This is a genomic window from Streptomyces sp. NPDC002104, from assembly GCF_053593795.1.
Genome location: NZ_JBSFDF010000048.1, coordinates 1 through 56,461 on the forward strand (window position 1 = coordinate 1; position 56,461 = coordinate 56,461).

Below are 56,461 nucleotides of genomic sequence, written 5' to 3' on the forward strand. Positions count from 1 at the left end.
AGCAGAGGTCGTAGGTGTGCCGGGCCCCCTCGGCCGGGTCGAAGCCGTTCCAGGTGAATTCCCAGAGCGCCGCCGGGACGGAGTTCGGGGCAGTGGTTTCGTACGTGGTGCTCCGGATCAGGCGGAGCGGCGGCGGCCCTGGCCGGCGCCACCCACGCGGCTGCGGGCCGAAGCGGCGGCCGCGCCACCGGCGGGGGCCCCGCCGGTCCGCCGGCCGCGCTCGCCGGAACCGCCCGTGGAGCCGCCCTGTCCGCCCTGGCCGCGGCGGGCCTGGCCGGAGCCGGAGGCCGGAGCCTGCCCGGCGGCGCCGCCACCGGTGCGACGGCCGCGGCCGCCCCCGACGGCCGGAGCCGCACCCGTGCCGGCGCCCGTACGCGGTCCGCCCGAGCGGCGGCGCGCGCCGGAGCCCGAGCCCCCGCCTGCCTGGCCGGTGGAACGCTGACGCGGCGGGGTGGCCTGCGGCACCTCCATGACGACCGGGATGCCCGAGGGCTCCTTGGCGCCGGTGATGCGGGCGAGCTCCTCGTCGGAGGACTTGATCTGCGCGGTGCGCGGGGAGATCCCGGCGTCCGACATCAGACGGGTCATGTCTCGCTTCTGGTCCGGCAGGACCAGGGTGACGACGCTGCCGGACTCGCCGGCGCGGGCGGTACGGCCGCCGCGGTGCAGGTAGTCCTTGTGGTCGGTCGGCGGGTCCACGTTGACGACGAGGTCGAGGTCGTCGATGTGGATGCCGCGGGCGGCCACGTTGGTGGCGACCAGCGCGGTGACCTCGCCGGTCTTGAACCAGTCGAGGGTCCGGTTGCGCTGCGGCTGCGAGCGGCCGCCGTGCAGACCGGAGGCGCGGACGCCGTCGGCGAGGAGCTTCTTGACCATGCGGTCGACTCCGCGCTTGGTGTCGACGAACATGATCACCCGGCCGTCGCGAGCGGCTATGCGCGTGGCCACGGCCTTCTTGTCGGTCTCGTCCATGACGTACAGGACGTGGTGCTCCATCGTGCTGACCGCACCGGCGGACGGGTCGACGGAGAAGGCGACCGGGTCGGTGAGGAACATCTTGACGAGTTTGTCGATGTTCTTGTCGAGGGTCGCCGAGAACAGCATGGTCTGGCCGTCGGGCTGGACCTGCTTGAGCAGGGCGGTGACCTGCGGCATGAAGCCCATGTCGGTCATCTGGTCGGCCTCGTCGAGGACGGTGATGGAGACCTGGGAGAGGTCGGCGTCACCGCGGTCGATGAGGTCCTTCAGGCGGCCGGGGGTGGCGACGAGCACCTCGGCGCCGCGGCGCAGGGCGCCGGACTGCCGGTTGATCGACATGCCGCCGACGACGGTGGTGATCCGCAGGTTGACGGCCGTGGCGTACGGGGCCATGGCGTCGGTGACCTGCTGCGCGAGCTCGCGGGTCGGTACGAGGACCAGCGCGAGCGGCTGCTTCGGCTGCGCGCGGCGGCCGGCGGTGCGGGCCAGCAGGGCCAGGCCGAAGGCCAGCGTCTTGCCGGAGCCGGTACGGCCGCGGCCGAGCAGGTCACGGCCGACCAGCGAGTTCGGGATGGTCGCGGCCTGGATCGGGAACGGCTGGGTGACGCCCTGGGCGGCGAGGGTCTTCAGCAGCGCCTCGGGCATGTCCATGTCCTCGAACGCGTCCACCGGCGGCAGGGCCGGGGTCAGCGGTTCGGGCATGGTGAATTCTTGGGGCCTGGCCACGGGGGCGGACTTCTGCCGTCCCGCGCCAGCCTTCGGACGTCCCTGGGCCGCACCTCGACCCCGGGTGGGGCGGCGGCTGGGTCGTGCGGAGCTGGAGCTGGTCATGCGAGAAAGCCCTCCTGAAACCGGCAGGTAAAACAATTGGTTCGAAACAGCAGACAAGCCGGGGCCCGCACCTACTCGGTGCGGACCCCGGCGTGCTGACTGCCTTAGGCGGGGAGGATGTTCTCCGCCTGGGGGCCCTTCTGGCCCTGGGTGACGTCGAAGGACACGCGCTGGCCCTCGTTGAGCTCACGGAAGCCCTGGGTGGCGATGTTCGAGTAGTGGGCGAAGACGTCCGGGCCGCCACCGTCCTGCTCGATGAAGCCGAAGCCCTTTTCCGAGTTGAACCACTTCACGGTGCCAAGTGCCATTTTTGAATCTCCTGAATAGGCGGCAAAGGGCCCCATCCGGAGATTCCGGCAAAACAATAAAAGCGCCTGTCGGAGCATTCCCGTCAGGCGCACATAAAGTTCATGGGTACCACAACTGCAACGAGCTCTAAGCTAGCACACGTCGGTCGGGGAGTGTCGCCGAGAGCATGTGACCTCCGTCCTGGGTGGATCCGGCGCGCAGCTTCCCGCCGACCTCCGTGAGGGCGCGCCGCAGCCCCGGAATGCCCATGCCGCCGGAGTCCAGGACGATCCGTTCCCCCTCCGGGGCGGTGTTGACCACGTCGAGGCGGACCTCCCCGTCCTCGGCGTACAGATTCATCCGGACGGCGGAGCCGGGGGCGTACTTCGCCGCGTTGGTGAGGCCCTCGCGGGCTATGCGCAGCAGCAGGCGCCCGTCGGCCGCCGGGAAGGGGCCCAGGCCGGGCTGGGTGTGGTGGGTGATCTCCATGCCGGTGGCGCGCATGTTCCGGGCCAGGGAGCCGAGGAAGCGGCCCACGTCCACGGGGGTGGTGTACGCGCGGCTGCCCGCGGGGTCGGTCAGCATGTCCAGCACCTCCCTGACCTCGGCCATCGCGGCGCGCGCCGACTCCTCCACGGCTCCAGCGGCCTCCCGGACCCGGGGGTCGGCCTCCGCGTCCAGGCGCAGGGCGGCGGCCTGCATCGTGAGGGCGGTGAGGCGGTGGCCGAGTCCGTCGTGGGTGCGCTGGGCCAAACGGGTGCGTTCCTGGACGACGGCCAGGTCGGCCGCCTGGTCCACGGCGGCGTGGGCCTGGCGGGCCCGCTCGCGCAGCGCGGCCATGACGTGCCGGTTGCGGCGCACGGTCTCCCCGTAGAGGGCGGGCACGAGGATGGAGCCGAGGACGAAGGAGGCGGGGTCGCGCCCCGCGTACCCGAGCGGCAGGATCACGTCGCGGGTGGCGGCGTAGACGACGGCCATCAGCAGGATCCCGCCCCAGCGGTGGGTGCGGCCGTACGCGGCCAGGGCGTAGCCGGCGAAGACGAGGGGGCCGCGGTCGTCGGAGACGAGGGTGGCCGCGGTGGCCGCGAGGGCCGGGATCCAGGGGTGGGAGCGGCGCCAGAGCAGGGAGAGCGCGGCGAGCCAGCCGACGGCCAGGCTCGTGGGGTAGTCGGTGACGAAGCCGAAGCGGTGGACGTCGTGGAGGTTGAGGGTGGTGAGCAGTCCGCAGACCAGGGCGAGCCAGATGTCGGTGCGGCGGGCGCGCACGGGGTCGGGTGCCCCGCCGCTCTCCCCCGTCAGGGTGCGCAGACCCCGTTCCAGCAGCTGTCCGGCGCGACCGGGCACGGCCTGCATGACTCCACTCCCCCCATCGGCGCACAGAAGTGCGCAGAACATGCCAAAACGTCCCCCCAGGTTGCCCTTCTTCCGCCGAAGGGGCATCCCGGGGGGACGTGTTCTGGGGGCACCGGGCGAACCGGCCCGTGGTGAACCGGCCCGTGACGGAACCGGCCCGCGGTGAGCCGGGTCGCTTACAGGGAGACGCCGTGGCCGTTCAGCCAGGTGACCGGGTTGACGTCGGCGCCGTAGCTGTTGCTGGAGCGGACCTCGAAGTGGAGGTGCGGGCCGGTGGAGTTGCCGGTGTTGCCGGAGCGGCCGATCCGCTCGCCGGCGGAGACGCGCTCGCCCGCGGAGGCGGTCGCCGAGGAGAGGTGGGCGGAGAGGGTGTAGCGGCCGTCGTCGTGCTTGATGACCACGGCGTTGCCGTACGCACCCTGCCAGCCGGAGGAGACGACGGTGCCGGCGGCGGCGGCCCGGACCGGGGTGCCGGTGGACACCGCGAAGTCGATGCCGGTGTGGTAGCCGGCGGCCCAGCCGCCCGCCTGGTGGTAGCGCGCGGAGACGCTGCCGCCGGAGACGGGCAGTACGCCCTCGGCGCCGCTGGAGCCGCTCCGGGAGGAGCCGGAGGACTCCGAGGAGCCCGACGGGCCGGAGGGCTTCGGCGCGGCCTGGGCGGCGCCGCCCGAGCTGGAGCCGTACGCGAGGCGCTGGCCCGGGAAGATCACGTCCGGGTCGGACCCGATCACCGAGCGGTTCGCGGAGTAGAGGCTCTGCCAGCTGACGCCCAGTTCGGAGCCGATGGTGCCGAGGGTGTCTCCGGCGGCGACGGTGTAGGTGTGCGCGCCCCGGCTCTTCGGGGCGGCCGGGGCCGCGTCGGCCTTCTGGTGCGCGGTCGGGGTGCCGGCGCCCCGGGCGGGGGCCTCGGGGGCCGGGCCGCCGCGCTGGAGGCCGGCGAGCTTGCCGCAGGAGGGCCAGGCGCCGGGGCCCTGGGTCGCCAGGACCTTCTCGGCGACGGCGATCTGCTGCGCCTTGGTGGCCTGGTTGGCCTGGGGGGCGTACTGCCGGCCGCCGAACTCCGCCCACGTGCCGGAGGAGAACTGCAGCCCGCCGTAGTAGCCGTTGCCGGTGTCGATGCTCCAGTCGTTGGTGGACTCGCACCGGGCGACCTTGTCCCACGTGCCGACCGACGCGGCGGACGCGGGCTGTGCCACGAGACCCACGGCGGCGGGTGCGGCGATACCGGCGACAACGAGACCGGCGAGGGTACGGGCAGACGGGAAAGACATGCGGAGTTCCTGACTTCGGGGACGTGTACGGAGGCCGGTGCGCCGGGTGAAGCGCCGGTGCGTTCGGCCTCGGTCACCACCGTCCGGGAGAACGGGGGGTCCCCGAAGTCGCCGAAAGAGGACAAGCAGGACACCAAAAGGGGACGGGGGAGGGAGGGTTGGCGGGCCTTAAGTCCCTCTATGCCGGTAATGTCCGCAATCACACGGGGATTCAGGGGAGGTGGGTCACATGACGATCCGCGTGATGGTGGTCGACGACCAGAGCCTCATACGGTCGGGCCTGGTGACCCTGCTCGCGAGCGCGCCCGGCATCGAGGTGGTCGCGGAGGCCGGCGACGGGGCCGAGGCCGTGCCGCTGGCCCGCACCTACCGGCCGGACGTGGTGCTGATGGACCTGGTCATGCCGAAGGTCGACGGCATGGAGGCCACCGTGCAGCTACTGCGGCTGCCGGACCCGCCGCGCGTGCTCGTCCTCACCGGCTACACGGCGGACGACCTGGTCCTGGACGCGCTGCGGGCCGGAGCGGCCGGGTTCCTGCTGAAGGACCTGCGCCCCGAGGAGCTCTTCGCGGCCGTCCGCACGGTCGCGGCGGGCGGCAGCGCCCTGGCGCCCGGGGTGATGCGGGTGCTGCTGGAACGGGCGGACACCCGTACCGGGGCGCCCGATCACACGGAGCAGCTCTCCACGCTGTCCCCCGGCGAGCGGGACGTCCTCGCGCTGGTCGGCGAGGGCCGGACGAACCTTCAGATAGCGCAGGCGCTGCACCTGTCCCCCGCGAGCGTGAAGACGTACGTCTCGCGGATCCTGACGCAGCTCGACCTCTCGAACCGGACCCAGGCCGCGATCCTCGCCCACGAGGCGGGGCTGGTCCGCGCCGCGTAGCCGCGTCTTCCCGGCGGGCGGCCACGGGGTCTGGCCCGGACGGGCGGCAGCGAAAAGAATGGACAGCATGACGACTACTCGGACGACTCGGACGTCTCGGACGTCTCCCCGCTCCCGGGCCCGGTCCTTCGACAGTGCCGCCGCCCTCTACGGGCGGCACCGGCCCGGCTATCCCGAGACCCTGTACGACGCGGTCGAGGAGCTGGCCGGGCGCCGCTTCGCCGGGGCCCGGGTCGCCGACGTGGGCGCGGGCACCGGGATCGGGACGGCGCCGATGCGCGCCCGGGGGGCCGAGGTGGTGGCGGTGGAGCCCGGGGACGGGATGGCGGCGGAGTTCCGGCGCACCCGGCCGGGGATCCAGGTCGTGCGCGGGGACGGGAACCGGCTTCCGCTGGCCGGGGCCGCCTTCGACTTCCTGACGTACGCCCAGGCCTGGCACTGGACGGATCCGGCGCACTCCGTGCCCGAGGCCCGCCGGGTGCTGAGGCCCGGCGGGGCGCTGGCGATCTGGTGGAACGACCTGGACGAGTCGGCCGGCTGGGTCGCGGCGCAGGGCGAGCGGATCCGCGCCTTCTTCGGGGCGGACGGCCCGGGCGGCGCGGTCGTGGGCGGGGCCGGCGCGGTCGGCGGGAGCGCCCAGGCCCTGGGTTACCGCACGCTCCCGCGCGGCCTGGACTCCGCTTTCACCACGCGGACCGTCCCGTGGTCCCGGCGGATCCCGCTGGAGGCGCACCTGGCGAACCTGGCCAGCCACTCGGCGTTCCTGCTGCTGGGCGAGGCGGGGACCCGGGAGTTCCTGGACGCCGAGCGGGAGCGGCTGAGCCCGCTCTTCCCGGAGGGAACGGTGGAGGAGCCCTACGTGGTGAGCGTCGGCGTGGCCGTCGTCTGAGACGGCCCGGTGCGCGGTGGCGGCCTCCTACCGCAGCCGTTCCCGGAGCACCGCCGCCCGGCACTGCGCGGGGCTTCCCCAGGCGTCGCGCAGCGGGCGGGCCTTGCGCAGCCACAGGGAGAGGTCGAGTTCCTCGGTGTAGCCGACGGCGCCGTGCAGCTGGAGCGCGGTCATGGCGGCCGCGTACGCCGCTTCGCCCGCGGTCAGCTTGGACGCCGCGACCTCCCCGGGGTTCAGGGAGAGCGCGGCCGCCCAGAGCAGGGGCCGGGCGAACTCCAGGCCGAGCAGGGTGTCGGCGAGGCGGTGCTTGACCGCCTGGAAGCCGCCGATCGGCACGGCGAACTGGGTGCGCTGCTTCGCGTACTCCACCGTGCGCGCGAGGAGGGCCTCGCCGGTGCCGAGGCACTGGGCGGCGGTGAGCAGCCGGGCCCAGTCGGCGGCGTCGCGGGCCGCCGCGGTGACGGCCGGGCCGGCGGCGAGGAGCTCGCCTCCGGCGTCGGGGAGGGCCAGGCGGCGGGCGGGGTCGGTGGAGGTGCGCAGCGGGCCGGCGCCCGTGGCCAGCCGGAGTTCCCCGGCCCCGGACACCGTGAAGAGGTGGGTGGCGGCGTCGGCGTCCAGGGCGTACGGGCCCCCGCCGGGCAGGGTGAGGGTGGCCGGGGTCTCCCCCGCCGCCAGAGCGGGGAGGAACCGCTTGCCCAGCGCTTCGTCGCCGAGGCGGGTCAGGAGGACGGCCGCGGCGGCCGTCTCCACCACCGGGCCGGGGACCCCGGCCCGGCCCAGCTCCACGAAACCGGCCGCCATCTCCAGCGGCATCAGGCCCATGCCCTCGTGGGCTTCGTCGGCCGCGAGGGCGAACAGTCCGGTGGCGGCGATCCGGGCCCACAGGGCCCGGCCCGGTGCGTGGTCGCCGGCGCCCCAGGCCCGTACCGCCGCGGGGACGTCCGAGGCGGCGAGCAGGCCGCGCAGGGTGCGGGCGAAGTCCGACTGTTCCTCGGTCGGCAGGAAGCGCATCAGCGGCGGCCCTTCGGGAGGCCGAGCAGCCGCTCGGCGATGATGTCGCGCTGGATCTCGTTGGTCCCCGCGTAGATGGGGCCGGCGAGGGAGAAGATCCACGGCTCGGCCCATTCCCCGTCGGCGAGTTCCGCGTCGGGGCCGAGCAGGTCGAGGGCGCTCTCGTGGAGGGCGATGTCGTACTGGGACCAGAACACCTTGTTCAGGCTGGACTCGGCGCCGATCGTCTCCCCGGCGGCGAACCGGGAGGCGTTGGCCCAGGTGAACAGCTGGTAGGCGCGGGCTCCGACGACCGCGTCGGCGACCCGGTCGCGCAGGGCGGTGTCGGCAGGGTCCCCGTGGCTGCGCCAGAGCTCGACGAGGCGGTCGGCGGCGGCGAGGAAGCGGCCGGGGGCGCGCAGGGTGAGTCCGCGTTCGTTGCCGGTGGTGGACATGGCGATCCGCCAGCCCTGTCCGGGCTCGCCGATGACGTCGGCGTCGGGGACGAAGACCTCGTCGAGGAAGAGCTCCGCGAAGGCGGGCTTTCCGTCGAGGCGGCCGATGGGCCGCACCGCGACCCCGGGGGCGTGCAGGTCGAACATCAGGTAGGTGAGTCCCTGGTGGGCTTTGGGGGCTTCGGGGTCGGTGCGGAAGATGCCGAAGGCGCGGTCGGCGAAGGCGGCCCGCGAGGACCAGGTCTTCTGTCCGGTCAGCAGCCAGCCGCCTTCGGTGCGCACGGCGCGGGACTTCAGGGAAGCGAGGTCGGAGCCGGATTCGGGCTCGGACCAGGCCTGGGCCCAGATCGTCTCCCCGCTCGCCATGGAGGGCAGGACGCGGGCGCGCTGTTCTTCGGTGGCGTGGTCGAAGAGGGTGGGGGCGAGCAGGTTGATGCCGTTCTGCGAGACCCGGCCGGGCGCGCCCGCGGCCCAGTACTCCTCCTCGAAGACCAGCCAGTGCTCGATGTCGACGCCGCGGCCTCCGTACTCCTCGGGCCAGGACACCACCGCCCAGCGGGCGGAGTGCAGGAGCGCCTCCCATTCCCGGTGGGCGGCGAAGCCCTCGCGGGTCTCCAGCGAGGGCAGGGGGGCGGCGGGCACGTGGGCGGCGAGCCAGTCGCGCGCCTCGGCCCGGAAGGCCTCCACGTCCGCCGCATGGTTCAGGTTCATCAGCTGTTCGCCTCCTTCAGGGCGGCTTCCTTCATCGCGGACAGGTTCATGCCGCCGAGCGAGTCCGCCGCGGTCTCGGCGTTGTGGGCGTGCGCGAGGTGGTGCAGGCCGAAGACGGAGTCCATGCCGGTGTGCAGGCCCTGGAGGTCTTCGGCCTGGTTGACGGCCCGCTTGGTGAGGGCGAGTCCGAAGGAGGGCATCTCGGCGATCCGCAGGGCGAGCCGGTCGGTGGCTTCGGCCAGTTCGGCGCGCTCGACGACCCGGTTGACCATGCCGATCTCGTACGCGCGGCGGGCGGGCATCCGGTCGCCGGTGTAGAGGAACTCCTTGGCGATGCGCGGGGGCATGGCCCACGGGTGGGCGAAGTACTCGACGCCGGGGATGCCCATGCGGACGACGGGGTCGGCGAAGAAGGCGTCCTCGCTGGCCACGATCAGGTCGCAGACCCAGGCGAGCATCAGTCCGCCGGCCACGCACGCGCCGTGGACGGAGGCGATGACGGGTTTGGGCAGTTCGCGCCAGCGCCGGCACATGCCGAGGTAGACCTCGGATTCGCGGGCGAAGCGGGATTCGGCGCCGGAGCGCTGGGAGTGGTCCCACCACAGGCCGGCCCGGCGTTCGAAGGGCAGGTGCGCGTCGCGTCCGGGGGTGCCGATGTCGTGGCCGGCGGAGAAGTGCTCGCCGGCCCCGGCCAGGACGAGGACCTTGACCGCGGGATCGTCGGCGGCCCGGTAGAAGGCGTCGTCGAGGGCGTAGGTCATCGCGCTGTTCTGGGCGTTGCGGTACCGGGGGCGGTTCATGGTCACGTACGCGACCGGGCCGCGGCGCTCGTAGAGCACGGGGGTGTCGTCGGGCGTCTCTTCGGGCATCCCTGAATCCTTCCCTAACAAGTGTTTGGTAGGTTAACGTACGGCCATGAGCAGCGTCGAGGAGTTCCGCACCGAGGTTCGGAGTTGGCTACGGACCCACCTCACCGGCGAGTTCGCCGCCCTCAAGGGCCGCGGCGGACCCGGCCGGGAGCACGAGGCCTTCGCCGAACGCCTCGCGTGGGAACGGCACATGGCGGCGCACGGCTGGACCTGCGTGGGCTGGCCCCCCGAGTACGGCGGCCGCGGCGCGAGCACCGCGCAGCAGATCGCCTTCCACGAGGAGTACGCGCTGGCCGACGCGCCCGCGCGCGTGAACCACATAGGGGAGCAGCTCCTCGGCCCCACCCTCATCGCCCACGGCACCGAGGAGCAGCGGCGGCGCTTCCTGCCGCCCATCCGGGCCGTGGAGGAGCTGTGGTGCCAGGGCTACAGCGAGCCCGACGCCGGCTCGGACCTGGCGAACATCCGCACCCGGGCCGCCCTGGCGGACGGCGCGTGGGTGGTGGACGGCCAGAAGATCTGGACCTCCCTGGCCCACGAGGCGCAGTGGTGCTTCGTCGTCGCCCGCACCGAGCCGGGCTCCCGCCGGCACGCCGGGCTCTCCTACCTCCTGGTCCCGATGGACCAGCCCGGGGTGGAGGTGCGGCCCATCGTGCAGCTCACCGGGACCTCCGAGTTCAACGAGGTCTTCTTCGACGGGGCCCGCGCCGACGCCGCCCACGTCGTCGGCGCGCCCGGCGAGGGCTGGGCCGTCGCCATGGCCACCCTCGGCTTCGAGCGCGGCGTCTCCACCCTGGGCCAGCAGGTCGGCTTCCGCCGCGAACTCGAAGACCTGGCCGCGCTGGCGAAGCGCAACGGCGCGATCGCCGATCCGCTGGTCCGCGACCGGCTCGTCCGGGCCTGGACCGGCCTGGAGACCATGCGCGCCTCCGCGCTGCGGCCCGGGGTCGCCCCGTCCACGGCCAAGCTGTACTGGGCCCGCTGGCACCGTGACCTCGGCGAACTCGCCATGGACGTCCGCGGAGCCGCCTCGCTCCTCGCGGCGGGGACGCACGGGGATCCGTACGACCTCGACGACTGGCAGCGGCTCTTCCTCTTCTCCCGCTCCGACACCATCTACGCGGGCTCCGACGAGATCCAGCGCACCATCGTCGCCGAGCGCATCCTCGGCCTTCCCAAGGAGGTACGGGCATGAACGCGCTCGGCAACGCACCCGAGTACGTGGCCGGACACGGACTGCTGACCGGCCGGACCGCCGTGATCACCGCGGCCGCCGGAGCCGGCATCGGCGGGGCCACCGCCCGCCGCTTCCTGGAGGAGGGCGCCCGCGTCCTCATCGGCGACGCGCACGCCCGGCGCCTCAAGGAGAGCGAGGAGGCACTGGCCGCGGAGTTCGGCGCGGACCGGGTCGCCTCCCTGCCCTGCGACGTCACCGACGAGGAGCAGGTGGCCGCCTTCTTCGCGCTCGCCGAACGGCTCCACGGCCGCCTCGACCTCGTCGTCAACAACGCCGGGCTCGGCGGCACCGCGAACCTCGTCGACATGACCGACGACCAGTGGTCCCGCGTCCTCGACGTCACCCTGAACGGCACCTTCCGCTGCACCCGCGCCGCGATGCGCTCCATGAAGGCCTCCGCGGCGGGCGGGGTGATCGTCAACAACGCCTCCGTCATCGGCTGGCGCGCCCAGACCGGACAGGCCCACTACGCCGCCGCCAAGGCCGGGGTGATGGCGCTGACCCGCTGCGCGGCGCTGGAGGCGGCGGAGTTCGGCGTACGGATCAACGCGGTCGCACCGAGCCTGGCCATGCACCCGCACCTGGTGAAGGTCACCAGCGAGGAGCTGCTCACCGAACTCACCGCCCGCGAGGCCTTCGGCCGCTACGCCGAACCCTGGGAGGTGGCCAACGTCATCGTGTTCCTGGCCAGCGGCTACTCGTCGTACATGACGGGCGAGACCGTGTCGGTCAGCAGTCAGCACGCGTAGGCCGGCGCATGGCCGGCGGGCGGGGGACCAGAATGGACGCGTGCCAACGAACAAGCCGATCGCACCGACGGCCAAGAAGAAGCCCCAGGTGACGGCGTCGCCCGAACGCCGCCGCGAACTCCTCGACACCGCCGCCGAGGTCTTCGCCGCGCAGGGCTACAACGCCACCACCGTCCGCAAGATCGCCGACGCCGCCGGCATGCTCGCCGGCAGCCTCTACTACCACTTCGATTCCAAGGAATCGATGCTCGACGAGATCCTCTCCGCCTTCCTGACCGAGCTGTGGGAGGGGTACGACACCGTCCTCGCCGCCGGTCTCGGACCCAGGGAGACCATCGAGGCCCTCGTCACCGAATCGTTCCGGGAGATCGACCGGCATCGCGCCGCGGTCGCCATCTACCAGAAGGAGTCCCGGACCCTGTCGGTCCAGCCCCGCTTCCACTACCTCTCCGACTCGCAGGTCAAGTTCGAGAAGGCGTGGCTGGGGACGCTGGAGCGCGGGGTCGCGGACGGGGTCTTCCGCACCGACCTGGACATCCGCCTCACCTACCGCTTCGTGCGCGACACGGTGTGGGTGGCGGCGTCCTGGTACCGGCCGGGCGGCCAGCACAGCCCCGAGGAGATCGCCCGCCAGTACCTGTCGATGGTCCTGGACGGCATCGCCACACGCACGTAACCCTGAGGAGTTCTGATGCCCGAGGCCTACATAGTCGAAGCGGTACGCACCCCCGTGGGGCGGCGCAAGGGGGGCCTGTCCGGGGTCCACCCGGCCGACCTGGGGGCGCACGTCCTCAAGGCCCTCGTCGAACGGTCCGGGATCGACCCGTCGGCCGTGGAGGACGTGGTCTTCGGCTGCCTCGACACGGTCGGACCGCAGGCCGGCGACATCGCCCGGACCGCCTGGCTGGCGGCGGGACTCCCCGAGGAGGTCCCCGGCGTCACCATCGACCGCCAGTGCGGATCCTCGCAGCAGGCCGTGCACTTCGCGGCGCAGGGCGTCATGTCCGGCACCCAGGACCTGGTGGTCGCGGGCGGCACCCAGAACATGTCGATGATCCCGATCGCCTTCGCCTCGCGGCAGGCCGCGGAGCCGCTCGGCTTCACCGAGGGCCCGTACCTGGGCTCCGAGGGGTGGCGGGCCCGGTACGGGGACTCCCCCGTCAACCAGTTCCACGGCGCCCAGCTGATCGCCGAGAAGTGGGGCATCTCCCGCCTCGACATGGAGGAGTTCGCCCTGCGCTCCCACCAGCGGGCGCTGCGCGCGATCGACGAGGGCCGCTTCGAGCGGGAGATCGTGCCGTACGGGCCGGTGTCGGTCGACGAGGGCCCGCGCCGCGACACGACGCTGGAGAAGATGGCGGGGCTGAAGCCCGTCCTGGAGGGCGGCACCATCACGGCGGCGGTCTCCTCCCAGGTCTCGGACGGCGCGGCGGCAATGCTGCTGGCCTCGGAGCGGGCGGTACGGGAACACGGGCTGCGCCCGCGGGCCCGCATCCACCACCTGTCGGTGCGCGGCGAGGACCCGATCCGCATGCTGTCGGCGCCGATCCCGGCGACGGCGTACGCCCTGAAGAAGACGGGCATGTCCCTGTCCGACATCGACCTGGTCGAGATCAACGAGGCCTTCGCCCCGGTGGCGCTGGCCTGGCTCAAGGAGACGGGCGCGGACCCGGCGCGGGTCAACGTCAACGGCGGCGCGATCGCCCTGGGACACCCCCTGGGCGCGACGGGCGTCAAGCTGATGACGACCCTGCTCCACGAACTGGAGCGCACGGGAGGCCGCTTCGGCCTCCAGACCATGTGCGAGGGCGGCGGCCAGGCCAACGTCACGATCATCGAGCGTCTCTGACCTCCGGCTGAGCGGGCTCCTGCCCCGGCACGGTGCCGGGGTGGGACTCCGCCGTCCAGGCCAGGAAGCGCGGGAGCCTGGCGAGCAGGATGTCGTCCATCACGTGGTCGAGCAGCTCGACGTGGGTGAGGCCGGAGAGCCCGGTCAGCGCCCCGACCGCCCCCGAGTCCGGGAACCGCAGCAGCGCCAGCGCGAGCCAGCCCGGTGGCACCGACTCGACCGGGTAGATCTGCGTCATGCGGTGCAGCACCCCGAGGCCGGCGGAGGTGGCCGGGGACATCGCGGCGCCTTCGGGCCAGGCCAGCCCGAAGGCCGCGGCGCGCGCCGCGGCCTCCTGCGGCGGGGCGCCGCCGCCGGTGTCCTGGGCGAATGCGAGCCGCGTGGCACGCGGGTCCCCGGTGTACAGCCACAGACGGTCCCAGTCGCCGAAGGCCGCGTCCTGCTCGGCGAGCAGCGCGAGGACGGCTCCGGTCTGCACGATCCCGCCACCGCGGGCCGCCGCTTCGAGCGTGCGGCGCACCGTATCGCCCAGGTGGACCGCGGCGGCCGGCCGGCCGTAGGGGGACGCGGGGTGTGTGGAGGGTGCGGCATTGCGCCAGGCGACGCCGCGTGCGTCGAGCTTCTTGCGCGCGTCCTCCCGGACCACCTGCCGGCGCAGACCCGGGCGGACGTCCTGCGCGCGGCTCAGCAGGAGGCGCAGCACCTCCTCCTCGGCGCCCGGGGTCCCGACTGCTTCCTGCGCCTCCCAGAACTCCACCTCCCGTACCGCCGCGGTCGCGGCTTTGAGCGGACCCAGCACCTTCCAGCCGAAGGTGTTGGAGGCTTCCCGGTGGTGGAGCCCGGCGAGTCCCCGCAGGGCCCCCTCGTCGCCCTCGGCGATCGCCGTGTACCACCATGCGGCGGCTCGTCTGTAGAGCTTCAGCCACCGGTGGTAGCGCAGGAACCGGCCACCGGCGACGCGTACGGACTGGCGCTCGGCGAGCAGGGCCAGCTCCCGGCGGGCATCCGGTTCGTACAGGGCCAGGGGCCGGAGCAAGGCCACGGCTTCGCGGTACGCCCCGGCCTCCTCGCGCTGCCGGGCCGATTCGATCAGTGCGGCCAGGGGCGGGGCCTTCCGGCCGGGGGCGGTCAGGTGCCGCTGCAGCAGACGGTGGCGGAAGGCGTAGGCGCTGCCGTTGCGCCGCAGGACCCCCCGGCGGTGAGCGTCCTCCAGGAAGCCCAGGGGATCGCGCGGCATCCGCCCGCGCAGGCTCAGCTCCAGCCCCGTGGCCCACAGGCGGGACCACGCGAAGGACCAGAACAGCAGCAGGAGCGCGGTGGCAGCGGCGATGGCGGCGGAGACGGCGATCCCCCACCAGGCGAGCCCCCCGGCCCGGGACCGGGCCTCGGCGAGCGTCAGCCCGTCCGCCTCCGGGAAGACGCCCATGGCATCGGTGTGCAGGTACACGACGAGAACAGCCGCCACGGCGGCGGCCGCGACGACCGGCGCCTGGATCAGGAAGGCGCGTTTGTCGAGGGCGAGTTCCTCCGCGGGGGACGCCGCGACCCTGACCTGTCCCGGGGCCTCGCGGGACGCGACCAGCCAGCTCAGCACCACTCCGGTCAGGCCGAAGGCGATCGCATACGTCAGGACCGGTGAGGAGGTGACGACGACGTACTGGTATCCGTTCATCCACCAGGAGGTCGTCTGCTGCGCGCCGCCCCCCTGCGCCTCGAACCTCATGAAGCCCATCGAATAGTTCCCGAGGGCGGGAGAGATCAGCAGGACCTGCGTCAGGACCGCCGCGGTGGTGGCCAGCAGGCCGAGGAGGAGGGGCCGGGTCCGCAGCCGGGGCGCGAGCCGGATCGGCCGGCCCGCCTCGACGAGCTTCGTCGTGGCCATGAGCTGCCACCAGAACAGCTGGGTCGCCTCCATCCGGTCCAGTTGGCGGGCCAGGAAGGTGAGCCAGCGCTGGGCATCGTCCGCCGGATAGGGCCTCAACCGCAGGGTCCGCGTCCGCTGCCCGAGGGGCTCGGGCCGCGTCTCGTAGACGGTGGGCAGGTAGCGTTCGAACAAGCGGTCCCGCACGTCCTGTTCCGTGGCCAGCGCCGACCGGTCGCACAGCTCGTCGGGTCGGGCGCGGCCCTCGGCGTACACGGTGCGGGCGAGGTCGATCATCAGCGGGGTGCCGAGCGCGGACGCGAGGGGTCCGCCGGGATCCGCGGCGATCTCCTGTTCGACGGCGTCCCAGCGGGCGCTGCCGCTGCCCGAGGCACTGCGGAGGAAGGCCATCGAGGAAGCCGGTGTCACCGGAGTCATCCGGACGGCCCGGACGTCCTGGCGGCCGGCGAACTCCCAGGGGATCAAGTCTTCGGCGGACTCGGTGGTGCAGACGAGGACGAAGGCCCGGTCGGCCGCCCCGAGCGTGCGGGCCAGTTCCCGGCGGGCGTCGGGCCACAGCGGCTGCGGGAGTTCGTCGAGTCCGTCCAGGAGCGGCAGGATCCGGCGCTGTTCGACCAGCTCGCGGACCAGGGACCCGCCCGGCAGGGGCCGCTGCCCGCGCAGGCGCCTCCCCCACCGGCCGTTCCGCAGCCCGCTTCCCGAGGCGTAGTTGAGTGCGAGCTGGCGGCCGATGAAGGTGTCCAGGTGGTCGTGCCGGGGGTTCCACGTGGACATGTTGACGAGGACGGGAACCGGTCCGTCGGTCCGGCGGACGTCGAGCAGGCGCAGTGCCAGTTCGCGCGCGGCCGTGCTCTTGCCGCTGCCGGACGCGCCGGTGAGGACCAGCCGGGGCAGCGGTGAGCGGATCACCTCGTCGAGGAGGACGGGCAACGGGCGCCCGGGCCCCTCGGTGGCACCCGGCGCCTGGTGCGGATCCGGCTCGTGGACCCGCATCACGAGCGGCTGGTGCAGGGACCGCTTCCCGGTGTCTTCGGCGAGGTCGGTCTTGATCAGGCCGATGAGGAGGGCCGTTTCGTGTTCGCGGCCGAAGCGGGCCCGGCGCACCGAGGTATAGGGCTCCTGCTGGTCCGTGGCGCTCCACAGGGCGTCCACGTCCACACCGAAGCCCCAGCGCATCCCGCCGTCGGCGAGGTGGCGCCGGCCCTGCTCGCAGGCCCGGTCGAAGGGCACGGCCAGTCCCGGTTCGGGGGACGAGGAGGACTGCGGGACGCTGACGCCGACCGGGTCCACCACGAGCAGGGGGTACGGCGAGCGGGAGTCCGTGCCGATCAGTCCGAGCAGCCCGGGCGGCGGCTCCGGCCACACCCCCTCGGCGGCGGAGCGGGGGTCGGCGGTGGCGTCGAACGGCCAGGGCTCGTCGGTGTCGACGTGGACGCAGAGCAGCGCATGGGACGCGGCGCCGGGCCCGGCCGCGTCCGCCACCACGATCATGGTCGTCAGGCCCGCGTGCCGGGCCGCGGCGGCCATCACCACGGCCAGGTCGATGCAGGTCCCCTTCTTCGGGGAGCTCAGGACCTCGTACGGTTCCGCGATCCGCTGGCGGCCCGAGCGGTCACTGGGCTCCGGCAGGGAGTACTTCACACCGACCCGGGCCATGGCCTCGTACACCGCGCGCAGCCGGTCGACGGGGCTGGCCTGCGAGGGTCCGGGCACCTGCAGGAGTGCGGCCACCTCGGTGGGCAGGACGTACTGGGCGAGGGTCGCGGGTGCGCTGCGCTGCCAGCGCGGCCACTGGTTCATTCGACCACGGCCAGGACGTCGTTGACGGACAGGTCCCCCGCGCCCGGCACGGCGCGGGCCCGGATGCGGACCCCGTAATAGTCCGGAGTGTCCGGCGTCCAGTCGTGGACGTACGCTCCGGCGCCGGGATCCCAGGTCAGGGGCACGGGCTCGGTGGGGGCCACCGGTTCGCCCGGTTCCGGTTCCGGCCCGATCCAGAGCCACGCGGCGGGCAGCAGGTCCGGCTCGTCAGCGACTCGCTCCCGGGCACGGTCGGGCAGGCGTACGGTCACGCGCAGGGTGGTGCCGACGGGGTGCGCGTCGGGCAGGTCCAGCCCGAGGGCGTCGGGGCGCTCGGTGCCGTGGACCGCCTCCGTGGACCCGTACCGTTCGTACGCCTCCACCAGGTCCGTGATGAACTGCGCCGCCCCCATGGGCCCGTGGCGCTGGGGCACGCGCAAACCCTCGGGGCTGTGGCCCGAGAGTTCCAGCGGCAGCGCGGAGACGGCGGGCACGGTCTGGTCCCCGCGGTCCTCCTCCCAGCCGGGGGCCGGCAGCCAGTAGGGGTGGACGTCGTCGACCTTGAGCTCGGAGCCGTCCCAGACGGCTCCGGAGGCGGTGGCGTGGCCGAACCCGATCCTGGCCACGACCTCGGGACGGGGGTTTTCGCCCTCGGCTCCGAGCTGGGCCCAGCCGGTCTCGATGTCCTGGTGCATGTCCCAGGCCGCCTTCGCCAGGCCGAGACCCGGTACGGGGGCCTGCGGCGGTCCCGGCGCGAGGGGGGCGAGGTTCGCCAGTTCGTACGGGTACAGGGGGCGGCCGGCGGTGGTGTCGAGGATCATCGGGTAGCGGGGCAGCAGGTCCGCCACGCCCTGCCAGCCGCGGAGCACCTCCGTGGTGGCGTCGAAGTCCAGGCGCTTGTACCGTGCGCCGTTCACCAGGACGTCCAGCGCCTTGGGCGCGCCGCGGTGCGGGGTGCCGAGCGTGATCAGGGCCCGGCAGTCGGGGGCTCCGCCGAGCGGGCCGAGCCAGTGGCGGGCCACCAGGCCGCCCATGGAGTGCCCGACCACGATGACCCGGCCGGCCCGCTCGGACGCGCTCAGCCCGTGGAGCCGGGCGTCGATCTCGTCGCGCAGGCGCAGGGCCGCGTGGGCGACGCCCCGGCGGAAGTCGTACGGGAACAGCAGCACGTTGGCGCCCGGTAACCGGGGCCGGTCCGGGCGGCAGACGTCCGGCACGGCGCCGGGCAGCGCCGCCAGCCTCGCGGCCACCTTCTCGTAGCCGGGCAGGATGGACAGCCCGGGCAGCAGCGTGGTGGAGCGGACCAGCCCGGTCGGGACGAGGTCGGGCGCCTCCTCGATGCTGAGCCGGTCCGGATTGTGGAGCGTGCTCAGGATGTTGGGGATCCGGGCCTTCCACACGGTTTCCGGGGGCCGCGCCCCGCGCGGGCGGGCCGCGAGCACGCTGCCGCCGATGCCCGGAAGGAACACGAGAAGGTGCCGACGTGCCACGGTGCCTCACAGAGTCGTTGGCGGGACGACTGCCGCTCTCGGACGGCGGACGGGCCGGACACGCGCGACACCATGGGCCGGTCGACTCCGGCCGGAATCACGGACATTGCCCCATCCCCCCAGGAAGAGCCGGTCGTACGGCCAACTGTAGGACGGCGCGCGGCCCGACGTCCCGGAATCCGCGGCGCCGGGCCTCAGGCGGACCGGCGCCGTGAGAGCCGGGTCAGGGAGACCGTCTGGGCCAGGGCCAGGGCTCCGGTCAGCACCTGCCACAGGAGCGGGTCGGGGGTGTCCAGGGCGCGGGCCGCGGACAGGGCGATCGCCACCGCGCCGAGTGCGAGCGCGGTCCGGTGGACGAAGCCGGCCTCGGTGCCGTGGGGCAGTCCCGACACGAGGGCGACCAGGCCGAGCAGGACCGGCAGCCAGTGCGGCTGGGCGCCGCGCAGCAGCAGGGCGGCGGCCAACTCCGCCGCCAGGGCGAGGGAGTTGCGCGTCAGCGCCCCGCGGACCGATATCGACATGCGCACATCATGCCGGGGATACTCGCGTGCGCGTCCGGCGGGACACCCCCTAGGATCCGGGGCAAGGGCTGGGTCGTAGCACAGAGGTAGTGCGCCTACACATCATGGAGGAGGACGCCGGTTCGAATCCGGCCGCCCAGCCCCCCTCACCTCCTACCGCGCGGCCGTCGCCGCCACCCACGCTCCCGCCGCCCCGATCGCCGCGGCCGCGGCGGGCAGGGGCAGGCCGAGGAAGCCGTGGAAGACCCCGGGGACCAGGTGGATCCCGCAGTCGACTCCCGCTCCGCCCAGCCGGCGCCCGTAGGCCAGGCCCTCGTCCCGCAGGACGTCGCAGTCGGCCAGCACCAGCAGCGTGCGCGGCAGTCCCGCGAGGTCGGGGGCCCGCAGCGGGGAGACGTGGGGGTGGTCCGGGTCGCCGCCGTACTGGTCCCAGTACCAGGCCATGTGCGCGGCCGTGTGGAAGTACCCCTCGGCGAACTCGGCCACGGAGGGATGGTCCATCGAGGCGTCCAGCGCCGGGTAGACCAGCAGTTGTCCGGCGACCAGTCCGGGGGCCCGCAGGGCCGTCACGGCCGCGAGGTTGCCCCCGCTGGAGTCCCCGGCGACGACCGTCCGCGCGGGGTCGCAGCCCAGTACGGCCGCCCGCGCCCGGGCCCACAGCAGCACCGTCAGCGCGTCGTCGGGCGCCGCCGGCCAGGGGTGTTCGGGCGCGAGCCGGTAGTCCGCGGAGACCACCACCGCGCCCGAGGCCACGGCCAGGGCCCGGCAGAGCGCGTCATGGGTGTCCAGGCCGCACATCACCCAGCCCCCGCCGTGGAAGAACACCAGCAGGGGGCGACCGGCGCCGCCCGGCGCCGGGTCGTAGATCCGCACCGGGACGCCGTCCGCGTCCGCGTCCCGTACGGAGGCCACCTCCGGGCCGCCGCCCGGGGAGCCGGAGGCCGCCGCCCGCAGGGCCGCCGGGTCCCCCGGCCCGGGGAAGGCGGCCGCCATCGCGTCGCAGAACCGGCGGGCCGTCGGGGACAGCCGGTCGGCGCCGCTCATCGGGCCGCTCATCGGGCCGTCATCCCGCCGTCGACGGTGAACTCCGCGCCCGTGATGTACGAGGACCCGTCCGAGCAGAGGAAGAGGACCAGCTCCGCGACCTCCTCGGGCTGCCCGATCCGCCCGAGCGGCAGGTGCGACCAGTCCCGTCCCGCGACGGCCCCGCTGACCATCGGGGTGTCGATGGCCCCAGGATGCACGGAGTTGATCCTGATCCGGTCCCCCGCCAGGTCCAGCGCGGCCGACTTGGTCAGCCCGCGCAGGGCGAACTTGCTGGAGCCGTACGCCGCGTGGCCCGGGATGCCAACCAGCCCGGCGGTGGAGGAGACGTTGACGATGGAGCCGCCGCCGGCGGCGCGCAGCACCGGGGCCACGGCCTGGATGCCGAGGAACGGGCCGAGGAGGTTGACCCGGAGCAGGGCCTCGAAGTCCTCCAGGCCCTGGCGCTCCACGTGGGCCGTGCGCCACAGCGCGGCGTTGTTGACCAGGGCGGAGACCGTGCCGAAGGCGCGTACGGCCTCGCGGACCACCTGCGCCCAGCTGTCGGCGTCGGCCACGTCGTGGCGTACGTAGAGCCCCTGGTCGCCGAGCGAGGCGGCGACCTCGCGGCCCTCCTCCTCGAGGATGTCGGTGACCACGACCCGCGCTCCGGCCCCGGCGCACAGGCGGGCCTCGGCCGCGCCCTGGCCGCGTCCGGCGCCGGTGATGACGACGACCTTGCCGTCGAGGGAGCGGGAGAGGGGGACGGTCACGGGTCAGCCCTCCAGGGCGCGGAAGTGCGGGATGACGACCTCGCCCCACTGGCGGATGGTCTCCATGCAGGCCTCCTGGGGGACGGTGCCCATCTGGATCAGGCACATGACCTCGTCGACGCCGATCTCGCGGAGCTGCTCGACGTAGGCGATGGCCGTCCGGGCGTCGCCGTAGGCATGCTCGGCGTTGTAGGTGCCGGTGTCTATGGGGCGGGCCGGGATGTTCGCCCCGTGGAGCTTGGCGACGAGCTCCTCACGGCCCTTCTCCAGCGCGGCCACGTGCTCCTCGGCGGTCTCGTCCTCGGAGTAGCCGGTCGGTTCGGGGGCGTTGCCGTACCAGTGCGCGATGGATTCGGCGAAGAAGCGCTGGCCGCGGGTGCCCAGGCGCAGGGCGCGTTCGGCGTCGTCGAGGACGATGGTGGGGCAGAGCGCCGAGAGGTGGTCGTTGACCTCGGTGGAGACGAAGCGGTCCCCGCTGCGGGTGGCGATGGCCTCGTCGTAGACCTTGCGCATCGTACGGACGTCGTCGGCGCCGGCGAAGCCCATGACGAGGGCTCCGATGCCCAGTTCGGCGGCGAGCTTGAGGGTGTCGTGCTTGGAGCAGGCCATGAAGAGCGGCGGGTGCGGGTCCTGGACCGGCCGGGGCAGGATCGCGCCGGGGCCGATGTCGATGGAGCCGTGCCACTCGAACTTCTCCTCGCGCCAGGCGGAGGAGAAGATCCGCAGCGCTTCCTCCATCTGCGGGTAGGTGTCCTCGGGGCGGACCCCGTACATGGACATCTCCTGGCGGGTGGCGCCGCGGCCCGCGCCGATGTCCACGCGGCCGCCGGAGAGCACGTCGAGCATGGCGGCGCGTTCGGCCACGCGCACGGGGTGCTGGTAGCCGAAGGGCATGGTGACCACGCCGTGGCCGATGCGGATCCTCTCGGTCCGGGCGGCGACCCAGGTCAGGAAGATCTCCGAGGCGCTCATGTGGGCGTACTGGGTGAGGGCGTGGTGCTCCACGGCCCAGATCCGGTCGAAGCCCATCTCCTCGGCGAACACGGCCTGTTCGACGCAGTCGTGGATGACCTGGCGCTCGCGTTCGGGCGTCGGGTCGACGAGCTGCGCCTCGAAGATCATCGAGAACTTCACGGGGAACCTCCCAGCCGCGCGCTGCGCACGGCACATCGGTGATGTATTTCGAATAGGAATACTTCTAGCAGTCATACGGAGCCGGGGGAAGAGCCGCCACGAAGACCGGCCGCGGACCGGTCGTAGACTGCGCTGCGTGACCAACGAGGCGGCAGAAGAGACGAACGGGCGCACGCTCCCCGCGACGAGCTGGGCGGTGCTCGGGCTGCTCTCCTTCGGGGAGGAGCTCTCCGGTTACGACCTGAAGAAGTGGTCGGACTGGTCGCTGCGCTTCTTCTACTGGAGCCCGTCCTTCAGCCAGATCTACAGCGAGCTCAAGCGGCTGGAGAAGGCCGGCTACGCGTCGTCGCGGATGGTCGCCCAGGAGACCGGCACCCGCGACAAGCGGGTGTACCGGATCACGGACGAGGGCATGACGGCCGTACGGCGCTGGGCGCGCGAGGCGCCCGTCGACCCGCCGGTGCTCAAGCACGGGCCGATGCTGCGACTGTGGCTCGGCCACCTGCTGGAGCCGGAGCAGATGCGCGAAGTCCTCGTACAGCACCAGGAGTTCGCGGAGAAGATGCGGCGGCGCGCGGTGGCCGACGCGGACGGGGCCCGGGAAGAGGCCTCGTGGGCGTACCCGACGCTCACCCTCAAGTGGGCGGAGCGGTACTACGCCTCCGAGCGGGACCTGGCGGCCGCCATGCTCGACGACATCGCGGCACTGGAGAGCGGGCGCGATGCGGTCCCGGCCCCGGCCCCGGCCCCGGCCCCGGGCGAGCCCGGCAAGCGCCCGTAGGTGCGCCGGAAGTAGAGCAGCGGCGCGCCCTCGCGGTGCGCCGTCAGGGCGGTGACGCGGCCCAGCGCAATGGCGTGGTCGCCGCCGTCCAGGACGGCCTCCAGATCGCATTCGACGGTGGCGAGGACCCCGTCCAGCAGGGGCGCCCCGTTGCCGCCGGCCCGCCAGGCGACGCCGGCGAACTTGTCGCCCCCGGTGACGGCGAACCGGCGGCACAGCTCCTGCTGGTCGGCAGCCAGGATGTTGACGGCGAAGGGCCCCGCCGCCTGGATCCGGGGCCAGGTGGAGGACGTGCGCGCCGGGCAGAAGCACACCAGCGGCGGGTCGAGGGACACGGACGAGAAGGACTGCACGGCCATCCCGGCGGGACGGCCGTCGGCTCCGCGTGCCGTGATGACGGCGACTCCGGTGCAGAAGCTGGACAGGACCGACTTCATGTCGGACATGGCTTCCTCCCTCATGAGAAACCTCCCTGATTATTTCTACTAGGTATATGCCTAACCGAAACACCTGTGATTGGATACCGCCCACGCTCGCTCGTCAAGTAGGGAGGGTCCGATGCCACCACCACCCCCGCCTCAGCAACAGCCGCAGCCGCAGGCGCAGCCGCCCGCCACGCTCGCCCGGCTCCCGGAGTACGCCGCCGCCGCGTACGGGGAGCGCGAGGCGCTGGCCGACGGAGAGGTCCGCTGGACCTTCACCCGCCTCGCCACCGAGATCTCCGCATCCGCCCGCGCCGCCATCGCGCACGGCATCCGCCCCGGCGACCGGGTCGCGATCTGGGCCCCCAACAGCCGCCACTGGATCACCGCCGCCCTGGGCGCGGTCGGCGCCGGAGCGGTCCTCGTCCCGGTCAACACCCGCTACAAGCCCGCCGAGGCCGCCGACATCATCCGGCGCAGCGGGGCCCGCGTCCTGCTCACCGAGCGCGGGTTCCTCGGTACCGACTACGTCCGTGACCTGCACGCCTCCGGCGAGGACCTCGGGGCGCTCGCCTCGACGGTGGTCCTGCGCGACGGGAGCGGAGTCCGCGGCGGCGGCGAACCCCGGGACGGGAGCGATCCCCGGGACGACAGCGGCCCCCGGGACGGGAGCGGCCCCGGGGACGGCAGCGGCCCCGGCGGCCCGCCCCCGGTCGTCTCCTGGGAGGCGTACCTGCGCGCCGGCGAGGCCGTCCCCGAGGCCGAACGGGCCGCGCGCGCCGCCGCCGTACGCCCCGGGGACCTCAGCGACATCCTCTACACCTCCGGCACCACCGGCCGTTCCAAGGGGGTCACGACCACCCACGGCCAGACCCTGCGGCTCTACGCCTCCTGGTCCGGCCTCGTCACCCTGCGCCCCGGCGACCGCTACCTGCTGGTCAACCCCTTCTTCCACACCTTCGGCTACAAGGCCGGGGTGCTCGCCTGCCTGCTGCGCGGGGTCACCATGCTCCCCGAGGCGGTCTACGACACCGACCGCATCCTGCACCGCATGGCCGCCGAGCGCGTCACCTGCCTGATGGGCCCGCCGACCGTCTTCCACGGCCTGATCCGCCACCCGGAGCGGGCCGCGCACGATCTGTCCGCGCTGCGCCTGGCCGGCACCGGAGCCGCCTCGGTGCCCACCTCCCTCGTCGAGGAGATCCGCGGCGAACTGGGGGCGCCCGACGTGTTCACCGCGTACGGGCTCACCGAGTCCGGCGGGGTCGTGTCCGTCTGCCCCACCGACGCCGACGCCTGGACCCTCGCCCACACCGTCGGCCTGCCGCTGCCCGGCACCGAGGTACGGATCACCGACCCGCTCGGCGCGGTGCTGCCCGCCGGGGAGCCGGGCGAGGTGCAGGTCCGCGGCTACCACGTCACCCCCGGCTACCTCGACGACCCCGCGAGCACCGCCGAAGCCGTCCTGCCCGGCGGCTGGCTGCGCACCGGGGACATCGGCGTCCTCGACGCACGCGGCTACCTCGCCATCACCGACCGGCTGAAGGACATGTACGTGGTCGGCGGCTTCAACGCCTACCCGGCGGAGGTGGAGAACGTACTGCTGACCCACCCCGCCATCACCGACGCGGCGGTCGTCGGAGCCCCCGACGAACGGCTCGGCGAGGTCGGGGTGGCCTACGTGGTCACCACCGGGCCGGTCACCTCCGAGGAGCTGACCGCCTGGACCCGGGAACGGCTGGCCAACTTCAAGGTGCCGCGGCGGTTCACCCGGCTGGAGGAGCTCCCGCGCAACGCGGGCGGCAAGCTGCTGAAGACGGAGCTGCGCCGCACGGCGCGAGGGGAGTCGGCATGAGGACGCTGGAGCCGACCGCGGAGCAGGAGGAACTCCGGGACGCGGTACGGGCCGTCCTGGCGCGCCATCCCGGACACACGGCCTGGGCTCCGCTGACGGCGCAGATCGGCGCGGCCGCGCTGGCGGTCCCCGAGGAGTACGGCGGGCTCGGCTGCGGCCCGGCCGAAGTCGGGGTGGTCATGGAGGAACTGGGGCGTGCGCTGAGCCCCGTACCGTACCTGGGTTCGGCGGTGCTGACCGTGGCGGCCCTGCTCGCGTCCGGCGACCGCCAGGCCTGCGCGAAGCACCTGCCGGGGTTGGCGGAGGGGACGGCCGTGGGGGCCCTGGCCTGGGCGGAGACCCCGCCGGGGCGACCGGGCGGCGGCTGGGAGGCGCGGGACCTGTCGGCCCGGGCCGAGCCCGCCGGGGCGGACTGGCTGCTCACGGGCACCAAGCAGTACGTCCTGGCGGGCCCCGCGGAACCGTCCCTGCTGCTGGCCTTCGCCCGCAGGGACGGCGCCCCCGGTACGGAACCGGACGGCGGGCTCGGGCGGGGGCCCGGGCGGGGGCTCGGGCGCGGGCTCGGGCTCGGGCTCTTCGAGCTGCTCGCCGCCCCGGCGGACTTCACCGTACGGTCCACGATGGACCGCACCCGGCCCCTCGCGGAGCTCACCCTGGACCGGACCCCGGCCCGGCTGCTCTCGGCCGACGGCGCCGGGATCCTCTCCCGAGTCCGGGACCTGGGCTGCACGGCGCTCGCCGCCGAGCAGGCCGGGGCGGCCGCACGGGCGCTGGAGGTGACGGTGCGGTACGCGAAGGAGCGGGTGCAGTTCGGGCGGCCCATCGGCTCCTTCCAGGCGGTCAAGCACCGGCTGGCCGACCTGCACACCGCGGTGGAGGGCGCCCGCTCCCTCGCCCTCGCGGCGGCCGCCGCGGACGCGGCCCCGGATCTGGCGGCCGCGGCCAAGTCCGCCTGCTCGGAGGCGTACGCGTACGTGGCGGGCGAGATGATCCAGCTGCACGGCGGCATCGGCATCACCTGGGAGCACGAGGCGCACGAGTACTTCAAGCGCGCCCACGGCTCGGCCCTGCTCCTCGGCTCCCCCGCCGCGCACCGTGAACGGCTGGCGGCCCGGCTGGGATTCCTTCCGACCGGGTGAGACGCGGGCGAGCGGGGCCCGGGAAGCGCGGGCTGTCGTACGCTCGGCCCCATGACGGGCAGCGCGATAAACCTCCGGAAGATCGAAGAGACCGCCCCGGCGCTGGTCAGCCTGTACAAGAGCGCCGGGACCTCGCTCCGCAACCACGGTCTGGAGGGCGGGCGGGCCGCCGTCTACCTGGTGCTCGACTACTCGGGCTCCATGCGCCCGTACTACGAGGACGGCAGCGTGCAGGCCCTCGCCGACCGGGTGATCGGGCTCTCCGCGCACCTGGACGACGACGCCCGCGTGCCCGTCGTGTTCTTCTCCACCGAGGTCGACGCGGTCGAGGAGATCTCCCTGGCGGGCCACGCGGGGCGGGTCACCGCGATCGCCGCGGGCCTCGGCCACATGGGCAGGACGGCCTACCACGCGGCGATGGACGCCGTGATCGACCACTACCTGGACTCGGGGTCCGCCCTCCCCGCGCTCGTGGTCTTCCAGACCGACGGCGGTCCGATCAACAAGCTCGCCGCCGAGAAGTACCTGTGCAAAGCGGCCCGGCTGCCGCTCTTCTGGCAGTTCGTCGGCTTCGGCAACACCCGCAGCTCGCAGTTCGACTTCCTGCGGCGGCTGGACGAACTGCCCGTCCCGCAGAAGCGGGTGGTGGACAACGCCGGCTACTTCCACGCCGGCCAGGATCCGCGGGCCGTCGCGGACCAGGAGCTGTACGACCGGCTGGTCGGGGAGTTCCGCGGGTGGCTGGCGGCGGCCCGGGCGGCGGGCATCGTGCGCGCCTGAGCGGCGGGCGCGGGTGCCCCGCGCTTTGATGGGCGTATGACGACGAACAACTGGGCCGTATTCGAAAAGGCGGAACCGGACTTCGCGGCGGCCGTCCGGGCCCGCTTCGCACAGTTCCCGCACCACGTCCTGGCCACCCTGCGCAAGGACGGCTCCCCGCGCGCGACCGGACTGAACGTCGAGATCCGCGGCGGCGAGCTGTGGCTGGGCATGATGCCGGGCTCGATGAAGGGGAAGGACCTGCGGCGCGATCCCCGGTTCGCCCTGCACACCAACCCGGGCGCGGGCGAGAGCATGCCCGACGGGGACGTGCGGATCGCCGGGCGCGCGGTGGAGATCGTGGAACAGCCCGAGCTCCACCGGTACGCGGAGGAGGCCGAGGAGAACGACACCCCGCACCCCTTCGACCTGTTCCGCGCCGAGCTGACCGAGGTGGTGCACGTCGGGGTCGAGGGCGACGACCTGGTGGTCCGCACGTGGACCCCGGAGCACGGTCTGCGCACCCTGCGCCGGGGCAACGACGACGAGCCGGCCCGCGAGGAGCCTGCGGCGGGCTGAACCCCGGGACCGGCTAGACCCTGGCCGGGGACTTCGCCGGGGCGAGCGCCGGGGTGAGCGCCGGCGTGTTGGCGGGTGCCTTGACGGGGACCCTGGCCGGGGACTTCGCAGGAGCCTTGGCCGGGGACTTGGCCGGGGACTTGGCCGGAGCCTTCCGGGCCTTGCCCGGGGTCTTCGGGGTCTTGCCCGGCGTCTTCGAGGCCTTCGGGGTCTTCGCGGCCCCGGCCGGGGTCCGGGCGCCGACCTCCAGCCAGCTCCGGTCGATGTTGAGCGTCACGTCCCCGTACGTGGCGTCGTGGTCCCCCCGGAACTGGTGGGCGCGGCGGCCCCCCGTCCACTGGTCCGTCCCGGCGGGGAGCCCCAGGTCGGCGTCGGTGACCGAGGCCGAACCGTTCCAGCGGGCCACCCACAGCACGTCGGGCATGGACTCCGGGGCCTGGGCGTAGTGCGCGCTCAGCGCCTTGGCCCCCGAGCTCGCGGAGACGTAGGCGGCGGCCCCGAAGCCCAGTTCGTGCAGCCGGTCCGTCCAGGCCGTGAGGTAGGCGACGACCGGGGCGTCCCAGGTGGCCCGGTCCGTGTAGTTCTCCAGGTCGTTGTAGAGCACCGTGCCCTCGGCCATGCCCAGCGCCGCGGCCGCGTGGGCCGCGCCGTCGGCCTCGGCCCGGCCCTGCTCGTTGGCCTCCGAGGGGTCGGTGGAGAGCCCCGTGGAGGAGCTGTTCCAGGGCTGGGGGCCGACCCAGATCGGCATCAGGTGCCAGCCCGCCCCGGCCTGCTGCCTCACCCATCCGGCGGTGAGCTGCGGCTGGGCGCAGGCGCGGGCGCGGCCGCCGATGTAGACGCCGACGGCGCCGAAGGGCGAGTCGTCCCGCCAGGCGTTCATGGTGCGCTGGGTGGGGGCCGTGCAGGCGTCGAAGCCCTCGCCGGTGAAGGGCGTCTGGACGGTCGTACGGGAGCCTGCGCCGATGGCGCCGACCGGGTCGGCGGGGACCGGGCGGGGGGCGGCCGGGGGTGTGAGGGCGCGGGCCCGGGTGAGGACGGCGCGGACGGCCTCGGGGGTGGACCCGTAGGAGACGGTGGCCATCACCCCGGCGCGGCGCAGGGCGTAGCGGATCTCGTTGCTGTCGCCCCGGACCTTGGGCAGGGGGTCGCCCCGGTCGCCTCCGACGGTGGGGATGTCGGCGCGCGGCGGGGCCCCTTCGAGCGGCTCCAGGTGCAGGGTGTCGGAGCGGGGGGCCGCGGCGCGGGCGGCTCCGCATTCGCCCTGGTCGCCGGCGTGCCCGAGGTAGAGGGTGGGCAGGTCGAGGCGCAGGCAGGCGTCGGGGTGGCGGTCGAGGTCGACGACCCGCCAGTCGGCGGGGACGGTGAGGCGCAGCCCGCGGTAGTCGACGGTGCGGCCGTCGGCGGGGCCCTCCGCGGCTGCGAGCGGGACGGGTGCGAGCAGCGCGGCGCCCAGGAGACAGCTCAACATCATGTGGGTGGGGAGCATGTGACCCACTGTTACCAGAAGGCCCGGGGGTTGCCGGAGAGGCACGAGAGCCCGCGCTCACGTGTTGACGGGACGGCCGCACCGCGCCGCGGCCGCCCCCCGGCCCCTCTACTCCGCCGCCGGGCGGCCCTTGCTCCGGCGGGCGGCGGTGGACCCGCGGATCTCCTCCGTGGCCGCGCGGAACGCGGGCGCGGCGCGGGCGAAGTAGTCGAAGAGCAGGGCCTGCTGCTCCGGGGTGTAGGAGCCGATCACGGCCGCGATGTGCCGGCGGGCCGGTCCGACCACGTCCTCGATGCGGTCCAGCGCGTCCGGCACCGGCTCCACGATGACCCTGCGCCGGTCCCCCGGGTCGGCGGCCCGGCGGGCGTAACCGGCCCGTTCCAGGCGGTCGATGAGCCGGGTCGTCGCGCCCGTGGTCAGCCCCGTGCGGGTGGCGAGCTCACCGGAGGTGAGGCTGCCCTCCAGGGTGATGAGGCTGAGGGCGTACCACTCGGAGGTGTGCAGTCCGGCCGCTTCCGCGCTGGCCAGACCCTGGAGGCCCACGGCGTCCAGGTATTGCCGGAAGGTCGTGTGCGCGTCCGGGCCGCCGCCGCCTGTTGCCATGTCCGGGATCGTCTCCTACATTTATATCTGCACGCATGCAGATACTGCGAGGGCGCAGCATCTGCCTCAGTCTAACCAATTGGGGAGCGGTCCGTCATGCAGCAGCCCACCAGCGAGTCCCTCGCTTCCGTCCGGTCCGTGCTCGACCGGCTCGTCGCCGCCTGGGAGCGGCACGACGCCGAGGCGTACGGCGAGCTGTTCACCGAGGACGCCACGTACATCACCTACGTCGGCACCTTCTACCGGGGCCGCCGCGACATCGTGGACAGCCACCGCACGCTTTTCGCCGGCTTCCTCAAGGGCACCCGGCTGGCCGACGAGATCCTCGACGTCCGCTTCTACGGGCCGGGCGTGGCCGTGGTGAACGGCCGCGGGGACACCTACAAGGGCAAGCGCCCGGCGAAGCTCACCAAGATCCAGACGTACACCCTCGTCCGCGACCCGGGCGAGGGTGCGGACGGGGACGGGGACGCGGCCGGGAACGGGGACGGGGGCGGGGACGGGCGGTGGCGGATCGCCGCCTTCCAGAACACCAAGCGCAAGCCCCTGATGGAGGCCGTGTCCTACCGGTTCGCCCCGGGCCTCGTCCCGGCCGCCGAGCAGTGACCGCCCGCCCGGCCCCCTCACTCTCCCCCTCACTCTCCCCCTCCCCCACCCCGACGGCCTTACGGAGAACCCGCATGACCACCGCCCAACTCGACGGCCGCGCCACCGCCCCGAACAGCAACTCCGCGGCCCCGCCCGCGCCCCGCCCCCGCCGGCGCACCCTCAAGCGCGCCCTGATCGCCGCCGCGCTCGCGCTGGGCCTCACGGCCGGCGGCGGCTACCTGTGGCTCGACGCCACCGCCGAGGTCAGGGTCACCGGCTCCGCCGCCTGCACGGCCGTCACCGCCACGCAGGCCGGCGCCGGTGGCCGTACCGGCGACCGCGACGCCGTCTGCGGGGTACTGGCCTCGCTCGCCGGGGCCTGGGGCGCCGCCGACGCCGACGCGTACGGAGCCCTCTTCACGCCGGACGCCACGTACACGACGTACGTCGGCACCCACTACCAGGGCCGCGGCGACATCACCGAGGCCCACCGGGCCCTCTTCGGCGGCTTCGTCAAGGGCACGAAGCTGGCCGACTCGATCCTGGGCATCCGCTTCCTCGGCCCCGACGCGGCCGTGGTCACCAGCCGCGGCGACACCTACGAGGGCGGCCGGCCGGCCGAGCTGTCGAAGGTGCAGACGTACACGCTGACCCGCGAGAGCGACGGACAGTGGCGGATCGCCGCGTTCCAGAACACCCAGCGACAGCCCGTCATGGAGCGGGCGTCCTTCCTGCTGTCGCCCGGCACGGTGCCCGGAGCCGAGAAGTGACCGCGCGCACCGCCCTGGTCACCGGGGCCAGTTCGGGCATCGGCCGGGCCTTCGCCCGCGAACTCGCCGCCGCCGGCTGGACCGTGACCGCCGTGTCCCGCGACGAGGACCGGCTGGGCGCCCTCGTCGCGGAGCTGGGGGGTCCCGGCCACCGCCACCTGGCCGCCGACCTCTCGACGCCCGAGGGTCAGGAGCTGGTCGCCGCCGAGCTGCGCCGGCGCCCCGTCGACCTGCTGGTCAACAGCGCCGGCACCGCGCACCACGGGCCCTTCGCCGGGTCCGACCCGCGCGACGCCCAGGCCGCCACCCGCCTGGGCTGCGAAGCCGTCGTCACGCTGGCGCACGCCTTCCTCTCGGGGGCCCGCCACGGAGACGCCCTCGTCAACGTCTCCTCCACCCTCGGCAGCGCCCCGTCCCCCGGTCTCGCCGTCTACAGCGCCGGGAAGGCCTTCGTGACCGCCTTCTCCGAAGCCCTCTGGCACGAGCAACGCCCCCGCGGCGTCCACGTCATGGCCCTCTGCCCCGGCCCCACCGCCGCGGAGCCGGGGCCGAGGCCGGAGACGGAGCCGGGGCCGGAGCCGGGGCCGACGTCCCCGGCCCCGACCGCGCCCGCCCCGCCCGCGCCCCCGGTCCGGCGGCACCAGGACGCCCCCGCCGCCCTGGTCCAGAGCCCGGAGGCCGTGGTGCGCGCCGCCCTGCGCGCCCTGGACCGCCGCAGCACCCGCCCGACCGTCGTCCCCGGGCGCGCCAACTCCCTCTTCGTCCTCGCCGCCCGCCTGCTCCCGCGCCGCGCGCTGCTGGCGGTGCTCAGCCGATAGGGGGTGTCCGGCTACTCCTGCTGCTCCTGGAAGGCCGGCAGGGCGAAGATCCGCTCCTTCCCCGCCTCGTCCATGAGCTCGACGAGCGGCAGCACCAGCTCCCACAGGTCCTGCTTGTCCACCTCCCGTACGAGTCCGTCGAGTTCCTCGTCGCCCAGCCCGGCGGCGGCATCGGCCACCACCTTGCGCGCCTCCCCGGGCAGTACGCCCACCAGCGGGAGGAAGGCCCCCCACAGCGCGGTCGCCACGACGGCCCGTACCACTCCGGCCAGCACGAGCGGATCCCGCAGGGACTCCAGCCGGGCCACCGCGAGCCGGTCCTCCTCGCCGAGCAGCGCCACGAGCGGGAGCAGGGACTCCCACAGTCCCTCGGCGTGCGTCACCCGTACGAGCGAGTCGAGCGCGGCGGTGTCGAGGCGGGCGGTGAGCTCGGCGATCCGCAGCCGCTGGTCGCCGCCGACCATCGCGGCGACGCCGAGGGCCTCCTCCCAGAGCCCCTCGGCGGCAGCGGCCCGTACGACCGCGCCGAGGCGGTCGTCGCCCATGAGCTCCAGGATCCGGGGCAGCCGCTCCGGCAGGTCCACGTAGAAGCCGGCCCGCAGGACGACCGCGTCGTCGACCTGGTCGAGGATCCGGCGGAGCACCTGGTCCCGCATGTGGCCGACGAACCGGCCCATGGTGAGGTGGTCGTGGTTCTCGGCGAGGGTGGTGGCGATGCGGACGACGAGCCCCTCGTCGAGCCGGTCGACGATCCCGGAGATCTTCCGCGGGTCGAGGTGTCCGCAGGCCTCGGCGGTGAAGGAAACGGGCAGCTTCTCGATGATGGCGGCGGCCCGGCCCGCCTCCAGCCGGCCGGCGACGCCCGCGGCCAGCCGGGGACCGAGCGCCTTCTGGGAGATGGCGGCCGCCACCCCGGCGGGCACCAGTTTGGTGGCGGCGGCGATCCGGTCGAGCATCTCGGGTGCGCCGTCGTTCAGGACGCCGCTGACCTGCTCGCGGAACGCCCGTACGTCCTCGTCCGGCAGGGCGCGCAGGAAGCCGAGGTCTCCGGCGTCCGCGCCCACCAACCGGGCGATTTTCTCCACTTCGGCGCGGCTCACCGGAACAGCACCTTGCGCACGGCCCCGCGCGCGAGGGCCGGGACCAGTCCCAGCGCCTCCTCGGCGGCCTGGTTCAGCCCCTCCGCCTGGCGCGCCCGCTCCGCTTTGAGCGCCTCGGCGAGCCGGGCGAGCTCCCCGGCGTCCAGCTCCGCGAACGAAGCGGGAGGCCGAGCGCCGCCCAACTCCTTGCTCAAACGGCCCATTTCCTCATCTGTACGCACGGGACGACCTCCCACACCAGAGACGACACGACGGCTCGCGTCGAGCGTGGGCCCGAATTGACTAATAGTCAATACTCGCGGGTAGGGGTGTCGGGCGGGCCGGGACACGGGCCAGAACGCGGGCCGCGGTACGGCCGGGGCATGGGTCGGTCGGCCTCACCGCCCACCCTCAACCAGCTCCTTGAGGACGAGGTCCAGCGCGGTGGCCCGCACGCCCAGCACGGCCTCGGTGTCGGAGGCGTCGACGCGCAGCGCCCGGTCGTACATGTAGGCCATCTCCGGGACTTCGGCCATCAGCGCGTCCCGGGCGACCAGGTCCGCCAGCTCCCCGCGCGTCATTCGCCGCAGCCGCGGGTCCGGCGCACCCGCGGTCGCGGCGAGCCGGCCGGCCAGGGCCCGGACGGACAGTTCCGAGGTGGACGGTACGTGCCAGGCGCGGCCCCAGCCGTCCTCCCGGCCGCCGACCGCGACGAGGGTGCGGGCCACGTCGTCCACGGAGGACCAGGCGTGCGCCTCGTCCAGGCCGACCGGGAGCACCGCCTCCGCGCCCGCGAGCACGGCGGGGACGACCGTCCAGGTGAACAGCGAGAGCGCCCCTGCCCCGAGGAAGTCGCTCGCCCGGACCTCGGCGGCGCGCACGCGCCCGGCCTCGTGGGCCGCCAGGGCCTCGTGCCACATCGCCGCGCGCACCCGCCCCTTGTCCGAGGTCGGCCGCAGGGGCAGCCCGGGGGTCAGGGGCCCGTCCACCGGTCCGTACCCGTAGAGGTTTCCGAGCATCACGTAGTCCGTGCCGGTCCGCTCTGCGGCGGTGAGCAGGGAGGCCGCCAGCGGCGGGAAGGCGGTGCGCCAGTCCTGATAGGCGGGAGCGGCGGCGTTGTAGAGGGTGCGCGCATCCCGGAGCAGTCCGGTGAGGCGGTCGGTGTCGGTGATGTCGGCGGCGACCCGCTCGACGAGCGGATGTTCGGGCCCGCCGCCGCTGCGGGTGATGACGCGGACCCGTTCGCCGGAGGCGGCGAGCAGACGGGCGGTGGCGGTGCCGATGGGGCCGGCGCCGGTGACGACGTGCACGGACATGGCCGTACTCCCTTGCTGGAGGCTTGAGTTGATCGCTCGGTGGATCAACTCTCGCCCCGGGAACTCCCGTACAGTAGTGGCCCGAATGCCAGCCGTCCGGAGATTCGAGCCATGACGACCCCGCCCGCGCCACCTTCCCCCACCCGGCGTCCGCACCGGGTGGTGGTCATCGCGGTCCCCCCGGTGACCACCTTCGACCTGTCGATCCCGGAGGTGGTCTTCGGTGCGACCCGGCTCGGGGAGGACCCGGCCTACGAGGTGACGGTCTGCACGCCCGCCCCCGGCGTGGTCAAGGCGGCGATCGGCACCGACGTCTTCGTGCGCCACGGTCTGGAGGCGGTCGAGGGGGCCGACACGGTGATGGTGACGGGGACGGGCGCCCGGGTCGGCGCCGACCCGCGGGTGCTGGACGCCCTGCGGGATGCCGCCGCGCGGGGCCGGCGCATCGCGTCCATCTGCACGGGTGCGTTCGTCCTCGCGCAGGCCGGCCTCCTCGACTCCCGGCGCGCCACGACCTTCTGGAGCATGTCGGAGGAGTTCAGGGAGCGCTTCCCCGCGGTGGACCTGGTCCCGGGCGTGCTGTTCGTCGAGGACGACGGGGTGCTGACCTCGGCGGGGCTCTCCGCGGGGATCGACCTGTGCCTGCACATGGTGCGCGGCGATCACGGAGCCGCCGTCGCGAACGCCACGGCCCGCCTGATGGTGGCGGCGCCCTCCCGGCCGGGCGGCCAGGCCCAGTACATCGAGACACCGCTCCCGGCCGACCGCGGCGGCTCCCTGGCCGCGACCCGCGCCTGGGCCCTGGCCCGGCTGCACGAACCGACGACCCTGGCCGAACTGGCCCGGCACGCGGGGCTGAGCGTGCGCACCCTGACCCGGCGTTTCCGCTCCGAAACCGGTGCCAGCCCCCTCCAGTGGCTCCTGCACCAGCGCCTCCACCGTGCCCGCGCGATCCTGGAGACGACCGCCCTTCCCATGGACCAGGTGGCCGCACGCAGCGGGCTCGGCACCGCCGACTCCCTGCGCACGCACCTGGTCCGCTCCACGGGCCTCACCCCCAGCGCGTACCGGGCCACGGCACGGCTGCGGCGGCCGTAGGGCCGGGGGCTATCCGGCGGGGGTGGCGGCGGCCCGCTCCAGTACCTCCAGCACGGTGTCGCGGAACAGCGTGGTCTTGTAGCCGGTCTGCGGCAGCGGGCTGCAGCGGGCCAGCACCGTCGCGGCCGCCGCCGCGAGCAGCTCGGGGGTGGCCTCCCGGCCGATCAGGACGGTCTCCACCTCCGGCAGCCGCAGCGGAACCCGCGCCACGCCGCCCGCCGCGACCGCGGCGTGCGTGACGGTGGCGCCGTCCAGCGCGAGCCGGGCGGTGGCCTCGACCAGGGGCCATTCGCCGTGGGCCCGGCTGGTGGCCCGGTGGCAGGCGGCGCGCTCGCCCGGCAGGGGCGGCGGGAGCAGCACCGCGGTGAGCACGCGGTCCGGGGCCAGCAGGTGGTCGGCCCGGTGGAGCCGGTCGCCGTCCCCGTACAACTCGGCGACCGTGCGCGGTGCTTCACCGTGGATCTCGACCCCGGCGTCGTAAGTGAGCAGGGCCATCGCGAGGGTCGACGGGTGCGGGGCCACGCACGGGCCGTCGCCGCTGACCACGCCGAAGTGGTGGTCGCCCTCGCGCGCGGGGCAGCCGGAGCCGCCCTTCTGGAGGCAGCTGAAGTGCGGATTGCGGTAGTACCAGCAGCGGTTGCGCTGGAGCAGGTTCCCGCCCAGGGTGCCCGCGGCCCGGATCTGCGGGGTCGCCGCGGTCCCGGCCGACACCGCCAGGGCGGGCCAGCCGGAGCGCACCCGCGGATCGGCGGCCAGCGTGGCGAGCGTGGTCAGGGCGCCGATCCGCAGGCCCCCGCCGGGCAGCGGCGTGCAGCCGCGCAGGCTGCCCGCGCCGTCGAGGTCGGTGAACGGGCCGGGGGCGATGCCCGCGCGGTACCGGGCGGTGGTGTCGGTACCGCCGGCGCGCAGCTCCCCGCCGCGCGCCAGGACGGCGGCCGAGAGGTCGGTGAGGGTGGGCTCGGTGCTCAAGTACCCAGTCCTTCCAGGAGCCGGTCGGGTCGGATGGGCATGTCGTACGGGCGCCAGCCGGTCGCGTCGTGGACCGCGTTGGCCAGGGCTGCCGCGGTGGGCAGGGTGGAGATCTCCCCGAGGCCGACTCCGCCGCCGGGGACGTGGTCGAAGCCCTCCTGGTGGAAGTGGACGGTGATCTCGGGGGTGTCGCCGATGCCGGGGATGCGGTAGTCCTCCAGGTTGTCGGTCAGCACCCGTCCCGTGGCCGGGTCCGTGCGCCGCTCCTCGAACAGGGCGTACCCGACGCCCTGGACCACGGCCCCCTCGCACTGGCTGCGGGCGAGCCGTTCCTCGTGGATGCGGCCCGCGGCGATGCCGCTCCACACGCGCAGCGGGCGGATCCGGCCGAGCCGGGTGTCCACCTCCACCTCGGCGACCTGCACCGATCCGGTGAAGCCGCGGCCGATCGCGATGCCGCCCATGGTCAGGTTGAGGGGGGTCACGAAGCCCCGGCGGTCGCGGGGGCGCCGGCCGGTGACCCGTACGCCGTGGGCGAGGCCCAGCCGGGAGGAGACGTCGCCGTCACCGCCGCCGAGGGCCTCGCGCAGCCGTTCGGCGGCGTCCAGGGCCGCGGGCACGATCGAGGGCGTGGTGCGGCTGCCGCCGGAGGTGGGCCCGTGCACGGTGTCGCTGTGCCCGACCTCGGCGCGCACCCTCTCCTCCGGCAGGCCGAGCCCTTCGGCGACGGCCCGGCGCAGGACGGTGCGCGAGCCGGTGCCCATGTCCTGCACGGCGCAGCGGGCGATGACGGTCCCGTCCTCGACGGTGAGCTCGACCTCGGTGACGGGGTCGAGGAAGTACAGCCAGTTGGCCGCGGCCACGCCGACGCCCCGGCGGAACCGCCCGGTGCCGCCGCGGGTGCCCGACCAGGCCGGGAGGGCGGCGGCCAGGTCGTACAGGGCGTGCCGCTTCGGGTTGCCGTCCCAGCGGCGCCGCAGCGCGATCGGGTCCTCTCCCAGCCGGCGGGCCATCTCGTCGACGCCCTGTTCCAGGGCCCAGCACATCGTGGGTCCGCCCGGGCCCCGGAAGGGGGCGCCCGGCGGCCGGTGGGTGACGGTGTCGAAGTCCCGTAGCCGGCGCGGGGCCTTGCCGTACATGAACCGGGCCAGCGCGGCGACGGTGCCGCCCACCGAGACCCCGCCGTCGGTGTCCACGTCCATGGCCAGCGCGCTCAGCCCGCCGTCCGCGTCCGCTGCCATGGCCAGCCGGATCCGGGTGCCGGGCCGGTACCCGCCGTCGGTGAGTTCCTCGTCGCGGTCCAGCACCACCCGTACGGGGGCGCCGTGCATCCGGGCCAGCTCCACCGCGGCGACCACGTCGGAGGTCAGCCCCATCTTGCAGCCGAAGCCGCCGCCGACGTGGACGGCCCGGGCCACCACCCGTTCGAGGGGCACGCCGAACCGCTCGGCGGCGAGCACGGCCACCTGCCGCACCGACTGCGTGGACACCTCCAGGTGCAGGGTGCCTTCGTCCCACCGGGCCAGGCAGGCATGGGGTTCGAGCGGGGTGTGCGTCTGCGCGGCGGTGGTGAACAGCCCCTCGACCACCCGCTCGGGGCTGTTCTCCCGCGCCTGGACGATCCGGCGCACGGCCGTGGCGGGTCGCTTGCTCATGGCGGAGGGACCGCGCCGGTTGCCGCGCCAGCGGGCGGGCGTCAGCTGCGGAGCCTCCCCGGAGCCGGGCGCCAGCTTCCGCGCCGCCTTGTCCTCGTAGACCAGCGGCCCCTCACCGGCCCGCGCCCGGCGCACGTCGAGGGCGGCGGGCAGCACCTCGTACTCCACCTTGACCCGGGAGGCGGCCGCCCGGGCGGCGTCCCGGTCCCCCGCGGCGACGGCCGCCACGGGCTGCCCGACGTACCGCACCACCCCGTCGGGCGGCAGCAGCGGCACCACCGGGAGGTCCCCGGCCTCCAGGGACCGTACGTACGCGTGCGCGTGCGGCGACCGGATGATCACCCCCTCCAGCAGCCCCTCGGGCCGGTGATCGGTGGTGTACCGGGCCGACCCGTCGACCTTCTGGGGAGCCTCGGCGCGCGGCGGCGCCGACGCCTCGCCCTCGTACGCGCCCGCGCACGCGGCGGCCACGGCACTGTAGATGCCCTCATAGGCGCCGCACCGGCACAGATGCCCGGCCAGCGCCTCCGCGACCTCCTCCCGCCCCGGCCTGCTCCGTCCGTGCGCGGCCCGCCACCGCTCGAAGAACGCGGCCGCCTCGACCACGAACCCGGGGGTGCAGTAGCCGCACTGGAGGGCGTCCTCACCGGCGAAGGCACGCCCGACCGGGTGACCGGCCAGCCCCTCCACCGTCGTCACCCGCCGCCCGGCCAGCCGGGCCGCCGGCGTCAGACACGCCACCCGCGGCTCCCCGTCGACCTGGATCGTGCACGCCCCGCACACCCCGCCGGAGCAGACCAGCTTGGTCCCGGTCAGCCCCAGCCCCTCCCGCACCACCTCGACGGCGGCCGGATCACCGTCCACGTCCACCGCGCACGGGACGCCATTGACCTCGAACTCCACGAGCGCACTCCTCAACCAAGGACGGCGACGACCCCCACACCACCCGGGCTCGCCTTCCCCCCTTGATAACCCGCCCCCACCCACCCCGCAGCTCGGCACACCCGCCCCGGAACGCCACAACGCCCGCCACCCCTGGTCGGGGACGTGGCGGGCGCTGTGTCGAGTGCCGTACTTCGTTGTACGGACCGTATGAGGGGTCCCGGCGGGCCGGGGGTACTGCGGGGCCTCAGCGACCACCCGACGGCCGGAGGCCGGCGCAGCCGGGCGAAGCCCGGGAGGCCGCCTGCGGCCGAGCGGTGCGAGCACGGCGTCCAGAAGGAGTCGTGGCGGGCGTCGTGTCGGAGTGCCGTACTTCGTTGTACGGACCGTATGAGGGGTCCCGGCCGGGGCCGGGGGTTACCGCAGAGAGCTCAGCCGTCGCACCGACGGCCGGAGGCCGGCGCAGCCGGGCGAAGCCCGGGAGGCCGCCTGCGGCCGAGCGGTGCGAGCACGGCGTCCAGAGTCAGACGGTGATCGAGCGGTCCGTCGGCTTGACCGGGTACGGGAGGGCGCTGGTGCCGGTCAGGAAGCGGTCCACGCCGCGGGCGGCCGAGCGGCCTTCCGCGATGGCCCAGACGATCAGCGACTGGCCGCGGCCGGCGTCGCCGGCGACGAAGACGCCGTCGACGTTGGTCGCGTAGGAGGCGTCGCGCTCGATGTTGCCGCGGGCGTCCATCGCCAGGCCGAACTGCGCCGTGAGGCCGTTCTCCTGGTCGGTGCCGGTGAAGCCCATCGCCAGGGTGACCAGCTGCGCGGGGAGGACGCGCTCGGTGCCGGGCTTCTGGACGAGCTTGCCGTCCTCGAAGGCGACCTCGACCAGGTGGAGGGCCTGGACGTTGCCGTCCTCGTCGCCCTCGAAGTGGGTGGTGGAGACGGAGTAGATCCGCTCGCCGCCCTCCTCGTGAGCAGAGGTGACCTTGTACAGCATGGGGAAGGTCGGCCAGGGCTGGCCGGCCGGCCGGTCCTCGGAGGGACGCGGCATGATCTCCAGCTGCGTGACCGAGGCCGCGCCCTGGCGGTGGGCGGTGCCGACGCAGTCCGCGCCGGTGTCGCCGCCGCCGATGACGACCACGTGCTTGCCCTCGGCCGTGATGGGGGGCGCCATGAAGTCGCCCTCCTGGACCTTGTTCGCGAGGGGGAGGTACTCCATCGCGAAGTGGATGCCGTTCAGCTCGCGCCCCGGGACCGGCAGGTCGCGGGAGACGGTCGCGCCCGCCGCGATGACCACCGCGTCGAACCGCTTGCGCAGGTCGGTGGCGGTGATGTCGCGGCCGACCTCGACACCGGTACGGAACTTGGTGCCCTCCGCGCGCATCTGCTCGATGCGGCGGTTGATGTGCACCTTCTCCATCTTGAACTCGGGGATGCCGTAGCGCAGCAGCCCGCCGATGCGGTCGGCGCGCTCGTACACCACCACGGTGTGGCCGGCCCGGGTCAGCTGCTGGGCCGCGGCGAGACCCGCCGGGCCGGAGCCGATGACCGCGGCGGTCTTGCCCGACAGGCGCTCGGGCGCCTGCGGGGTGACGTCGCCGTTGTCCCACGCCTTGTCGATGATCGAGACTTCGACGTTCTTGATGGTGACGGCCGGCTGGTTTATGCCGAGCACACAGGCGGACTCGCACGGAGCGGGGCACAGACGGCCCGTGAACTCCGGGAAGTTGTTCGTCGCGTGCAGACGCTCCGAAGCCGCGGTCCAGTCCTCGCGGTACGCGAAGTCGTTCCACTCGGGGATCAGGTTCCCGAGCGGGCAGCCGTTGTGGCAGAACGGGATGCCGCAGTCCATGCAGCGGCCGGCCTGCTTGCTGATGATCGGCAGCAGCGAGCCCGGAACGTAGACCTCGTTCCAGTCCTTGAGGCGCTCGGCCACAGGACGGGTGCAGGCGGTCTCGCGCGGGGTGGTGAGGAAGCCCTTCGGGTCAGCCATGGGTCGCCGCCTCCATCATCTTCTCCGTGGTCTCGGACTCGGAGAGTCCGGCGAGCTCAGCGGCGTCCTTGGCGGCGAGCACTGCCTTGTACGTGGTCGGGATGATCTTGCTGAAGCGGGCCGCCGAGGCGGTCCAGTCAGCCAGGAGCTTCGCGGCCACGGTCGAGCCGGTCTCCTCCTCGTGGCGGCGCACCACATCGTGCAGCCACTGGGAGTCGGTGTCGGAGAGGGCTTCGAGCGCCCCCGTGTTGCCGACGTTGACGTTGGCCGGGTCCAGGTCGATGACGTACGCGACGCCGCCCGACATGCCCGCCGCGAAGTTGCGGCCCGTCTCGCCGAGGACGACCGCGGTGCCGCCGGTCATGTACTCGCAGCCGTGGTCGCCCACGCCTTCCGAGACGACCAGGGCGCCGGAGTTGCGGACGCAGAAGCGCTCGCCGGTGCGGCCGCGCAGGAACAGCTCGCCGCCGGTGGCGCCGTAGCCGATCGTGTTGCCCGCGATGGTCGAGTACTCGGCCAGGTGGTCGGCGCCGCGGTCCGGGCGGACCACGACGCGGCCGCCGGAGAGGCCCTTGCCGACGTAGTCGTTGGCGTCGCCCTCCAGGCGCAGGGTCACACCCTTCGGCAGGAAGGCGCCGAAGGACTGGCCGGCGGAGCCGGTGAAGGTCAGGTCGATGGTGTTGTCGGGCAGGCCCGCACCGCCGAACTTCTTCGTGACCTCGTGGCCGAGCATGGTGCCGACCGTGCGGTTGATGTTGCGGATCGCGACCTGGGCGCGGACCGGCTGCGCGGTCTCGGCCGAGTCGGCGTTGAGCGCGTCCGCGGCGAGGCGGATGAGCTCGTTGTCGAGCGCCTTCTCCAGACCGTGGTCCTGCTCGATCAGGGCGTGGCGGACCGCGCCCTCGGGCAGCTCCGGCACGTAGAAGAGCGGCTCCAGGTCGAGACCCTGCGCCTTCCAGTGCGTGACGGCCTTGCTGGTGTCGAGGAGCTCGGCGTGGCCGACGGCCTCCTCGATGGTGCGGAAGCCCAGCTCGGCGAGGAGCTCGCGCACCTCCTCCGCGATGAACTCGAAGAAGTTGACGACGAACTCGGGCTTGCCGGAGAACCGGTCGCGCAGGACCGGGTTCTGCGTGGCGATGCCGACCGGGCAGGTGTCCAGGTGGCAGACGCGCATCATGACGCAGCCGGAGACGACGAGCGGCGCGGTCGCGAAACCGAACTCCTCGGCGCCGAGCAGCGCGGCGATGACGACGTCGCGGCCGGTCTTGAGCTGGCCGTCCGTCTGGACCACGATGCGGTCGCGCAGCCCGTTGAGCAGCAGGGTCTGCTGGGTCTCGGCGAGGCCGAGCTCCCAGGGACCGCCCGCGTGCTTCAGGGACGTCAGAGGAGACGCGCCCGTACCGCCGTCGTGGCCGGAGATGAGGACGACGTCCGCGTGGGCCTTGGAGACACCGGCCGCGACCGTACCCACGCCGACCTCGGAGACCAGCTTCACGTGGATGCGGGCGACCGGGTTGGCGTTCTTGAGGTCGTGGATCAGCTGAGCCAGGTCCTCGATGGAGTAGATGTCGTGGTGCGGCGGCGGGGAGATCAGGCCGACGCCGGGGGTGGAGTGCCGGGTCTTGGCGACCCACGGGTAGACCTTGTGGCCGGGCAGCTGGCCGCCCTCGCCGGGCTTGGCGCCCTGCGCCATCTTGATCTGGATGTCGTCCGCGTTGACCAGGTACTCGCTCGTGACACCGAAGCGGCCGGAGGCGACCTGCTTGATGGAGGAGCGGCGCGCCGGGTCGTACAGGCGGTCCGGGTCCTCGCCGCCCTCACCGGTGTTGGACTTGGCGCCCAGCTGGTTCATGGCGATGGCGAGGGTCTCGTGCGCCTCCTTGGAGATGGAGCCGTACGACATGGCGCCGGTGGAGAAGCGCTTGACGATGTCGGCGACCGACTCGACCTCGTCGATGGAGATCGGCGGACGGGCCCCCGTCTCGTCGGCCTTGAACCCGAAGAGCCCGCGGAGCGTCATCAGGCGCTCGGACTGCTCGTTCACCCGGTCCGTGTACTGCTTGAAGATGTCGTACCGGCGGTTGCGCGTGGCGTGCTGCAGCCGGAAGACCGTGTCCGGGTCGAACAGGTGCGGCTCGCCCTCGCGGCGCCACTGGTACTCGCCGCCGATCTCCAGCGCGCGGTGCGTGGCGGCGATGCCGGAGGCCGGGTACGCCTTGGCGTGGCGCGCGGCCACCTCCTTGGCGATGACGTCCAGACCGGCGCCGCCGATCTTGGTGGCGGTACCCGCGAAGTACGCGGCGACGAACTCCTCGTTCAGGCCGACGGCCTCGAAGACCTGCGCGCCGCGGTAGGAGGCGACAGTGGAGATGCCCATCTTGGACATGACCTTCAGGACGCCCTTGCCGAGCGCGTAGATCAGGTTCTTGATGGCCTGCTCCGGCTCCAGGCCGGACAGGAAGGTACCGGCGCGCAGGAGGTCCTCGACGGACTCCATGGCGAGGTACGGGTTGACCGCGGCGGCGCCGTAGCCGATGAGCAGCGCGACGTGGTGGACCTCGCGGACGTCGCCGGCCTCGATCAGCAGACCCACCTGGGTGCGCTGCTTGGTCGCGATGAGGTGGTGGTGCACGGCGGAGGTGAGCAGCAGCGAGGGGATCGGCGCGTGCTCGGCGTCGGAGTGACGGTCCGAGAGGACGATCAGGTGCGCGCCGTTCTCGATGGCCGCGTCGACCTCGCCGCGGATCTCCTCAAGGCGTGCGGCCAGGGCGTCGCCGCCGCCCGAGACCCGGTACAGGCCCGAGAGGGTGGCGGCCTTCATGCCCGGCATGTCGCCGTCGGCGTTGACGTGGATGAGCTTGGCCAGCTCGTCGTTGTCGATCACCGGGAAGGGCAGGGTGACGCTGCGGCAGGACGCGGCGGTCGGCTCCAGCAGGTTGCCCTGCGGGCCGAGCGAGGACAGCAGCGAGGTGACGAGCTCCTCGCGGATGGCGTCCAGCGGCGGGTTGGTGACCTGCGCGAAGAGCTGGGTGAAGTAGTCGAAGAGCAGCCGGGGGCGCTCGGACAGGGCCGCGATCGGGGAGTCCGTACCCATGGAGCCGAGGGGCTCGCCGGCGGTACGGGCCATCGGCGCGAGGATGATGCGGAGCTCTTCCTCGGTGTAGCCGAAGGTCTGCTGGCGGCGGGTGACCGAGGCGTGGGTGTGCACGATGTGCTCACGCTCGGGCAGGTCCGTCAGCTCGATCTCGCCCGTCTCCAGCCATTCGGCGTACGGGTGCTCGGCGGCCAGCGCGTCCTTGATCTCGTCGTCTTCGATGATCCGCTTCTGGGCGGTGTCGACGAGGAACATCTTGCCGGGCTGGAGGCGGCCCTTGCGGACGACCTTGGCCGGGTCGATGTCCAGGACGCCGACCTCGGAGGAGAGCACGACGAAGTCGTCGTCGGTGACCCAGTAGCGGCCGGGGCGCAGACCGTTGCGGTCGAGGACCGCGCCGACCTGGGTGCCGTCGGTGAAGGTGACGCAGGCGGGGCCGTCCCACGGCTCCATCTGCGTGGAGTGGTACTTGTAGAACGCGCGGCGGGCCGGCGACATGGAGGTGTGGTTCTCCCACGCCTCCGGGATCATCATCAGCACGCTGTGCGGCAGCGACCGGCCGCCGAGGTGGAGCAGCTCCAGGACCTCGTCGAAGGAGGCAGAGTCGGAGGCGTCCGGGGTGCAGATCGGGAAGATGCGCTCGAGGGCGCCCTCGCCGAAGAGGCCGGAGGCCAGCTGGGACTCGCGGGCCCGCATCCAGTTCCGGTTGCCCTTGACCGTGTTGATCTCGCCGTTGTGCGCGACGAAGCGGTACGGGTGGGCCAGCGGCCACGACGGGAAGGTGTTCGTCGAGAACCGGGAGTGGACCAGGGCGATCGCGGAGGCGAAGCGGCGGTCGGAGAGGTCCGGGAAGAAGGGCTCCAGCTGGCCGGTGGTCAGCATGCCCTTGTAGACGATCGTGCGGGCGGAGAGCGACGGGAAGTAGACCCCGGCCTCGCGCTCGGCGCGCTTGCGCAGCACGAAGGCCTTGCGGTCCAGCTCGATCCCGCTCGTCCCGTTGCTGACGAACAGCTGCGAGAAGGCCGGCATGGTGGCGCGGGCGCCGTTGCCGAGCAGGTCGGGGGTGACCGGAACCTCGCGCCAGCCGAGAACCGTGAGGTTCTCCTCGGCGGCGATGGCCTCGATCTGCTCCACGGCGACGGCCTGTGCGGTGCCGTCGGCGGGGAGGAAGGCGATGCCGACGGCGTACGCGCCGGCCTCGGGAAGGTCGAAACCGGCCACCTCGCGCAGGAACGCGTCCGGGACCTGGGAGAGGATGCCGGCGCCGTCGCCCGAGTCGGGCTCGGATCCGGTGGCGCCTCGGTGCTCGAGGTTCCGCAATACGGTCAGCGCCTGCTCGACCAGCGTGTGGCTGGCCTCGCCGGTGAGGTTGGCCACAAAGCCGACGCCGCAGGCGTCGTGCTCGTTGCGCGGGTCGTACATGCCCTGCTGGGCGGGGCGACCGTCCATGGGCGACCAGGCGGTGTTGCTGAGGCCGGTCGCGGAGTGCGTGGATGCGGAACGCATCGGCTCTCCCGTCGTCGTCGTGGCATATGTGCATAGCCGAGGGACGACGTTGGCCCTCTGCGAAATTTCGTGCAGATTACATGATGACGACAATCCCGAGAAGCGGATATGTCATTCCAGCATGCGGACACTGCACGGAGCAGACAAGAGGGGACTTTCGCAGGTGTCCTGCCATCGGGACACGGGACGAAGGTCCCGGCACGGGGCGGGCCTCATTGCCCGGCGCCCAGGGTCTGATGCCCGGCGGACATGGGATCGAAACCGCCGAGTAACTGACTACTTATGTTGCGTACTGCATAGTGTCTCACTCCCTGCACGGTCAGCCTACGGCTCCGCCGATCCAGGTTCCCAGGATGTACGTCACACCCGCGGCCGCGCCACCCAGGACGAGCTGGCGCAGCCCGCTGTACCACCAGGACCGGGCCGTGACCCGGGAGACCACCGCGCCGCAGGCGAACAGACCCACCAGCGCCGCCAGCACCGCGGGCCACAGGACCGTCGCACCGAGCAGGTAGGGCAGCAGCGGGATCACCGCGCCGAGCGCGAAGGATCCGAAGGAGGACACGGCCGCGACCATCGGCGACGGCAGGTCGTCCGGGTCGATCCCGAGCTCCTCGCGGGCGTGGATCTCCAGCGCCTGCTCCGGGTCGCGGGACAGCTGCATGGCCACCTCGCGGGCCAGCGCCGGCTCGACGCCGCGCGAGACGTAGAGCTCGGCCAGCTCCTCCATCTCGTCGATGGGGTGCTTGCGCAACTGCTGGCGCTCTATGTCCAGTTCGGCGAGGACGAGCTCGCGCTGGGAGGCGACCGAGGTGTACTCCCCCGCCGCCATGGAGAAGGCGCCGGCGGCGAGGCCGGCCAGGCCGGTGACCACGACGACGTGCGGGGCGACGGCGCCGCCGGCCACGCCGGTCATCAGCGCGAGGTTGGAGACGAGCCCGTCCATCGCACCGAAGACCGCCGGGCGCAGCCATCCGCCGTTGACGTCACGGTGGGTGTGGTTGTCGCGGTGGGCGGTGTGCAGCGGTGCTTCGATATCAATGATGGACATGTCGGCTGTCTCCCCTTTTGTACGAGTGGGCGCACAGAGCTGTGCCATGGACGACGCGCGGACACCCACTCCCCCTGAACACCTCGAAACTACGCACGATTTTTGCCGCCCGCCAGCAAGGAAGGCCGTACTTACCTGGGGTTTTGGGCATCGGCGACCGGGTGACGGCGGCCCTCGGCGGGTGTTTCGCGACGAGCGACAAACCTCATGCCATGGCACAAATCCCCCAAGGGCTCAATATGAGTCCCATCCAAGTGGGAGAGGCGCGCCATGGAGCTGATGAAGCAGATTGCATGCAATCCGCAGGTCCTCCTCGAACGGGCCCGGGGCGCCCTTCTCGGACTCGCGGTGGGTGACGCGCTGGGCGCCCCCGCGGAGAACATGAAGCCGTCCGAGATCCGGGCGAAGTGGGGCCGGATCGAGGGCTTCGTCTCGGACGATCCGGCGGGCACGGACGACACCGAGTACGCGATCTTCTCGGGCCTGCTGCTGGCCCGCCACGGTTCGGCGCTGACCGTCGCCCACGTGGAACGGGCCTGGCACCACTGGATCGCGGACCTGGACGAGGGTCCGTTCCGCGGGGCGGGCTTCTCGGAACGCGGCACCCTGGAGAACCTCCGCCGGGGCCTGGCGGCCCCCATCTCCGCCCAGCACCGGCACGCCTGGTCGGACGGTCTGGCCATGCGGGCGGCCCCCTTCGGCGTCTTCGCGGCGGGCCGGCCCGCCGAGGCCGCCCGCCTGGTCGCCATCGACGGCTGCGTCAGCCACGACGGCGAGGGCATCTACGGCGGCCAGGCCGTCGCGGCGGGCGTCGCGGCGGCGATGGCCGGCGGCTCCGCGGCCTCCGTGATCTCGGCGGCCCTGTCGGTCATCCCGTCGGACTCCTGGACGGCCCGCTCCCTGCGCCGGGCCGTCACGGCCGCCCCGCGCGGCGAGCGGGCGGTCCGCTCGGCGGTGGTCATCGGCGGCTACCCCTGGACGGACCTGGCCCCGGAGGCGGTCGGCCTGGCCTTCGGCGCGTTCGCCGCGTGCGGTGGCGACTTCTCCTCCTCCGTCCTCATGGCGGTCAACATGGGCCGCGACGCGGACACCACGGCGGCCGTCGCGGGCGCCCTCGCCGGAGCGATGTCCGGCGCCCCCGCCATCCCGGCCGCCTGGTCCTCGGCGATCGGCCCGGTCCGCGGAAGCTGCCTCCCCTCGATGCGCGGCTACCACGTCCTGGACATCGCGGACCTCCTCACCCCGGAAACCGAGACCCCCCGATGACCCTGACCCCGACCACCCCGCCCCCCGCGACCCCGCCCGAGACCCCCGACGTCCGGACGGCTCCGCCGGAGGACCCGGCACTCGCCGGATCGGCGCTGGAGGGCGACCCCCTCGCCGCGCCGGCCCCGGGGGGCGAGGCCGGGCCCGAGCGGACCCCGGAACCCGGCCTCCAGGCCGGCCGGAGCCCGGACGGCGCCGCCCAGGCCGCGCAGGCCCTCGAAGGCGACGTCCGCGGTGCGGGGAGCCCGCCGAGCGGCACCGCGGCCGGGCGGGCCCCGCGCAGCAGCGCCCTCGTTGGGGCGGTCCCGGGAGCCGGTACGCCGGTGCCCGCGTTCCTTCGGGCCGAGTCCGCGGTACGGGGCGGAGTCGCCGCCGGGCTCGCGGAGCGGTCGGCCCCGGCCGCGCCCGTCCGGGGGTCCGGGGGCCTGCCCCCGGTTTCGGGAAGGGGCGGGCACGGGGAGATCCCCGACCCGCAGCCCGGACCCGCCGGGCACGCGCACGACACCCCGCCGCGCGCGCAGGCCCGTACCGCCGAGCCGCTCGACGTACCCGGCCGGGGTACCGGACGCGACACCCCGCCCTCGGACGGCAGCGCCTCCGGCCCGGACACCCCGGCGGCCGGCGTCGTGAGGGGGACCGCGCAGGCCCGTACCGCTGCCCCGGCCGGCGCCGCGAGCGGGACCGCGCAGGCCCGTACCGCCGCCCCGGCGGAAGCCGCGTCCGGGCCGCTCGCCGCCCCGCCGGGGGTCTGGGCCGCCCCCGGATCCGGCCCCGGCCCCGCGGCCCGCACCGCCCCGGCGGAGGCGGCGGGCGGCCCGCTCACCGCCCCGTCGGGGCCCGCCCCGCGGGACGCGCAGCCCCGTACGGCCGCGGCCGCGGCCGTGACCGCGGGAACCGCCACCGGGGCGGCCCCCGGCCCCCGCCGGATCGAGGGGCTGCTGCTCGGGCTCGCCGCGGGCGACGCCGCCGGGTGGCCCGCGGCCCGCCACCGGGCCAGCCGGATGCCCGAGTGGACCCGGCGCCTCACCCGCGAGCTCGACACCTTCGCCGAGCAGAACGCCACCACCACCCTCCCCGTCCCCATCGCCCTCAACCAGCCCCCGGAGCCCCTGCGCCTGGGCCCCTCCGACGACGCCGAGTGGGCGGCCTTCGCCGCCGAGTCCGTCCTCACCGCCGCCGGGGTGCTGCTCAGCGACCTCTCCCGGTCCCGCCGCATGCGCGCCGCCATCGACCTGGCCTGGAACGCCCTGGCCAGCGAGGTCGCCGCGGCGGCGGAACGCGCGCCCGAGGTCGAGTCCGCCGTCCTCCCCATGCGGGCCCGGATCTCCGTCCGGGCCGGCCTCGGCAACCTCGCCGCGGGCCTGCGTCCGCCCGCCACCGGCCACGACAACCCGCACTACTTCGACGACGCCGCCTGCATCCGTGCCTGCGTCCTCGCCGTCGTCCATCCCGGGGACCCCGAGGCCGCCGCGGACCTCGCCGAGTTCGACGCCCGCTACACCCAGGACGGCGACGGCGTCCACGGCGCCCGCGCCATGGCCGCCGCCATCGCCACCGCCCTCGCGGGCAGCGGAACCTGCACCGCCTCCGACACCGACGCCGCCGTCGACGCCGCCCTCGCGCAGCTCCCCGAGTCCACCGAGATCGGCCGCAACGCCCGGCACGCGGTGAAGCTCGCCCGCGCCGAGACGGCCGGCGGGACCGGCGGAGCCTTCGCGATCGTCCCGCTCCTGGAGCACCAGATCGTCGACCACGTCTACAGCTACGGGATCGCCGCCGCGGAGACCGTCCCCGTGGCCCTGGCCCTCGCCACCGCCGCCCGCGGCCGCGTCGGCGAGGCGGTCCCGGCCGCCGCCTGCCTGTCGCGCGTCGCGGACTCCGCCCCCGCCCTCGCCGGCGCGCTGACCGGCGCCCTCGGCGGCGGGGACTCGCTCCCCGCCGCCTGGCGCGAAGCCTGCCGCACCCTCTCGGGCTGCGCCCTCCCCCGCCTCGCGGGCACCGACCTCGTCGAACTGGCCGCGCTGCTCACCCGTACGGAACTCACCTCGCCCAAGCCCCAAGGAAAGCCCCGCACATGACGACCGTGACCCCCGTGGACCCCACCCCCCACACCGCCTCGGCCCCCACCTCCCCCACCCCCTCCCTGGACGACCGGATCACCGGCGCCCTCGTCGGCGCGGCCGTCGGCGACGCGCTGGGCGGCCCGGTGGAGGGCTGGACCCCGGAACAGATCGTGGAACGGCACGGCGGCCGGGTGCGCGGCATCGTCGGGCCGTGGCACGAGGACTGGCGCACCGCCCGCCCGATCGCCCCGTACCACAAGGGCGACGGCCACGTCACCGACGACACCCTGATGACGCACGCGCTGGTACGGGTCTACGAGGCCGTACGGGACCACCTGGACGCGTACGCGATCGCCGAGCACCTGGTCCCGGACCTGATGACGATCCCCCGCTGGATCCCGGAACTGGAGGCGGACGCCCTCCCCCTCCAGCGGATCTTCCTCGCCGAGAAGTGGATCGTGACCCGGCTGCACTACGCGCACGCGGACCCGCGGGAGGCCGGCAACGGCAACATCGTCAACTGCGGTGCGGCGATGTACATGGCCCCGGTCGGCCTCGTCAACGCGGGCAATCCGGCCGGGGCGTACGCGGAGGCGCTGGACGTCACCGGAGCGCACCAGTCCTCGTACGGGCGGGAGGCGGCGGGGGTGTTCGCGGCGGCGGTGGCGGCGGCGTGCGTGCCGGGTGCCACGGCCGCCTCCGTGGTCGAGACGGCCCTCTCCCTGGCCAAGGACGGCACCCGCTCGGCCATCGCCGCGGTCTGCGAAGTCGCCTCCCGCCACCGGGACTTCGAGTCGGCGCTGGCCCCGCTCCGGGCCGCGGTCGCCCCGTACGACTCGGTGGGCCCGGACTACCGCGCCCCGTCCCTGGGCGCGCGCCGCCCGTCCCGCCTGCACTCCATCGAGGAACTCCCTGTCGCGCTGGGCATGTTGCTCGTCGCCGACGGCTGCTACGAGAGCTCCGTGCTCGGCGCCGTCAACTACGGCCGGGACTGCGACTCCATCGCGACCATGGCCGGCGCGATCGCGGGCGCCCTGTCGGGCGGGGCGGCCGTCCCGCCCGCCTGGGCGGACCGGGTCGCGGAGGCCAGCCGCCTGGACCTGCACGCACCGGCGTCGGCCCTGGCCTCGGTGACCCGCGAGGTCTTCACCCGCGACCACTCCCGCCGCCGCGCCCACGAGTCCGCCTTCACCGAGCTGACGGCCCCCCGATGACCATCGCCCACCGCACCCCGGCACCGACACCGACGCCGGCGCCTCCGGACGATCTGGTCCGGCTGACGTGGGTCCAGCCCGAGGACCTGGTCGGCCACGAGTTCCGGCAGGCCGCCGAGGACGGCCGCGGGGAAGCCGCGGAGCCGCTGCTGCGCGTCTGGCTCGCGGCGGGCGGCCACCTCGCCCCGGCCCGGGCGGGCGCCTCCGCCACTCCGGCCCCGCCGGAACTCCGGGCCCTGGCCACCGACCTCCTGTCGGCCCTGGCGGCCCTCCCCGCACCCGCCGACCCGGCCCCCCGGCCCACCCAGGGGCCCGGGGGCTCGCCCCCGGTTTCGGGAAGGGGCGGGGTGGGGGAACCCGCCCCCACCCCCGGCACGGCCCCGCCGGCCACCCCGCACGCGGACGAACCCACGCCGCCGGGGCCAGGGGCCCCGCCCCCGGTCCCGGGCTGGGCCGGGGCCAGGGAACCCGCCCCCGAACCCGCCCCCGCCGAAGCCGGGGACGGACCCGAACCCGGAGCCCCGTCCGAAGCCGGACCCGGACCCGGCGCCCCATCCGGACCCGGCTCCGGCCCCCGAGCCCCCGGCACACCCGCCCACGAGGCCCACCACCCCGCGCTGCGCCTCCGGCTGGAGGCCGCCTGGGTCGGCCGGGCCGTCGGGTGCGTGCTCGGCAAGCCCGTGGAGAAGCTGCCCCTGGCCGGGATCCGGGCCCTGGCCCGGGCCGCCGGGAACTGGCCCCTGGCCGACTGGTTCACCGAGCGCGGCGTACCGCCGGAGGTCCTCGCCGCGCACCCCTGGAACCGCCGCTCCGCGCCCACCTCCCTCGCCGAGAACATCGACGGCACTCCCGAGGACGACGACCTCAACTACCCCCTCCTCGGCCTGCTCCTCCTCCAGCGCCACGGCAAGGGCTTCACCACCGCCGACGTCGGCCGGCTCTGGCTCGACGAGCTCCCGGCCGGCCGGACCTTCACCGCCGAGCGGGTCGCGTACCGCAATCTGCTGCAAGGGCTGGAGCCCCCCGCCACCGCCACCCACCACAACCCCTTCCGCGAATGGATCGGCGCCCTGATCCGCGCCGACGTCCACGGCTGGACCAACCCGGGCGACCCGGCCGCCGCCGCGGCCCAGGCGCGCCGGGACGCGGCCCTCACCCACACCGGCAACGGCGCCCACGCCGCGGCGTTCGTCGCCGCCGCCACCGCCGCCGCGGCCACCGGCCGGGCCGACGTGCACACCGCGCTCCGGGCCGGTCTGGCCGCCGTACCGCCCGGCTCCCGCCTCGCCGAGGCCGTCCGCTTCGGGATCCGGACCGCCGCCGCGGAGCCCGAGTTCGATACCGTCGTCGACCTGCTCCACGCCCGCTACGGCCACTACCACTGGGTCCACGCCGTCCCCAACACCGCCGTGATCGCCGCCGCCCTCACCCACGCCGACGGGGAGTTCACCCACTCCGTGTGCCGGGCCGTGTCCGGCGGCTGGGACACCGACTCCAACGGCGCCACCGCCGGCGCCCTCGCCGGACTGCTCGCCGGCTCCCCCGACGCGATCCCGCACCGCTGGACCGCCCCGCTGAAGAACCGCCTCGCCACCAGCGTTCCCGGCTTCGACGGCATCGGCTTCGACACCCTCGCCCACCTCACCGCACAGGAGGCAGCCCGCTCATGACGGCCATCGCCGTGCTCGGCAGTACCAACATGGACCTCGTCGCCTACGTCTCCAAGGCCCCCCGCCTCGGGGAGACCGTCACCGGCCGCGAGTTCCGCACCGTCCCCGGCGGCAAGGGCGCCAACCAGGCCGTCGCCGCCGCCCGCTCGGGCGCGGAGGTGGTGATGATCGGCGCGGTCGGGGCCGACGAGTTCGGCGTACGGCTGCGCTCCGCGCTCACCGGCGCCGGCGTCGGGACGGCGGCCCTGCGCACCGTCGAGGGCGCGAGCGGCACCGCGCACATCACCGTGGACGACGAGGGCGGCAACAGCATCGTCGTCATCCCCGGCGCCAACGCCCTCGTCACCTCCCTGGAACCGGGCGACGAGGCCCGGATCGGCGCCGCCGACTCCCTGCTCCTCCAGCTCGAACTGCCCCTGGAAGCCGTGCTCGCCGGCGCGCTCGCCGCCCGCGCCCACGGCGTACGGACCATCCTCACCCCGGCCCCCGCCCAGCCACTGCCCGCCGAACTCCTCGCCGCCACCGACCTGTTGGTACCCAACGAGCACGAGGCCGCCACCCTCACCGGGCTCACCGACGTCCACCTGGCCGCGGCCGCCCTGCTCCAGGACGTGCCGGAGGTGGTCGTCACCCTCGGCGCGGCCGGGGTGCTGTACGCCGCCCGCGGCCGCGAGCCGCTGGCCGTGCCCGCGCCGCGGGTACGGGCCGTGGACACCACCGCCGCCGGAGACACCTTCGTCGGCGCGCTCGCCGTGGCCCTGGGCGAGGGCGCGGCGATGCCCGCGGCGCTGCGCTGGGCCTCGGCGGCCGCCGCCCTGTCCGTGCAGCGCCCCGGGGCCCAGGACTCGATGCCGACCCGCTCCCAGACCGACGCCTTCGCCCGCTCCGGAGCCGCCTCGTGACTCCCGCCGCCCAGGAGACCGCTACGGGTACCGCCGCCACCGCCCCGCCCCTGCGCGGACTGCGCGTCCTCGACCTCGCCACCCTCTTCGCCGGTCCCCTCGCCGCCACCCTGCTCGGCGACTTCGGCGCCGAGGTGGTCAAGGTGGAGCACCCGACCCGCCCCGACCCCTCCCGCGGCCACGGCCCCGCCAAGGACGGCATCGGCCTCTGGTGGAAGCTGCTCGGCCGCAACAAGCGGACGATGACCCTCGATCTGTCCACCCCCGGCGGCCGGGACACCCTGCTGCGCCTGGCCGCCACCGCCGACGTGGTGATCGAGAACTTCCGCCCGGGAACCCTGGAGCGCTGGGGCCTGGGCTGGCCCGAGCTGTCCGCCGCGAACCCGCGGCTGATCCTGACCCGCGTGACGGCCTTCGGCCAGGAGGGCCCGTACGCCCACCGTCCCGGCTTCGGCACCCTCGCGGAGGCGATGAGCGGCTTCGCCGCGATCACCGGGGAGCCGGAGGGGCCGCCGACCCTGCCGCCCTTCGGGCTCGCGGACTCGATCGCCGCGCTGACCACCGCGTACGCCGTGATGGCGGCGCTCGCCGGACGCGACCGCACCGGGCAGGGGCAGGTGGTGGACCTGGCGATCATCGAGCCGATCCTGACGGTCCTCGGGCCGCACCCGCTCTGGTACGACCAGCTCGGCTACGTCCAGCCGCGCACCGGAAACCGGTCCACCAACAACGCGCCCCGCAACACGTACCGCAGCCTGGACGGCCGCTGGCTCGCGGTCTCCACCTCCGCCCAGTCCATCGCCGAGCGCGTGATGCGGCTCGTGGGCCGGCCCGAGCTGATCGCCGAGCCATGGTTCGCGTCCGGCTCCGGGAGGGCCGGTCACGCGGACGTGCTCGACGAGGCGGTCGGCGGCTGGATCGCCCGCCACAAGGCGGACGAGGTGACGGCCGCCTTCGAGGAGGCCGAGGCCGCGGTCGCGCTGGTCTACGACGTACGGGACGTCATGGCCGATCCGCAGTACGCGGCCCTGGACACGATCACCGAGGTCGAGGACCCGGAGCTGGGCCCGATCCGCATGCAGAACGTCCTCTTCCGGCTCTCGGACACCCCGGGCTCCATCCGCTGGGCGGGCCGCCCGCACGGCGCGGACACCGACGCCGTACTCACCGAGCTCGGCCTCTCCCCGGCCGAGATCACCGCTCTCCGCACGGAAGGCGCCCTGTGATCCTGACCTGGCTCTACGTACCCGGCGACCGCCCGGACGTGGTCTCCAAGGCGCTGCACGCCGGAGCCGACGCCGTGATCGTCGACCTGGAGGACGCGGTGTCGGCCTCCCGCAAGGAGTACGCCCGCGCCGCCACCGCCGAGCTGCTCGACGGCAGCCACCCGGTCCCCGTCCACGTCCGCGTCAACGCCCTGGACTCCCCGTGGGGCGTCGCCGACCTCAGTGCGCTGGGCGGGCTGCACGGCCTCGCCGGACTGCGCCTGCCCAAGATCTCGTCGCCGGAGCAGATCGCCGTCACCGCCGACCGCGCCCCCGGGGTGGCCCTGTACGCCCTGCTGGAATCGGCGATCGGTGTGGAACGGGCCTACGACATCGCCCGCGCGCACCCCGCCCTGCGCGGGCTGTCCCTGGGCGAGGCCGACCTGCGGGCCGACCTGGGCGTGACCGCGGAGTCGGGCCTGGACTGGCCGCGCTCCCGGGTGGTGGTCGCCGCCCGCGCGGCCGGGCTGGCGCCGCCGGCCCAGTCGGTGTTCCCCGACATCCGGAACCTGGAGGCGCTGGCCGCCTCCTGCGCCCGGGGCCGCGCCCTCGGCTTCCTGGGCCGCGCGGCGATCCACCCGCGCCAGCTCCCGGTGATCGAGCGGGCCTACCTGCCCGGCGCGGCGGAGGTCAGCGCCGCCGAGGAGATCGTGGCGGCGGCCCGGCGCACCCCCGGCGCGGTGGCCCTCCCCGACGGCCGCTTCGTCGACCCGGCGATGCTGGCGGGCGCGGAACGGGTCGTGGCCCTGTCCCGCCGGGACGCACCGGTGCTCTCCTGACCCGGGGCACGCGCAACGGGAGGGGCGCCGCGCGGTGTGCGCGGCGCCCCTCCCGTTCGACCGTTGCCGGTCAGAGCTTCTTGGCCCCGGGGGCCTCGACCTCGGCGTCGGCCTGAGCCTCGGGCTTGTCCTTGTCCTCGGCCTTGTCCTTGCCGTCGGCTTCGGCTTCGCCCTTGGCGTCCTTCGGCTGGGCGTCGGCCCCGGCCCCTGCCTCGACGGCTCCCTTGGCTTCGGCGTCCCCGGCCGGGGTGTCCCCGTCCTTGGCCCCGGCCCCGGCCACCGCGCCGGCGCCGGTCTCGGGCTCGACGACCTCCTCGCGGCCCGGCCGCAGCTTCGCGGACAGCACCAGGTACACCACGGCGAGCACGAAGACGACGATCGAGGTCCAGACGTTGAGCCGCAGACCGAGGATGTGGTGGGCCTCGTCGACCCGCATGTACTCGATCCAGCCGCGCCCCACGCAGTACGCGGCGACGTACAGCGCGAAGGCCCGCCCGTGTCCGAGCCTGAAGCGCCGGTCGGCCCAGATCACCAGCAGGGCGACACCGACGCACCAGAGGGACTCGTAGAGGAAGGTCGGGTGGTAGGTCCCGGCGACGCGGTTCGGGCCGTCGCTGATCTTCACCGCCCAGGGCAGATCGGTGGCGCGGCCGTACAGCTCCTGGTTGAACCAGTTGCCCCAGCGCCCGCAGGCCTGGGCCAGCGCGATGCCGGGGGCCAGGGCGTCGGCCCAGGCCGGCAGCGGGATGCCGCGCCGGCGGCAGCCGATCCAGGCGCCGACCGCGCCGAGCGCGATCGCGCCCCAGATGCCCAGGCCGCCCTCCCAGATCTTGAAGGCGCCGACCCAGTCGCGGCCCTCACCGAAGTAGAGCTGGTAGTCGGTGATCACGTG

General features: G+C 74.2%; 46 protein-coding genes, 1 tRNA gene and 1 pseudogene (1 of these 48 cut by a window edge). 23 read left to right on the forward strand and 25 right to left on the reverse strand.

The annotated features are described in order from the left end of the window. Window positions 1-117: 117 nt before the first annotated feature. From ACWCP2_RS30130 to ACWCP2_RS30145, 4 genes are all read right to left on the reverse strand, one after another. On the reverse strand, window positions 118-1,809 hold the full coding sequence (locus ACWCP2_RS30130; RefSeq protein ID WP_450911716.1) for a DEAD/DEAH box helicase: 1,692 nt from the start codon (window positions 1,807-1,809) through the stop codon (window positions 118-120). Between the two features lie 104 nt (window positions 1,810-1,913). After that, window positions 1,914-2,117: a cold-shock protein gene (locus ACWCP2_RS30135; protein ID WP_112447913.1), complete on the reverse strand. Its 204-nt coding sequence runs from the start codon at window positions 2,115-2,117 to the stop codon at window positions 1,914-1,916. A 127-nt stretch (window positions 2,118-2,244) separates the two neighbouring features. Beyond that, window positions 2,245-3,450, reverse strand: coding sequence for a sensor histidine kinase (locus ACWCP2_RS30140; protein WP_450911717.1), 1,206 nt, complete (start codon window positions 3,448-3,450; stop codon window positions 2,245-2,247). Window positions 3,451-3,626: 176 nt separating this feature from the next. Next, on the reverse strand, window positions 3,627-4,721 hold the full coding sequence (locus tag ACWCP2_RS30145) for a peptidoglycan DD-metalloendopeptidase family protein (protein ID WP_450911718.1): 1,095 nt from the start codon (window positions 4,719-4,721) through the stop codon (window positions 3,627-3,629). 229 nt (window positions 4,722-4,950) lie between these two features. Here ACWCP2_RS30145 and ACWCP2_RS30150 point away from each other — a divergent pair, with 229 nt between their 5' ends. Beyond that, window positions 4,951-5,604 (forward strand): response regulator transcription factor, encoded by a 654-nt coding sequence (locus ACWCP2_RS30150; protein WP_450911719.1) that lies wholly within the window; start codon window positions 4,951-4,953, stop codon window positions 5,602-5,604. 67 nt (window positions 5,605-5,671) lie between these two features. After that, complete coding sequence (locus ACWCP2_RS30155; RefSeq protein ID WP_450911720.1) at window positions 5,672-6,493, forward strand: class I SAM-dependent methyltransferase; 822 nt, start codon at window positions 5,672-5,674, stop codon at window positions 6,491-6,493. A 27-nt stretch (window positions 6,494-6,520) separates the two neighbouring features. On the opposite strand, the gene ACWCP2_RS30160 is transcribed toward ACWCP2_RS30155, so the two are convergent. The 3 genes from ACWCP2_RS30160 to ACWCP2_RS30170 are packed head-to-tail and all read right to left on the reverse strand — an operon-like array spanning window position 6,521 to window position 9,518. Next, a complete protein-coding gene (locus ACWCP2_RS30160) occupies window positions 6,521-7,504 on the reverse strand; it encodes an acyl-CoA dehydrogenase family protein (RefSeq protein WP_450911721.1) in 984 nt (327 codons plus the stop codon). Next, a complete protein-coding gene (locus ACWCP2_RS30165; protein ID WP_450911722.1) occupies window positions 7,504-8,649 on the reverse strand; it encodes an acyl-CoA dehydrogenase family protein in 1,146 nt (381 codons plus the stop codon). The genes ACWCP2_RS30160 and ACWCP2_RS30165 overlap by 1 nt, the downstream gene beginning before the upstream one ends. Then, window positions 8,649-9,518 carry an enoyl-CoA hydratase gene (locus tag ACWCP2_RS30170; RefSeq protein ID WP_450911723.1) on the reverse strand — a complete coding sequence of 290 codons (870 nt, stop codon included), beginning with the start codon at window positions 9,516-9,518 and terminating at the stop codon, window positions 8,649-8,651. The genes ACWCP2_RS30165 and ACWCP2_RS30170 overlap by 1 nt, the downstream gene beginning before the upstream one ends. A gap of 46 nt (window positions 9,519-9,564) precedes the next feature. Between ACWCP2_RS30170 and ACWCP2_RS30175 the strand changes: the two genes are divergently transcribed. The 4 genes from ACWCP2_RS30175 to ACWCP2_RS30190 are packed head-to-tail and all read left to right on the forward strand — an operon-like array spanning window position 9,565 to window position 13,353. Next, a complete protein-coding gene (locus ACWCP2_RS30175) occupies window positions 9,565-10,713 on the forward strand; it encodes an acyl-CoA dehydrogenase family protein (RefSeq protein WP_450911724.1) in 1,149 nt (382 codons plus the stop codon). Next, on the forward strand, window positions 10,710-11,504 hold the full coding sequence (locus ACWCP2_RS30180; RefSeq protein WP_450911725.1) for an SDR family oxidoreductase: 795 nt from the start codon (window positions 10,710-10,712) through the stop codon (window positions 11,502-11,504). Before ACWCP2_RS30175 ends, ACWCP2_RS30180 begins: the two co-directional genes overlap by 4 nt. Window positions 11,505-11,544: 40 nt before the next feature. After that, window positions 11,545-12,180 carry a TetR/AcrR family transcriptional regulator gene (locus ACWCP2_RS30185; RefSeq protein ID WP_450911726.1) on the forward strand — a complete coding sequence of 212 codons (636 nt, stop codon included), beginning with the start codon at window positions 11,545-11,547 and terminating at the stop codon, window positions 12,178-12,180. 15 nt (window positions 12,181-12,195) lie between these two features. Then, window positions 12,196-13,353 (forward strand): acetyl-CoA C-acetyltransferase, encoded by a 1,158-nt coding sequence (locus ACWCP2_RS30190; RefSeq protein ID WP_450911727.1) that lies wholly within the window; start codon window positions 12,196-12,198, stop codon window positions 13,351-13,353. Here ACWCP2_RS30190 and ACWCP2_RS30195 read toward each other — a convergent pair. The 3 genes from ACWCP2_RS30195 to ACWCP2_RS30205 form a co-directional block, all read right to left on the reverse strand. Beyond that, complete coding sequence (locus ACWCP2_RS30195; protein WP_450911728.1) at window positions 13,337-17,035, reverse strand: transglutaminase domain-containing protein; 3,699 nt, start codon at window positions 17,033-17,035, stop codon at window positions 13,337-13,339. The genes ACWCP2_RS30190 and ACWCP2_RS30195 overlap by 17 nt on opposite strands. Next, window positions 17,032-18,525: an esterase/lipase family protein gene (locus tag ACWCP2_RS30200; protein WP_450911729.1), complete on the reverse strand. Its 1,494-nt coding sequence runs from the start codon at window positions 18,523-18,525 to the stop codon at window positions 17,032-17,034. The genes ACWCP2_RS30195 and ACWCP2_RS30200 overlap by 4 nt, the downstream gene beginning before the upstream one ends. Before the next feature lie 194 nt (window positions 18,526-18,719). After that, window positions 18,720-19,046: a hypothetical protein gene (locus ACWCP2_RS30205; protein WP_450911730.1), complete on the reverse strand. Its 327-nt coding sequence runs from the start codon at window positions 19,044-19,046 to the stop codon at window positions 18,720-18,722. A gap of 67 nt (window positions 19,047-19,113) precedes the next feature. Here ACWCP2_RS30205 and ACWCP2_RS30210 point away from each other — a divergent pair. Continuing rightward, window positions 19,114-19,188: transfer RNA gene (locus ACWCP2_RS30210), tRNA-Asp, on the forward strand. An 11-nt stretch (window positions 19,189-19,199) separates the two neighbouring features. Here the strand turns inward: ACWCP2_RS30210 and ACWCP2_RS30215 are convergent. From ACWCP2_RS30215 to ACWCP2_RS30225, 3 genes are read right to left on the reverse strand one after another with little or no spacing between them, the layout of a single operon-like run. Further along, a complete protein-coding gene (locus tag ACWCP2_RS30215; RefSeq protein WP_450911731.1) occupies window positions 19,200-20,102 on the reverse strand; it encodes an alpha/beta hydrolase in 903 nt (300 codons plus the stop codon). After that, window positions 20,099-20,842: an SDR family NAD(P)-dependent oxidoreductase gene (locus tag ACWCP2_RS30220; RefSeq protein ID WP_450911732.1), complete on the reverse strand. Its 744-nt coding sequence runs from the start codon at window positions 20,840-20,842 to the stop codon at window positions 20,099-20,101. The genes ACWCP2_RS30215 and ACWCP2_RS30220 overlap by 4 nt, the downstream gene beginning before the upstream one ends. A gap of 3 nt (window positions 20,843-20,845) precedes the next feature. Further along, window positions 20,846-21,976, reverse strand: coding sequence for an LLM class flavin-dependent oxidoreductase (locus ACWCP2_RS30225; protein ID WP_450911733.1), 1,131 nt, complete (start codon window positions 21,974-21,976; stop codon window positions 20,846-20,848). Between the two features lie 127 nt (window positions 21,977-22,103). Between ACWCP2_RS30225 and ACWCP2_RS30230 the strand changes: the two genes are divergently transcribed. Beyond that, window positions 22,104-22,757: a PadR family transcriptional regulator gene (locus ACWCP2_RS30230; RefSeq protein WP_450911767.1), complete on the forward strand. Its 654-nt coding sequence runs from the start codon at window positions 22,104-22,106 to the stop codon at window positions 22,755-22,757. Window positions 22,758-22,804: 47 nt separating this feature from the next. Here ACWCP2_RS30230 and ACWCP2_RS30235 read toward each other — a convergent pair. After that, a pseudogene (locus tag ACWCP2_RS30235) lies at window positions 22,805-23,218 on the reverse strand (flavin reductase family protein); the annotation flags it as partial. 97 nt (window positions 23,219-23,315) lie between these two features. On the opposite strand from ACWCP2_RS30235, the gene ACWCP2_RS30240 reads away from it, so the two are divergent. The 4 genes from ACWCP2_RS30240 to ACWCP2_RS30255 are packed head-to-tail and all read left to right on the forward strand — an operon-like array spanning window position 23,316 to window position 27,511. Then, on the forward strand, window positions 23,316-25,034 hold the full coding sequence (locus ACWCP2_RS30240; RefSeq protein WP_450911734.1) for an AMP-binding protein: 1,719 nt from the start codon (window positions 23,316-23,318) through the stop codon (window positions 25,032-25,034). Beyond that, the gene (locus ACWCP2_RS30245; RefSeq protein WP_450911735.1) at window positions 25,031-26,173 is read left to right on the forward strand and encodes an acyl-CoA dehydrogenase family protein; all 1,143 of its coding nucleotides are present in this window, start codon (window positions 25,031-25,033) and stop codon (window positions 26,171-26,173) included. Before ACWCP2_RS30240 ends, ACWCP2_RS30245 begins: the two co-directional genes overlap by 4 nt. Window positions 26,174-26,224: 51 nt before the next feature. Next, window positions 26,225-26,953 (forward strand): VWA domain-containing protein, encoded by a 729-nt coding sequence (locus ACWCP2_RS30250; RefSeq protein WP_450911736.1) that lies wholly within the window; start codon window positions 26,225-26,227, stop codon window positions 26,951-26,953. A 36-nt stretch (window positions 26,954-26,989) separates the two neighbouring features. Then, complete coding sequence (locus ACWCP2_RS30255; protein WP_450911737.1) at window positions 26,990-27,511, forward strand: pyridoxamine 5'-phosphate oxidase family protein; 522 nt, start codon at window positions 26,990-26,992, stop codon at window positions 27,509-27,511. 13 nt (window positions 27,512-27,524) lie between these two features. On the opposite strand, the gene ACWCP2_RS30260 is transcribed toward ACWCP2_RS30255, so the two are convergent. Together ACWCP2_RS30260 and ACWCP2_RS30265 are read right to left on the reverse strand one after the other, a co-directional pair. Next, window positions 27,525-28,997 carry a glycoside hydrolase domain-containing protein gene (locus tag ACWCP2_RS30260; protein WP_450911738.1) on the reverse strand — a complete coding sequence of 491 codons (1,473 nt, stop codon included), beginning with the start codon at window positions 28,995-28,997 and terminating at the stop codon, window positions 27,525-27,527. 108 nt (window positions 28,998-29,105) lie between these two features. Beyond that, entirely contained in the window at window positions 29,106-29,600 is a 495-nt protein-coding gene (locus tag ACWCP2_RS30265) for a MarR family winged helix-turn-helix transcriptional regulator (protein ID WP_450911739.1), read from the reverse strand. 96 nt (window positions 29,601-29,696) lie between these two features. Here ACWCP2_RS30265 and ACWCP2_RS30270 point away from each other — a divergent pair, with 96 nt between their 5' ends. From ACWCP2_RS30270 to ACWCP2_RS30280, 3 genes are all read left to right on the forward strand, one after another. Next, window positions 29,697-30,206, forward strand: coding sequence for an SgcJ/EcaC family oxidoreductase (locus ACWCP2_RS30270; protein ID WP_450911740.1), 510 nt, complete (start codon window positions 29,697-29,699; stop codon window positions 30,204-30,206). A 74-nt stretch (window positions 30,207-30,280) separates the two neighbouring features. Next, window positions 30,281-30,958: an SgcJ/EcaC family oxidoreductase gene (locus tag ACWCP2_RS30275; protein ID WP_450911741.1), complete on the forward strand. Its 678-nt coding sequence runs from the start codon at window positions 30,281-30,283 to the stop codon at window positions 30,956-30,958. Next, the gene (locus ACWCP2_RS30280; RefSeq protein ID WP_450911742.1) at window positions 30,955-31,776 is read left to right on the forward strand and encodes an SDR family NAD(P)-dependent oxidoreductase; all 822 of its coding nucleotides are present in this window, start codon (window positions 30,955-30,957) and stop codon (window positions 31,774-31,776) included. The genes ACWCP2_RS30275 and ACWCP2_RS30280 overlap by 4 nt, the downstream gene beginning before the upstream one ends. An 11-nt stretch (window positions 31,777-31,787) precedes the next feature. Here the strand turns inward: ACWCP2_RS30280 and ACWCP2_RS30285 are convergent, their stop codons facing one another. From ACWCP2_RS30285 to ACWCP2_RS30295, 3 genes are all read right to left on the reverse strand, one after another. After that, window positions 31,788-32,876 (reverse strand): hypothetical protein, encoded by a 1,089-nt coding sequence (locus ACWCP2_RS30285; protein ID WP_450911743.1) that lies wholly within the window; start codon window positions 32,874-32,876, stop codon window positions 31,788-31,790. Then, entirely contained in the window at window positions 32,873-33,079 is a 207-nt protein-coding gene (locus tag ACWCP2_RS30290; RefSeq protein WP_450911744.1) for a hypothetical protein, read from the reverse strand. Before ACWCP2_RS30290 ends, ACWCP2_RS30285 begins: the two co-directional genes overlap by 4 nt. A gap of 174 nt (window positions 33,080-33,253) precedes the next feature. Then, window positions 33,254-34,171: an NAD-dependent epimerase/dehydratase family protein gene (locus tag ACWCP2_RS30295; protein WP_450911745.1), complete on the reverse strand. Its 918-nt coding sequence runs from the start codon at window positions 34,169-34,171 to the stop codon at window positions 33,254-33,256. 111 nt (window positions 34,172-34,282) lie between these two features. On the opposite strand from ACWCP2_RS30295, the gene ACWCP2_RS30300 reads away from it, so the two are divergent. Further along, window positions 34,283-35,269, forward strand: coding sequence for a GlxA family transcriptional regulator (locus ACWCP2_RS30300; protein ID WP_450911746.1), 987 nt, complete (start codon window positions 34,283-34,285; stop codon window positions 35,267-35,269). A gap of 9 nt (window positions 35,270-35,278) precedes the next feature. Here the strand turns inward: ACWCP2_RS30300 and ACWCP2_RS30305 are convergent, their stop codons facing one another. The 5 genes from ACWCP2_RS30305 to ACWCP2_RS30325 form a co-directional block, all read right to left on the reverse strand. After that, complete coding sequence (locus ACWCP2_RS30305) at window positions 35,279-36,238, reverse strand: FAD binding domain-containing protein (protein WP_450911747.1); 960 nt, start codon at window positions 36,236-36,238, stop codon at window positions 35,279-35,281. Further along, window positions 36,235-38,796, reverse strand: coding sequence for a molybdopterin-dependent oxidoreductase (locus tag ACWCP2_RS30310; RefSeq protein WP_450911748.1), 2,562 nt, complete (start codon window positions 38,794-38,796; stop codon window positions 36,235-36,237). Before ACWCP2_RS30310 ends, ACWCP2_RS30305 begins: the two co-directional genes overlap by 4 nt. 502 nt (window positions 38,797-39,298) lie before the next feature. Next, on the reverse strand, window positions 39,299-40,759 hold the full coding sequence (locus tag ACWCP2_RS30315; RefSeq protein ID WP_450911749.1) for a glutamate synthase subunit beta: 1,461 nt from the start codon (window positions 40,757-40,759) through the stop codon (window positions 39,299-39,301). After that, window positions 40,752-45,302 (reverse strand): glutamate synthase large subunit, encoded by a 4,551-nt coding sequence (gene gltB, locus ACWCP2_RS30320; protein WP_450911768.1) that lies wholly within the window; start codon window positions 45,300-45,302, stop codon window positions 40,752-40,754. The genes ACWCP2_RS30315 and gltB overlap by 8 nt, the downstream gene beginning before the upstream one ends. Window positions 45,303-45,678: 376 nt before the next feature. Next, on the reverse strand, window positions 45,679-46,410 hold the full coding sequence (locus ACWCP2_RS30325; RefSeq protein WP_450911750.1) for a VIT1/CCC1 transporter family protein: 732 nt from the start codon (window positions 46,408-46,410) through the stop codon (window positions 45,679-45,681). Window positions 46,411-46,689: 279 nt separating this feature from the next. Between ACWCP2_RS30325 and ACWCP2_RS30330 the strand changes: the two genes are divergently transcribed. From ACWCP2_RS30330 to ACWCP2_RS30360, 7 genes are all read left to right on the forward strand, one after another. Further along, window positions 46,690-47,676 carry an ADP-ribosylglycohydrolase family protein gene (locus ACWCP2_RS30330; protein WP_450911751.1) on the forward strand — a complete coding sequence of 329 codons (987 nt, stop codon included), beginning with the start codon at window positions 46,690-46,692 and terminating at the stop codon, window positions 47,674-47,676. Between the two features lie 881 nt (window positions 47,677-48,557). After that, window positions 48,558-49,754 carry an ADP-ribosylglycohydrolase family protein gene (locus ACWCP2_RS30335; protein WP_450911769.1) on the forward strand — a complete coding sequence of 399 codons (1,197 nt, stop codon included), beginning with the start codon at window positions 48,558-48,560 and terminating at the stop codon, window positions 49,752-49,754. After that, window positions 49,751-50,953 carry an ADP-ribosylglycohydrolase family protein gene (locus tag ACWCP2_RS30340; protein WP_450911752.1) on the forward strand — a complete coding sequence of 401 codons (1,203 nt, stop codon included), beginning with the start codon at window positions 49,751-49,753 and terminating at the stop codon, window positions 50,951-50,953. Before ACWCP2_RS30335 ends, ACWCP2_RS30340 begins: the two co-directional genes overlap by 4 nt. Then, the gene (locus ACWCP2_RS30345; RefSeq protein WP_450911753.1) at window positions 50,950-52,623 is read left to right on the forward strand and encodes an ADP-ribosylglycohydrolase family protein; all 1,674 of its coding nucleotides are present in this window, start codon (window positions 50,950-50,952) and stop codon (window positions 52,621-52,623) included. The genes ACWCP2_RS30340 and ACWCP2_RS30345 overlap by 4 nt, the downstream gene beginning before the upstream one ends. After that, the gene (gene rbsK, locus ACWCP2_RS30350; RefSeq protein ID WP_450911754.1) at window positions 52,620-53,525 is read left to right on the forward strand and encodes a ribokinase; all 906 of its coding nucleotides are present in this window, start codon (window positions 52,620-52,622) and stop codon (window positions 53,523-53,525) included. Before ACWCP2_RS30345 ends, rbsK begins: the two co-directional genes overlap by 4 nt. Next, the gene (locus tag ACWCP2_RS30355) at window positions 53,522-54,751 is read left to right on the forward strand and encodes a CaiB/BaiF CoA transferase family protein (protein ID WP_450911755.1); all 1,230 of its coding nucleotides are present in this window, start codon (window positions 53,522-53,524) and stop codon (window positions 54,749-54,751) included. Before rbsK ends, ACWCP2_RS30355 begins: the two co-directional genes overlap by 4 nt. Further along, window positions 54,748-55,569 (forward strand): HpcH/HpaI aldolase/citrate lyase family protein, encoded by an 822-nt coding sequence (locus ACWCP2_RS30360; protein WP_450911756.1) that lies wholly within the window; start codon window positions 54,748-54,750, stop codon window positions 55,567-55,569. Before ACWCP2_RS30355 ends, ACWCP2_RS30360 begins: the two co-directional genes overlap by 4 nt. A 70-nt stretch (window positions 55,570-55,639) precedes the next feature. Here ACWCP2_RS30360 and lgt read toward each other — a convergent pair whose 3' ends face one another. Then, a protein-coding gene (gene lgt / locus ACWCP2_RS30365) for a prolipoprotein diacylglyceryl transferase (protein ID WP_450911757.1) crosses the window boundary here: on the reverse strand, window positions 55,640-56,461 show its 3' portion. It continues 213 nt past the right edge of the window; the window shows 822 of its 1,035 coding nt (coding positions 214-1,035); its start codon lies beyond the right edge, outside the window; the stop codon is at window positions 55,640-55,642.

What these genes read in the sequence shown, in the direction of transcription:
- ACWCP2_RS30130 (WP_450911716.1), bottom strand. Translation starts at nt 1,809, where the DNA reads ATGACCAGCTCCAGCTCCGCACGACCCAGCCGCCGCCCCACCCGGGGT.
- ACWCP2_RS30135 (WP_112447913.1), bottom strand. Translation starts at nt 2,117, where the DNA reads ATGGCACTTGGCACCGTGAAGTGGTTCAACTCGGAAAAGGGCTTCGGC.
- ACWCP2_RS30140 (WP_450911717.1), bottom strand. Translation starts at nt 3,450, where the DNA reads ATGCAGGCCGTGCCCGGTCGCGCCGGACAGCTGCTGGAACGGGGTCTG.
- ACWCP2_RS30145 (WP_450911718.1), bottom strand. Translation starts at nt 4,721, where the DNA reads ATGTCTTTCCCGTCTGCCCGTACCCTCGCCGGTCTCGTTGTCGCCGGT.
- ACWCP2_RS30150 (WP_450911719.1), top strand. Translation starts at nt 4,951, where the DNA reads ATGACGATCCGCGTGATGGTGGTCGACGACCAGAGCCTCATACGGTCG.
- ACWCP2_RS30155 (WP_450911720.1), top strand. Translation starts at nt 5,672, where the DNA reads ATGACGACTACTCGGACGACTCGGACGTCTCGGACGTCTCCCCGCTCC.
- ACWCP2_RS30160 (WP_450911721.1), bottom strand. Translation starts at nt 7,504, where the DNA reads ATGCGCTTCCTGCCGACCGAGGAACAGTCGGACTTCGCCCGCACCCTG.
- ACWCP2_RS30165 (WP_450911722.1), bottom strand. Translation starts at nt 8,649, where the DNA reads ATGAACCTGAACCATGCGGCGGACGTGGAGGCCTTCCGGGCCGAGGCG.
- ACWCP2_RS30170 (WP_450911723.1), bottom strand. Translation starts at nt 9,518, where the DNA reads ATGCCCGAAGAGACGCCCGACGACACCCCCGTGCTCTACGAGCGCCGC.
- ACWCP2_RS30175 (WP_450911724.1), top strand. Translation starts at nt 9,565, where the DNA reads ATGAGCAGCGTCGAGGAGTTCCGCACCGAGGTTCGGAGTTGGCTACGG.
- ACWCP2_RS30180 (WP_450911725.1), top strand. Translation starts at nt 10,710, where the DNA reads ATGAACGCGCTCGGCAACGCACCCGAGTACGTGGCCGGACACGGACTG.
- ACWCP2_RS30190 (WP_450911727.1), top strand. Translation starts at nt 12,196, where the DNA reads ATGCCCGAGGCCTACATAGTCGAAGCGGTACGCACCCCCGTGGGGCGG.
- ACWCP2_RS30195 (WP_450911728.1), bottom strand. Translation starts at nt 17,035, where the DNA reads ATGAACCAGTGGCCGCGCTGGCAGCGCAGCGCACCCGCGACCCTCGCC.
- ACWCP2_RS30205 (WP_450911730.1), bottom strand. Translation starts at nt 19,046, where the DNA reads ATGTCGATATCGGTCCGCGGGGCGCTGACGCGCAACTCCCTCGCCCTG.
- ACWCP2_RS30215 (WP_450911731.1), bottom strand. Translation starts at nt 20,102, where the DNA reads ATGAGCGGCCCGATGAGCGGCGCCGACCGGCTGTCCCCGACGGCCCGC.
- ACWCP2_RS30240 (WP_450911734.1), top strand. Translation starts at nt 23,316, where the DNA reads ATGCCACCACCACCCCCGCCTCAGCAACAGCCGCAGCCGCAGGCGCAG.
- ACWCP2_RS30245 (WP_450911735.1), top strand. Translation starts at nt 25,031, where the DNA reads ATGAGGACGCTGGAGCCGACCGCGGAGCAGGAGGAACTCCGGGACGCG.
- ACWCP2_RS30250 (WP_450911736.1), top strand. Translation starts at nt 26,225, where the DNA reads ATGACGGGCAGCGCGATAAACCTCCGGAAGATCGAAGAGACCGCCCCG.
- ACWCP2_RS30255 (WP_450911737.1), top strand. Translation starts at nt 26,990, where the DNA reads ATGACGACGAACAACTGGGCCGTATTCGAAAAGGCGGAACCGGACTTC.
- ACWCP2_RS30260 (WP_450911738.1), bottom strand. Translation starts at nt 28,997, where the DNA reads ATGCTCCCCACCCACATGATGTTGAGCTGTCTCCTGGGCGCCGCGCTG.
- ACWCP2_RS30265 (WP_450911739.1), bottom strand. Translation starts at nt 29,600, where the DNA reads ATGGCAACAGGCGGCGGCGGCCCGGACGCGCACACGACCTTCCGGCAA.
- ACWCP2_RS30270 (WP_450911740.1), top strand. Translation starts at nt 29,697, where the DNA reads ATGCAGCAGCCCACCAGCGAGTCCCTCGCTTCCGTCCGGTCCGTGCTC.
- ACWCP2_RS30275 (WP_450911741.1), top strand. Translation starts at nt 30,281, where the DNA reads ATGACCACCGCCCAACTCGACGGCCGCGCCACCGCCCCGAACAGCAAC.
- ACWCP2_RS30290 (WP_450911744.1), bottom strand. Translation starts at nt 33,079, where the DNA reads ATGGGCCGTTTGAGCAAGGAGTTGGGCGGCGCTCGGCCTCCCGCTTCG.
- ACWCP2_RS30295 (WP_450911745.1), bottom strand. Translation starts at nt 34,171, where the DNA reads ATGTCCGTGCACGTCGTCACCGGCGCCGGCCCCATCGGCACCGCCACC.
- ACWCP2_RS30300 (WP_450911746.1), top strand. Translation starts at nt 34,283, where the DNA reads ATGACGACCCCGCCCGCGCCACCTTCCCCCACCCGGCGTCCGCACCGG.
- ACWCP2_RS30315 (WP_450911749.1), bottom strand. Translation starts at nt 40,759, where the DNA reads ATGGCTGACCCGAAGGGCTTCCTCACCACCCCGCGCGAGACCGCCTGC.
- gltB (WP_450911768.1), bottom strand. Translation starts at nt 45,302, where the DNA reads ATGGACGGTCGCCCCGCCCAGCAGGGCATGTACGACCCGCGCAACGAG.
- ACWCP2_RS30325 (WP_450911750.1), bottom strand. Translation starts at nt 46,410, where the DNA reads ATGTCCATCATTGATATCGAAGCACCGCTGCACACCGCCCACCGCGAC.
- ACWCP2_RS30330 (WP_450911751.1), top strand. Translation starts at nt 46,690, where the DNA reads ATGAAGCAGATTGCATGCAATCCGCAGGTCCTCCTCGAACGGGCCCGG.
- ACWCP2_RS30340 (WP_450911752.1), top strand. Translation starts at nt 49,751, where the DNA reads ATGACGACCGTGACCCCCGTGGACCCCACCCCCCACACCGCCTCGGCC.
- ACWCP2_RS30345 (WP_450911753.1), top strand. Translation starts at nt 50,950, where the DNA reads ATGACCATCGCCCACCGCACCCCGGCACCGACACCGACGCCGGCGCCT.
- rbsK (WP_450911754.1), top strand. Translation starts at nt 52,620, where the DNA reads ATGACGGCCATCGCCGTGCTCGGCAGTACCAACATGGACCTCGTCGCC.